The sequence below is a fragment of the Thiomonas sp. FB-6 genome (assembly GCF_000377645.1).
In the GTDB taxonomy this organism is placed as follows: Bacteria; Pseudomonadota; Gammaproteobacteria; order Burkholderiales; family Burkholderiaceae_C; genus Thiomonas_A.
In genome coordinates this window covers 1-57,671 of record NZ_KB898473.1, presented here as the reverse complement: position 1 = coordinate 57,671, position 57,671 = coordinate 1, and the positions used below count along the sequence as shown (strand labels likewise).

At 68.8% G+C, this 57,671-nt stretch carries 49 protein-coding genes (1 of these 49 running past the window's edge); 41 read left to right on the top strand and 8 right to left on the bottom strand.

Annotated features, from left to right (window positions below):
- On the bottom strand, positions 1-284 hold the 5' portion of the coding sequence (locus D466_RS0105090) for a YncE family protein (protein WP_369759401.1). 742 nt of this gene lie to the left of the window's left edge; only the first 284 of its 1,026 coding nucleotides appear in the window; its start codon is at positions 282-284; its stop codon lies beyond the left edge, outside the window.
- 274 nt (positions 285-558) lie between these two features.
- Here D466_RS0105090 and D466_RS0105085 point away from each other — a divergent pair, with 274 nt between their 5' ends.
- From D466_RS0105085 to D466_RS0105045, 9 genes are all read left to right on the top strand, one after another.
- On the top strand, positions 559-1,113 hold the full coding sequence (locus D466_RS0105085; RefSeq protein ID WP_018912628.1) for a hypothetical protein: 555 nt from the start codon (positions 559-561) through the stop codon (positions 1,111-1,113).
- 71 nt (positions 1,114-1,184) lie between these two features.
- A complete protein-coding gene (locus tag D466_RS0105080) occupies positions 1,185-1,604 on the top strand; it encodes a hypothetical protein (protein ID WP_018912627.1) in 420 nt (139 codons plus the stop codon).
- Between the two features lie 4 nt (positions 1,605-1,608).
- Positions 1,609-2,130, top strand: a complete 522-nt coding sequence (locus D466_RS0105075) for a glycine zipper family protein (protein WP_018912626.1) — start codon at positions 1,609-1,611, stop codon at positions 2,128-2,130.
- Between the two features lie 123 nt (positions 2,131-2,253).
- Positions 2,254-4,803 (top strand): penicillin-binding protein 1A, encoded by a 2,550-nt coding sequence (locus D466_RS0105070; RefSeq protein ID WP_081629826.1) that lies wholly within the window; start codon positions 2,254-2,256, stop codon positions 4,801-4,803.
- 123 nt (positions 4,804-4,926) lie between these two features.
- Positions 4,927-5,517, top strand: coding sequence for a TlpA disulfide reductase family protein (locus D466_RS0105065; RefSeq protein ID WP_018912624.1), 591 nt, complete (start codon positions 4,927-4,929; stop codon positions 5,515-5,517).
- Between the two features lie 40 nt (positions 5,518-5,557).
- Entirely contained in the window at positions 5,558-6,793 is a 1,236-nt protein-coding gene (locus D466_RS0105060) for an MFS transporter (RefSeq protein WP_018912623.1), read from the top strand.
- A 78-nt stretch (positions 6,794-6,871) separates the two neighbouring features.
- On the top strand, positions 6,872-8,866 hold the full coding sequence (locus D466_RS0105055) for a cation:proton antiporter (RefSeq protein ID WP_018912622.1): 1,995 nt from the start codon (positions 6,872-6,874) through the stop codon (positions 8,864-8,866).
- Positions 8,867-8,915: 49 nt separating this feature from the next.
- Positions 8,916-10,085 carry a PA0069 family radical SAM protein gene (locus tag D466_RS0105050; protein WP_018912621.1) on the top strand — a complete coding sequence of 390 codons (1,170 nt, stop codon included), beginning with the start codon at positions 8,916-8,918 and terminating at the stop codon, positions 10,083-10,085.
- A 72-nt stretch (positions 10,086-10,157) separates the two neighbouring features.
- A complete protein-coding gene (locus D466_RS0105045; RefSeq protein WP_018912620.1) occupies positions 10,158-11,087 on the top strand; it encodes a DMT family transporter in 930 nt (309 codons plus the stop codon).
- A 102-nt stretch (positions 11,088-11,189) separates the two neighbouring features.
- Here the strand turns inward: D466_RS0105045 and D466_RS24410 are convergent, their stop codons facing one another.
- On the bottom strand, positions 11,190-11,408 hold the full coding sequence (locus tag D466_RS24410; protein ID WP_018912619.1) for a hypothetical protein: 219 nt from the start codon (positions 11,406-11,408) through the stop codon (positions 11,190-11,192).
- Here D466_RS24410 and D466_RS0105035 point away from each other — a divergent pair.
- The 4 genes from D466_RS0105035 to D466_RS0105020 all read left to right on the top strand — a co-directional run bounded on the left by D466_RS0105035 (position 11,398) and on the right by D466_RS0105020 (position 16,658).
- The gene (locus tag D466_RS0105035) at positions 11,398-12,192 is read left to right on the top strand and encodes an SMP-30/gluconolactonase/LRE family protein (protein WP_018912618.1); all 795 of its coding nucleotides are present in this window, start codon (positions 11,398-11,400) and stop codon (positions 12,190-12,192) included. The two genes, D466_RS24410 and D466_RS0105035, sit on opposite strands and share 11 nt — an antisense overlap.
- Positions 12,193-12,222: 30 nt before the next feature.
- A complete protein-coding gene (locus tag D466_RS0105030) occupies positions 12,223-13,362 on the top strand; it encodes an acyltransferase (protein ID WP_018912617.1) in 1,140 nt (379 codons plus the stop codon).
- Positions 13,363-13,606: 244 nt separating this feature from the next.
- Positions 13,607-15,145: a hypothetical protein gene (locus D466_RS0105025; RefSeq protein ID WP_020610676.1), complete on the top strand. Its 1,539-nt coding sequence runs from the start codon at positions 13,607-13,609 to the stop codon at positions 15,143-15,145.
- A gap of 25 nt (positions 15,146-15,170) precedes the next feature.
- The gene (locus D466_RS0105020; RefSeq protein ID WP_156004036.1) at positions 15,171-16,658 is read left to right on the top strand and encodes a hypothetical protein; all 1,488 of its coding nucleotides are present in this window, start codon (positions 15,171-15,173) and stop codon (positions 16,656-16,658) included.
- A 12-nt stretch (positions 16,659-16,670) separates the two neighbouring features.
- Here D466_RS0105020 and D466_RS0105015 read toward each other — a convergent pair whose 3' ends face one another.
- The 3 genes from D466_RS0105015 to D466_RS0105005 form a co-directional block, all read right to left on the bottom strand.
- Positions 16,671-17,738 (bottom strand): SDR family oxidoreductase, encoded by a 1,068-nt coding sequence (locus D466_RS0105015; protein WP_018912613.1) that lies wholly within the window; start codon positions 17,736-17,738, stop codon positions 16,671-16,673.
- A gap of 10 nt (positions 17,739-17,748) precedes the next feature.
- Positions 17,749-19,029 carry a nucleotide sugar dehydrogenase gene (locus D466_RS0105010; protein WP_018912612.1) on the bottom strand — a complete coding sequence of 427 codons (1,281 nt, stop codon included), beginning with the start codon at positions 19,027-19,029 and terminating at the stop codon, positions 17,749-17,751.
- 71 nt (positions 19,030-19,100) lie between these two features.
- Positions 19,101-20,510, bottom strand: a complete 1,410-nt coding sequence (locus D466_RS0105005) for a TIGR03013 family XrtA/PEP-CTERM system glycosyltransferase (protein WP_018912611.1) — start codon at positions 20,508-20,510, stop codon at positions 19,101-19,103.
- Positions 20,511-20,853: 343 nt separating this feature from the next.
- Here D466_RS0105005 and D466_RS0105000 point away from each other — a divergent pair, with 343 nt between their 5' ends.
- The 16 genes from D466_RS0105000 (at position 20,854) to D466_RS0104925 (ending at position 39,563) form a co-directional block, all read left to right on the top strand.
- Positions 20,854-21,477: an XrtA/PEP-CTERM system exopolysaccharide export protein gene (locus D466_RS0105000; protein WP_156004034.1), complete on the top strand. Its 624-nt coding sequence runs from the start codon at positions 20,854-20,856 to the stop codon at positions 21,475-21,477.
- A 100-nt stretch (positions 21,478-21,577) separates the two neighbouring features.
- Positions 21,578-23,158 carry a TIGR03016 family PEP-CTERM system-associated outer membrane protein gene (locus tag D466_RS0104995; protein ID WP_196803426.1) on the top strand — a complete coding sequence of 527 codons (1,581 nt, stop codon included), beginning with the start codon at positions 21,578-21,580 and terminating at the stop codon, positions 23,156-23,158.
- 49 nt (positions 23,159-23,207) lie between these two features.
- Positions 23,208-25,235, top strand: a complete 2,028-nt coding sequence (locus D466_RS0104990; RefSeq protein ID WP_018912608.1) for an XrtA/PEP-CTERM system-associated ATPase — start codon at positions 23,208-23,210, stop codon at positions 25,233-25,235.
- A gap of 103 nt (positions 25,236-25,338) precedes the next feature.
- Complete coding sequence (locus D466_RS0104985; protein WP_018912607.1) at positions 25,339-26,892, top strand: XrtA system polysaccharide chain length determinant; 1,554 nt, start codon at positions 25,339-25,341, stop codon at positions 26,890-26,892.
- An 8-nt stretch (positions 26,893-26,900) separates the two neighbouring features.
- The gene (locus D466_RS0104980) at positions 26,901-27,794 is read left to right on the top strand and encodes an AAA family ATPase (protein WP_026284899.1); all 894 of its coding nucleotides are present in this window, start codon (positions 26,901-26,903) and stop codon (positions 27,792-27,794) included.
- Between the two features lie 33 nt (positions 27,795-27,827).
- Positions 27,828-28,652, top strand: a complete 825-nt coding sequence (locus tag D466_RS0104975) for an alpha/beta fold hydrolase (RefSeq protein ID WP_026284898.1) — start codon at positions 27,828-27,830, stop codon at positions 28,650-28,652.
- Entirely contained in the window at positions 28,645-29,523 is an 879-nt protein-coding gene (locus tag D466_RS22650; RefSeq protein ID WP_156004032.1) for a serine aminopeptidase domain-containing protein, read from the top strand. Before D466_RS0104975 ends, D466_RS22650 begins: the two co-directional genes overlap by 8 nt.
- Positions 29,520-30,656 carry a glycosyltransferase family 2 protein gene (locus tag D466_RS0104965; RefSeq protein ID WP_018912603.1) on the top strand — a complete coding sequence of 379 codons (1,137 nt, stop codon included), beginning with the start codon at positions 29,520-29,522 and terminating at the stop codon, positions 30,654-30,656. The genes D466_RS22650 and D466_RS0104965 overlap by 4 nt, the downstream gene beginning before the upstream one ends.
- Positions 30,653-31,438 carry a polysaccharide deacetylase family protein gene (locus D466_RS0104960; protein ID WP_018912602.1) on the top strand — a complete coding sequence of 262 codons (786 nt, stop codon included), beginning with the start codon at positions 30,653-30,655 and terminating at the stop codon, positions 31,436-31,438. The genes D466_RS0104965 and D466_RS0104960 overlap by 4 nt, the downstream gene beginning before the upstream one ends.
- Before the next feature lie 4 nt (positions 31,439-31,442).
- A complete protein-coding gene (locus tag D466_RS0104955) occupies positions 31,443-32,894 on the top strand; it encodes an O-antigen ligase (protein WP_018912601.1) in 1,452 nt (483 codons plus the stop codon).
- Positions 32,891-34,036, top strand: coding sequence for a glycosyltransferase (locus D466_RS0104950; protein ID WP_231385663.1), 1,146 nt, complete (start codon positions 32,891-32,893; stop codon positions 34,034-34,036). The genes D466_RS0104955 and D466_RS0104950 overlap by 4 nt, the downstream gene beginning before the upstream one ends.
- Before the next feature lie 91 nt (positions 34,037-34,127).
- On the top strand, positions 34,128-34,904 hold the full coding sequence (locus D466_RS0104945) for a polysaccharide deacetylase family protein (RefSeq protein WP_231385662.1): 777 nt from the start codon (positions 34,128-34,130) through the stop codon (positions 34,902-34,904).
- The gene (locus tag D466_RS0104940) at positions 34,901-36,040 is read left to right on the top strand and encodes a glycosyltransferase (RefSeq protein WP_018912598.1); all 1,140 of its coding nucleotides are present in this window, start codon (positions 34,901-34,903) and stop codon (positions 36,038-36,040) included. Before D466_RS0104945 ends, D466_RS0104940 begins: the two co-directional genes overlap by 4 nt.
- Before the next feature lie 13 nt (positions 36,041-36,053).
- Positions 36,054-36,803 (top strand): YdcF family protein, encoded by a 750-nt coding sequence (locus D466_RS0104935; RefSeq protein WP_026284897.1) that lies wholly within the window; start codon positions 36,054-36,056, stop codon positions 36,801-36,803.
- Between the two features lie 79 nt (positions 36,804-36,882).
- Complete coding sequence (locus tag D466_RS0104930; RefSeq protein ID WP_051083681.1) at positions 36,883-38,040, top strand: glycosyltransferase family 4 protein; 1,158 nt, start codon at positions 36,883-36,885, stop codon at positions 38,038-38,040.
- Positions 38,037-39,563, top strand: coding sequence for a lipopolysaccharide biosynthesis protein (locus D466_RS0104925; RefSeq protein ID WP_018912595.1), 1,527 nt, complete (start codon positions 38,037-38,039; stop codon positions 39,561-39,563). The genes D466_RS0104930 and D466_RS0104925 overlap by 4 nt, the downstream gene beginning before the upstream one ends.
- Positions 39,564-39,585: 22 nt before the next feature.
- Here the strand turns inward: D466_RS0104925 and D466_RS0104920 are convergent, their stop codons facing one another.
- A complete protein-coding gene (locus D466_RS0104920; RefSeq protein WP_018912594.1) occupies positions 39,586-40,518 on the bottom strand; it encodes a polysaccharide deacetylase family protein in 933 nt (310 codons plus the stop codon).
- 206 nt (positions 40,519-40,724) lie between these two features.
- On the opposite strand from D466_RS0104920, the gene D466_RS0104915 reads away from it, so the two are divergent.
- From D466_RS0104915 to D466_RS20610, 4 genes are read left to right on the top strand one after another with little or no spacing between them, the layout of a single operon-like run.
- The gene (locus tag D466_RS0104915; protein ID WP_018912593.1) at positions 40,725-41,552 is read left to right on the top strand and encodes a hypothetical protein; all 828 of its coding nucleotides are present in this window, start codon (positions 40,725-40,727) and stop codon (positions 41,550-41,552) included.
- A 32-nt stretch (positions 41,553-41,584) separates the two neighbouring features.
- The gene (locus D466_RS0104910; protein WP_018912592.1) at positions 41,585-42,133 is read left to right on the top strand and encodes an adenine phosphoribosyltransferase; all 549 of its coding nucleotides are present in this window, start codon (positions 41,585-41,587) and stop codon (positions 42,131-42,133) included.
- Complete coding sequence (locus D466_RS0104905) at positions 42,120-42,647, top strand: LEA type 2 family protein (protein ID WP_081629821.1); 528 nt, start codon at positions 42,120-42,122, stop codon at positions 42,645-42,647. Before D466_RS0104910 ends, D466_RS0104905 begins: the two co-directional genes overlap by 14 nt.
- A 34-nt stretch (positions 42,648-42,681) precedes the next feature.
- Positions 42,682-43,434, top strand: a complete 753-nt coding sequence (locus D466_RS20610; protein ID WP_018912590.1) for a 4'-phosphopantetheinyl transferase superfamily protein — start codon at positions 42,682-42,684, stop codon at positions 43,432-43,434.
- A 15-nt stretch (positions 43,435-43,449) separates the two neighbouring features.
- Here the strand turns inward: D466_RS20610 and thpR are convergent, their stop codons facing one another.
- Complete coding sequence (gene thpR / locus D466_RS20605; protein ID WP_018912589.1) at positions 43,450-43,995, bottom strand: RNA 2',3'-cyclic phosphodiesterase; 546 nt, start codon at positions 43,993-43,995, stop codon at positions 43,450-43,452.
- Between the two features lie 99 nt (positions 43,996-44,094).
- On the opposite strand from thpR, the gene D466_RS0104890 reads away from it, so the two are divergent.
- The 7 genes from D466_RS0104890 to D466_RS0104860 are packed head-to-tail and all read left to right on the top strand — an operon-like array spanning position 44,095 to position 53,104.
- Entirely contained in the window at positions 44,095-44,337 is a 243-nt protein-coding gene (locus tag D466_RS0104890; RefSeq protein ID WP_038165334.1) for an acyl carrier protein, read from the top strand.
- A 12-nt stretch (positions 44,338-44,349) separates the two neighbouring features.
- Complete coding sequence (locus D466_RS0104885) at positions 44,350-45,534, top strand: acyl-CoA dehydrogenase family protein (protein ID WP_018912587.1); 1,185 nt, start codon at positions 44,350-44,352, stop codon at positions 45,532-45,534.
- Complete coding sequence (locus tag D466_RS0104880) at positions 45,527-46,465, top strand: amino acid--[acyl-carrier-protein] ligase (RefSeq protein WP_018912586.1); 939 nt, start codon at positions 45,527-45,529, stop codon at positions 46,463-46,465. The genes D466_RS0104885 and D466_RS0104880 overlap by 8 nt, the downstream gene beginning before the upstream one ends.
- A gap of 30 nt (positions 46,466-46,495) precedes the next feature.
- Positions 46,496-47,464 carry a DUF1839 family protein gene (locus D466_RS0104875; RefSeq protein WP_018912585.1) on the top strand — a complete coding sequence of 323 codons (969 nt, stop codon included), beginning with the start codon at positions 46,496-46,498 and terminating at the stop codon, positions 47,462-47,464.
- A 9-nt stretch (positions 47,465-47,473) separates the two neighbouring features.
- Complete coding sequence (locus D466_RS20600; protein ID WP_018912584.1) at positions 47,474-49,966, top strand: hypothetical protein; 2,493 nt, start codon at positions 47,474-47,476, stop codon at positions 49,964-49,966.
- Positions 49,959-51,761: a serine aminopeptidase domain-containing protein gene (locus D466_RS0104865; protein ID WP_156004026.1), complete on the top strand. Its 1,803-nt coding sequence runs from the start codon at positions 49,959-49,961 to the stop codon at positions 51,759-51,761. The genes D466_RS20600 and D466_RS0104865 overlap by 8 nt, the downstream gene beginning before the upstream one ends.
- 2 nt (positions 51,762-51,763) lie before the next feature.
- Positions 51,764-53,104 (top strand): MFS transporter, encoded by a 1,341-nt coding sequence (locus D466_RS0104860; RefSeq protein WP_018912582.1) that lies wholly within the window; start codon positions 51,764-51,766, stop codon positions 53,102-53,104.
- Here D466_RS0104860 and tgt read toward each other — a convergent pair whose 3' ends face one another.
- Positions 53,105-54,247 (bottom strand): tRNA guanosine(34) transglycosylase Tgt, encoded by a 1,143-nt coding sequence (tgt, locus tag D466_RS0104855; RefSeq protein WP_018912581.1) that lies wholly within the window; start codon positions 54,245-54,247, stop codon positions 53,105-53,107. It abuts the gene before it with no gap.
- Positions 54,248-54,411: 164 nt separating this feature from the next.
- On the opposite strand from tgt, the gene D466_RS20595 reads away from it, so the two are divergent.
- A partial coding sequence (locus D466_RS20595; RefSeq protein ID WP_018912580.1) for a non-ribosomal peptide synthetase occupies positions 54,412-57,671 on the top strand: 3,260 nt, incomplete at its 3' end.

Genomic DNA, 57,671 nt, shown 5'->3' with positions numbered 1-57,671 from the left:
CCCCCGAGCCAGCCCTCGGGCTGGCCGCTGACCGGGTTCAGGAACAACAGGTTGCCGCTGATGGCGTCGGCCACGATCAACTGGCTGTTGTCGGGCGTGACCATCAGGTGGTGCGGCTCCTTGCCGGCGGCAAAGGTCTGCAGCACGCGTCGCGTGCCCTGGTCGATCAGGGTGATGCTGGCGTCGGCCGAGTCGAGCACCACGACCCGGTTGGGATCGTCGCCGGCGGCCAGCGCGGCGCGCCCGAACAGGGGGGTCAGCGCCAGCGAGGCGGCTTGACGCAGGAATTGACGACGCATGAAGGAGCGGGAAGAGGGCGGCGCGCGCGCGGAAGCCGCGTGGCAGGGGTGCCCTGTGTCAACGCGGCGCCCGGGAAGGCCGTTGACAGCATAGGCTTGTGCGCCGCGCGATGCGGCAATAAACCAGCAATGGTACTGTGGATAATCCGCCACAAGCCGGGGGCGCGCAAGCCGGCAAACGCAACAGTTGTTGCCGACTGCGCCGGGCTCGCATCCCACGCCCTCCGCGCCCCACGATGTCTCCCAAGGAGTCGCCGCCATGAAAACCAACCATCTGATTCCCGCCGCGCTGGCCGTGGCGCTGGGCAGCCTCGCCGCTGCACCGGCCCGGGCCGACGGCCCGCCGGTGAGTTTTTCCATCACCGTGGGCAATCAGCCCCCGGTGTACGCGCCCGCTCCGGTCTACGCTCCCCCGCCGGTCACCGTGATGCCCCAGGCCATGGTGTGGATGCCGGAAATCGGCGCCTACGTCGCCCTCGGCCTGCAGCAGCCGATCTTCTACCTCGGCGGCGTGTACTACTACCGCTACCGTGGCGGCTGGTACACCGGCCCCGGTTACGGCGGCCCGTGGCGTCCCGGCGCGCCTCCGGGGGCGCTGCGGCGCTTCCGCGACCCGGACTGGGGGCGCTACCAGCGCATGGCCCACGACTACCACGACCGCCGCGACTGGCGGGAATTCCATCCCGGGCCGCAGCGCGGCCCCGGCGGACCTGGCTTCGACCACGGCCGCGGCCCGGACCGGGGGGATCACGGACGCGGCCCCGGCCCCGACCACGGTCGCGGGCCGGACCGCGGGGACGACCGGGGACGTTGACGCCGGGCTCACGGCGGCTGTCGGCAGAATCGCGGGTCGCCGCGTTATAAACGCTCCTGCTGGAGTGAACCATGAATCCTGACAAGCGAGCCCCGCGGCGCGGTGCGCGGCGCCTCGCCGCGCTGGCGGCGCTGGGGGCGGCCCTCGCGCTAGGCGCGGCTGCGCCGGCCTCGGCGCACGTGCACTGGTCGGTGGGCATCGGCATCGGCGTGCCCGGCTACTGGGGCCCCGGCTATTGGGGCCCCGGTTACGGCTACTACGGGCCGGGCTGGTGGCCCACGCCCTCGTACTACTACGCGCCGCCGACGGTGGTGGTGCCCGCCTACCAGCCGCCCGTGGTCTACGAGGCTCCGCGGCCGCTGGGCCCTCCGCCGGAGTCCTTCTGGTATTACTGCCGCAACCCGGCGGGCTACTATCCCAGCGTGCCGGATTGTCCGGGGGGATGGACACCGGTGCCGGCGCGTCCCGCTCAGGCGCCTACGAACCATTGAGACCATGAAACTGCGCAAACTCCTCCTGCCCGCGATGCTGGGCTCGGCCTGGCTGCTCGGCGGCTGCGCCAGCGCCCCGATGGGCCCGACCGTGAACGTGATGCCGGCCCCCGGCATGCCCCTGGAGCAGTTCCAGTCCATCGACGCCACCTGCCGCTCCTTCGCGCAGCAGCAGTCGGCCGCCTACCAGAGCAGCGCCACCCAGTCGGGCGTGGTCTCGGGCGCGGCCGGTGCCCTGCTGGGCGCCGCGGCCGGCGCGCTGATCGGCGGCAACCACAACGGCGCCGCGGTGGGCGCGGGCGTCGGCCTGCTGGCCGGCTCGGCCGGCGGCGCCGGCAGCTATAGCGGCCAGCAGATGACCGCGCAGCAGGCCTACAACCACGCCTACGAGCAGTGCATGTACACCAAGGGCGCGCAGGTGCCCGGCTACCGTGCCCCGCGCTACGAGCCGGCGCCGTCCTACGCGCCGCCTCCGCCCGCCGGCAACCCGCCGCCCCCGCCTCCCGGTTATTACCAGTCGCGCTGATCGGGGCGCTCGCGCCCCGGCGCCGGGGCGCCGCGCGCGGGCGGCCGGTGCGGGCGCGGCGCAAGGCCGCGACCACGTAGTCGACCGGTGCCCGGACGCTGGCGGCTATCATCCGCCGCTGTCATGACGGAACCCACTTTCGACGCGGATCGGGCGGCGCGGGACGGCGCTTCCCGGCGCGCACCCCCGCCGCGCAAGAAATCCTCCGGCTCTGGCGGCCGCCGCTCGGCGCCGCCGAGGGGCAGGGCGCGCTGGCAGTTGCTGCTGCTCGGCCTGGTGCTGCTCGGCGTGGCCGGCACGCTGTACCTGGGCCTGGCGGTGATCCTGCTGTGGCCGCGCCTGCCCGACCTGAGCGAGGTCACCAACTACCGGCCCGACCTGCCGCTGCGCGTGTACAGCGCCAACGGCACGCTGATCGGCGAGTTCGGCGTGCAGCGCCGCGCGGTGATCGACTACAAGCAGGTGCCGCTGCAGCTCAAGCAGGCGGTGCTCGCCGCCGAGGATGCCCGCTTCTTCGAACACGGCGCGATCGACTTCGCCGGCGTGGTGCGCGCCGCGCTGGCCGACTTCGGCGCCGGCGGCGCGGTGCAGGGTGCTTCCACCATCACCATGCAGGTGGCGCGGGACTTCTACCTCTCGCCGGAGAAGACCCCGCTGCGCAAGCTGGTCGAGACCCTGCTGGCCTACAAGATCGAGAACAGCCTCAGCAAGGACCAGATCCTCGACCGCTACATCAACCAGGTGTACCTGGGCCAGCGCGCCTACGGCTTCGCCGCCGCCGCGCAGGTGTACTACGGCAAGCCGCTGCAACAGCTCAGCCTGGCGCAGATGGCCGTGCTGGCCGGGCTGCCGCAGGCGCCCTCTGCCTACAACCCGCAGAGCAACCTGAAGCTGGCCGTGTGGCGCCAGCATTACGTGCTGGGCCGCATGCTGGCCCTGCACGACATCACCCGCGAGCAGTACGAGCAGGCGCTGGCCGCGCCGCTGGAGGTGGTGTCCGGCCAGGGCGCGCTGCACTACAGCGTGGACGCCGACTACGCGGCCGAACTGGTGCGCCAGATCATGGTCGCGCGCTTCGGCGAAGCGGCCTACACCGACGGCTACAAGGTCACCACCACGCTGGTGGACAAGGACCAGACGGCGGCCAACGCGGCGCTGCGCACCGGCCTGTCGGCCTACGACCACCGCATGGGCTGGCGCGGGCCGGAAGGCCGCGTGACGCTGCCGCCCGACGGCGCCCGCGACGCGGCCGCCAAGGCGCTCAAGCGCACGCACGACGTGGGTGGGCTGGCGCCGGCGGTGGTGCTGCAGGTCTCGCCGCGCGGAATCGAGGTGCTGCGGCGCGACGGCTCGGTGCAGAACCTCAGCGGCGCCGCACTGGCCTTCTGCCGCCCCGGGCTGGAGCCGCGCGCGCCCCAGGCCAAACGCATCGAGCCCGGCTCGTTGCTGCGCTTGCTGCAGACCCCGCAGGGGCCGCAGGTGTCGCAGATCCCGCTGGCGCAGTCGGCGCTGGTGTCCATGCAGCCGCAGACCGGCGCGGTGCAGGCCTGGGTGGGCGGCTTCGACTTCACCCACGACAAGTTCGACCACGTGAACCAGGCCTATCGCCAGCCGGGGTCGAGCTTCAAGCCCTTCATCTACTCGGCCGCCGTGGCCGAGGGCCTGGCGCCGACGACCATCATCGACGACTCGCCGATCTCCATCAACCCCGGGCCCAACCAGCCCCTGTGGCAGCCCCACAACTACGAGAAGGAATCCATCGGCCCGATGCCGGCGGCCGAGGCGCTGGCCCGCTCGGACAATATCGCCGCGGTGCGCGTGGTGCTGGCGGTGGGCGTGCCCTACGCGCGCTTCCACGCCTCGCAGTTCGGGCTTCCGCTGGACCAGATCCCGCCTTACCCGACCATGGTGCTGGGCGCCGGCAGCTTCACGCCCCTGCAGATGGCGCGCGCCTACTCGGTGTTCGCCAACGGCGGCTACCTGGTGCAGCCGCGCCTGATCCAGAAGATCGTCGACGCCCACGGCGCGGTGATCTACCAGGAACCCAAGGTGACGCTGGGCGACGCCGATTCACCGCGCATCATCAGCCCCGGCAACGCCTTCCTGCTCACGCGCATGATGCAGCAGGTCATCGCCAGCGGTACCGGCGCCGCGGCGCGCGCGCTGGGCCGCTCGGACCTGGCCGGCAAGACCGGCACCACCTCCGACTTCCGCGACGCCTGGTTCGACGGCTTCGACCACGACCGCGTGGCCGTGGCCTGGGTGGGCTACAACACCCCGCGCAGCCTGGGCCGGGGCCAGCAGGGCGCGTCCGTGTCGCTGCCCATCTGGATGTCCTACATGCGCGCGGCCGCCGCGGCCGACCCGGACCAGCCCTGGGCGGCTCCGCCGGACGTGGTGCAGGTGCCGGTGAACCCGGCCACCGGCTTTGCCTCCGTGGGCAGTTTCGCGGTGCCCAACGCCGTGCAGGGCTACTTCCTGCAGCAATACCCGCCGCTGGATCCGGCGGGCGGGGCGCCGGCGCCGTCCTCCGGCGGCTTCCTCGGCGGCCTGTTCGGGCACCCGGCGCCGCCTCCGGCCGCGCCGGCTCCGGCGCCCGCCCCCGCGCACCCCGGTGCCGCCGGCAACGCGCCCTACGTGGTGCTGCCCTCGCTGGGCGCGCCCAAGCCTTGATGCGCCCCTGCCGCGGGCAGGGGCGGGCGCATATTCGCAAAGGCTAATAAACTAGCCTGCCACCGGCGCGACCGGGCCCGCTCCCGGGTCCGCGCGCCGGAATTCCTTCGCGGGAGATCGCGCATGTCCAGCAGTTTTTCCAGCCGGCGCAGGCAGTTCGTCGCGGCGCTGGCCCTGTCCCTGGGCGCCGCCGGCGGCGCCTCGGCGGCGCAGTCCGCCAACGGCTTTCGCTTCACCCCCTATCCGCAGCCGCGCCCGCTGCCGGCGCTGTCCTTCCTGAACGCCCAGGGCAAGCCCACCAGCCTGGCGGCCTTCCGCGGCAAGGTGGTGCTGCTCAACGTGTGGGCCACCTGGTGCCCGCCCTGCGTGAAGGAAATGCCCACGCTGAACAAGCTGCAGGAAGTGCTGGGCGGCAAGGATTTCGCGGTGCTTCCCCTGTCGGTGGACAAGGGCGGGGTGTTCGCGGTGCAGAGCTTCTACCAGGACAATTTCATCGACCACCTGCCCGTGTACGTCGACCCGACGACCAAGGTGCTCGACGGCTTGAACATCCTGGGCACGCCCACCACCATCCTGATCGACAAGCAGGGCCGGGAGATCGCCCGCACCCTCGGCCCGCAGGACTGGGACCAGCCCAGCATGATCGCCCAGCTGCGCCAGTACATGGCGCGGCCCGTGGCCGCCGGACCGGTGCGGGTGTCCGGCCGGGGATGACCCGCTGCGGGGTCTCGGGCATGCCGGCAAGGACCGTTCGATGAGCGCCGTCGGCAGCGGCGGCCTGCCGCGTGCGGTGCCGCTGCTGATGGGCGCGCGTTTCGCGCGCGCCGTGGGGCAGGGCGCGCTGGTGGTGGGGTTCACGCTGTACCTGCACGCGCTGGGCTGGGGAGCCGCCAGCATCGGCGCCGTGCTGTCCGCCGCCTTGTTCGTCGCCGTGCTGCTCACGCTGCTGGTGGGCCCCGCCAGCGACCGCTTCGGGCGCCGCCACTTCCTGCTGGCCTACGAATGCGTGGCCCTGCTCAGCGCCCTGCTCGCGCTGTGCAGCACCCAGCCCTGGGTGCTGGGCCTGGGTGCGCTGCTGGGTGGCTTCGGGCGCGGTGCCAACGGCGCCGCGGGTCCTTTCGGTCCGCTGGAACAGGCATGGCTGGCGCAGGACCTGGCGCCGTCCGACCGCCCGCGGGTGTTCAGCCTGAACGCCGCGCTGGGTTTCTGGGGCATGGCCGTGGGCGCGCTGCTGGCGGCGCTGCCCGCGCTGTGGCAGCGCGAACTGCCGGGAGCGCTGGCCTTCCGCCCCTTGTTCGTGCTGCCGCTGCTGGGTTCGATGATCGGCATGTGGCTGGTCTGGAAGGCGCCCGAGCACCACCCGCATGCAGCTCCGCGGGATCCGGCGAGCGACGACGAAGCGGCGGCGCAGCCGGCGCGCCGCGAGCAGAACCGCATGCTGCTGCGCCTGGCGGTGGCCAACGGCTTCAACGGCCTGGGCATCGGCATGGTGGCGCCGTGGATGGCCTACTGGTACGCGCTGCGCTTCGGCCACGGCCCGGCCAGCATCGGCCCGGCGCTGGCCGGCGGTTTCGTGTGCGCGGCGCTGGGCGCGCAACTGGCGCGCCACATGTCCAGGCGCTTCGGCCTGGTGGACACCGTGGTGTATATGCGCGCGGTGGGGCTGGCGCTGCTGCTGCTGACCCCGCTGAGCCCCTGGTTCGGGCTGGCCGCGGTGGCCTGGGCCGTGCGCTCGGCCTTCAACCGCGGCACCATCGGCGTGCGCCAGGCCCTGGTGGTGGGGCTGACCGACGAGCGCCGGCGCGGCCTGGCCGCCACCGTGAACAACGTGTCGGTGATGGTGCCTCGCGCCATCGGCCCGGCGCTGTCCGGGCTGATGCTGGCGCGGGGTTGGCTGATCGCGCCCTTCGTCGTCGCCGGCGTGTTCCAGGGTGCCTACCTGCTGGCATACCGGGGCTTTTTCGGTGGAATAGACGCGGCGCGCCCCTGAGCGCCGGCCCCTTCGCTTATGCTGTGTCGGGCGGCTCTGCTGCCCGAAGCGGGCGGAGCGCCTTCCTCCGCTACGCGCATGCACGGTCTCCAAGTCACCCTCCTGCTGCTGGTCGCCGCGGTCGCCGGCGTGGTGGTGTTTCGCCTGCTGCAACTGCCGGCCATGCTCGGCTACCTGGCCGCGGGCGCGTTGATCGGGCCCAACGCGCTGGGCATCGCGCTGTCGCAGGACCCTTCCACCGCCGAGCACCTGGCCGAATTCGGCGTGGTGTTCCTGATGTTCTCCATCGGCCTGGAGTTCAGCCTGGCCAAGATCCGCGCCATGCGCAAGCTGGTGTTCGGGCTGGGCGCCGCGCAGGTGGGGGCCGTCATGCTGGCGGTGCTGGGTGTCAGCCTGCTCGCCGGCTGGTTGGCCCCTGCGGCCTGGGCGCGGCCGGTGGCCTTCGGCGTGGCCGCCGGCGGCATCCTGGCCATGTCCTCCACGGCCATCGTCATGAAGCTGCTGTCCGACCGCCTGGAGATGGAGAGCGAGCACGGCCGGCACATCCTCGGCGTGCTGCTGTTCCAGGACCTGGCGGTGGTGCCGCTGCTGGTGCTGATTCCCGCGCTGGCCACGCCGGGCGCCTCGCTGGGCGGCACGCTGGCCCTGGCCGCGCTGAAGGCCGTGGTGGTGCTGGCGGTGATCCTGTTCGCCGGCGGGCGCCTGCTGCGCCCCTGGCTGCGCCTGGTGGTGCGCCGGCGCTCCGACGAGCTGTTCATGCTCAACATGCTGCTCATCACGCTGGGCCTGGCCTGGCTCACCGAGCTGGCCGGCCTGTCACTGACCCTGGGCGCCTTCCTGGCCGGCATGCTGATCGCCGAGACCGAGTTCCGCCATCAGGTGGAGGCCGATATCCGGCCCTTCCGCGACGTGCTGCTGGGCCTGTTCTTCATCACCATCGGCATGATGCTCGACTGGCGCTACGTGCTGCACAGCTGGTGGCTGGTGCTGGCCGTGGCGCTGGGCGTGCTGGTGCTCAAGGTGCTGCTGGTGGCCGGCATCGAGATGCTGCGCGGCACGCCGCCGGGCGTGGCGCTGCGCACCGCGCTGTGGCTGGGCCCGGCCGGCGAGTTCGGCATCGTGCTGCTCAACCTGGCGGCCGCCTACCGGCTGCTGCCGCCGGAACTGCTCAGCCCGCTGCTGGCCGCGCTGGTGCTGTCCATGCTGGCAGCTCCCTTCCTGGCCCAGCACATCGACGCGCTGGTGCTCAAGCTGGTGGCCAGCGAGTGGATGCGCGCTTCGCTGCAGCTCACCGACATCGCGCGCAAGACCATCCGCACCCAGAACCACGTGCTGATCTGCGGCTTCGGGCGCAGCGGCCAGAACCTGGCGCGCCTGCTGCAGGACGAAGGCGTGGTCTACGTGGCGCTGGACCTGGACCCCGAGCGCGTGGCGCGCAGCGCCGCCGGCGGGCGCAACGTGGTCTACGGCGACGCCACCCGGCTGCACAGCCTGCAAGCGGCGGGTCTGGCGCGCGCCAGCTGCGTGGTCATCAGCTACGTCGACAAGCGCTCCGCGCTGCGCGTGCTCGACCTGGTGCACCGCCACGCGCCGCGCGTGCCGGTGCTGGTGCGCACCCACGACGACGCCAGCCTGGACGAGCTGCGCGCCGCCGGCGCCGCCGAGGTGGTGCCCGAGGTACTGGAGGGCTCGCTGATGCTGGCCTCGCAGACCCTGGCCATGGTGGGCGTGCCGCTGCCGCGGGTGGTGGCGCGCCTGCGCGACGCGCGCGCCGAGCGCTACGGCCTGCTGCGCGACTTTTTCCACGGTTTCGACGACCCCGCGGGCAGCCTGGAGCAGGCCGAACAGCCGCGCCTGCGCACGGTCACGCTGCCCGCCGGCGCGCGCGCCGTGGGCCAGGTGCTGCAGCAGCTCGAACTGCACGGCGCGCTGGTCCTGCAGGTGCGCCGCGCCGACGGCCGCGTGCTCGCGCCCGACGCCGAGCTGGTGCTCGGCGAAGGCGACGCCGTGGTGCTGTCCGGCTCGCAACCCCAGCTGGCGCTGGCAGAGGATGTGTTGCTGGGAGGGGCTTGAGCCAGCGCGTATACTGTAGATTCATACAGTTCCGCGCAGGAGGTTCTCGGTGCGCCGCTCCATCCCAATCGTGCCCGTCAGCGGGCTTCCCGATGCACCGGCGCAGGCCGCCAAGGGGCGCGGCACCACGGTGGCCATCGCGCACCGCTTCGAGGCGCGCGGGCGCGATGCCGAATCCGACGGCTGGGACGAAGCCGCCGCCGAGGCGCCCGATACCGTTGACACCCCCGCGGCGCCGCCCACCGAGGTGCGCGAGCAGCAGGTGCGCCAGATGCTCAGCCGCAACGACTCGCCCGACATTCCCTTCGAGCTCGCGGTCAATCCCTACCGCGGCTGCGAGCACGGCTGCATCTACTGCTACGCGCGCCCCACCCACGCCTACCTCGACCTGTCGCCCGGGCTGGACTTCGAGACCCGGCTGGTCGCCAAGCGCAATGCGGTGGAGGTGCTGGAGCGCGAATTCGGCGCTCGCGGCTACCGCCCCAGCCCGATCGCCGTGGGCAGCGTCACCGACGCCTACCAGCCGGTGGAGCGCCAGCTGCGCATCACCCGCGGCATCCTGGAGCTGTTCGCTCGCACCCGCCATCCCTACACCGTGATCACCAAGTCGGCCGGCATCGAGCGCGACATCGACCTGCTGGCCGAAGCCGCCGCGGCGCGCCGAGCGCACGCCGCGCTGAGCATCACGACTCTGGACCCCGCCCTGGCGCGCATCCTGGAGCCGCGCGCGGCCTCGCCGCAGCGCCGTCTGCAGGCGGTGCGCCGGCTCGCCGAGGCGGGCGTGCCGGTGACCGTAGGCATCGCGCCGGTCATTCCCTTCGTGAACGACGGGGACATCGAGGCCATCGTGCAGGCGGCGGCCGACGCCGGCGCGCAGGCCGTGTTCCACATCGTGCTGCGCCTGCCCTGGGAGGTGGCGCCGCTGTTCCGGCATTGGCTGCAGACCCATTTCCCGGAGCGCGCAGCGCGGGTCATGGCGCGGGTGCAGGACCTGCACGGCATCGACGCCTCGCTGCGCGAGGGCGACGAGACGCGGGCTCCGCGCGACTACGCCGCCACCTTCGGCCAGCGCTTTCGCGGCCAGGGCCCCTGGGCGCAACTGCTGAGCCAGCGCGTGGCGCGCGCGGCGCGCCGCGCCGGCCTGGCGCAGCGGGTGCAGGCGCTGGACAGCACGCAGTTCGTGGCGCCGCGCGCCTTGCTGCAGCCCAGCCTTTTCTGAGGCGGCTCCCAACCGCGCGCAGGCCGCGGGCCGGCAGCGGCAAAGGCCGCGCGTCTCGGCAACAATGGCGGGATGGAATTCCTGATCCTGCTTTTCGGCGGTGCGATGATGGGCCTGGGCGGCGTGCTGGTGCGCCTGGCGGGCGACGTGGGCGTGGGTCCTTTCGGCAGCGCCTTCTGGCGCATGGCCCTGGCCTCCGTCGTGCTCGTGGGCTGGGCCGCGGCCCAGCATGTGCGTGCCTCGCGCAGTGTGGTGTCGCCGCCGCCCGAGGCCGAACTCGAACCTGCGCTGGAACAGCCCGCCCCGGTCGTGCCCATGTGGTTCCACGGCTGGTCGCGCTCGGCGCTGATCGCGCTGGCCGCCGCCATGTTCGCGGGCGACCTGATCCTGTACCACCTGGGTCTCTTCTGGACCACGGTGGCCAACGCCACGCTGGAGTCCAACCTGGCGCCGGTGGTGATCGCGGTGGCCTTGTGGGCGATGACCGGTATCGCCCCCAGCGGATCCTTCCTGCTCGGCATGGGCGTGGCCCTGGCCGGGGCCATGCTGATGATCGGCGCCCACCTGAACCACGGCACGGCGCTGCTGGGTGACATCTGCGGCCTGAGCTCGGCGCTGTTCTACGCGGCCTACCAGCTGGGCGTGCAGCAGGCTCGGCAGCGCCTGCGCACCCTGCCGCTGATGGCCTGGGTGAGCTCCGGAGCGACCCTGGCCCTTCTGCCCTTCGCGCTGCTGCAGGGGCACATGCTGCCCACGGCGCCCATCGGCTGGCTGTGGCTGATCGGCCTGGCGCTGGTGGTGCAGATCGGCGGGCAGGTGGTGGTGGCGCATGCCATCAAGCACCTGCACCCCGGGCTGGCCTCGGTGGGCCTGCTGATGCAGCCGGCCGCGGCCGCGGTGTACGCGTGGATCATCCTGGGCCAGGCGATGGGCCCGCTGCAGATGGCGGGCGGGCTGGTGGCGCTGGGGGGGATCTACCTGGCGCGGCGGGCGGCGGCCTGACGGTCATCTTCGCGGGACTGCGGGGACACTTGTCGGAATTTTTGGCGCAATCGAGGCCGACTCGTGCAAAATGCAGTGCATTCGCAAGATGTACGGTCATATTCAAGTCAATGGGCGGGGGTAGGCAATGAATCGCACGGTCGCATGGTTGCTCATCGCGAGCCTGGGTTGCATGTTGGCCGCGTGCGGAGGAGGGGGCAGCGGCGGGAGTTCGTCGACCACGACGACCACGACGACAACGACGACAGGGTCCACCGCGACGGTGACACCGGTCGTACCCAGCGGGACCATCGCGCCGTCGACATCCTCGTTGAGCGCCACGGGCTTCAAGTATCCGCAAGGCCTTGCCGTATCCGCCGACGGCAAGACCCTGTACGTCGCGGATGCCAACAGCAACTCGGTGATCGAGATCGCGCTGGACCAGGCGAACTACCCTGAGCACACGCTGGCGCTGGTGACTTCGCCGGGAGGCCCTTCGTACACGTTGTCGTCGCCCACCGGCATTGCCGTTGACGGGACGTCGAGCACGCTTTACATCGCGAACTTCTCGGCCGGCACGATTTCCGCGGTCGACCTGAGCAACGGCGTGACCACTACCCTGGCGCTGGCCGCGTTGAACAACCCGACCGGCCTGTCGCTGTCGTCGGACGGCCTTTCGCTGTATGTCGCCAGCCACGGTGGCGGGGCTGTGCTGCAGGTCCCGGTTTCAGGGGGGGCTGTGACGGCAAACTATAGGCCGGGAACCAGTGTGCTCTTGCCTTGGGATGTCTATCTCGCTCCCGCGGGATCGAAGCTGTACGTGACCGACACGCTGAACAACGCGCTGGGTAGCCTGAGCATCAGCGCGGGCACGCTGCAGACGGGAAGCTATGCGACGGCCGCCACCGGCTTCAACGAGCCCATGGGGGTCGTGCAGATCGGTTCCTATCTGTTTGTCGCGAATTATCAGGGCCAGTCCATCAGCAAGGTGGATGCGACGACCGGCGCTTTGGTCAAGACGATCAGCGTCGCGCCCAACCAGCCGTTTTTCCTGGCGACCGACGGAACCAACCTCTACTTCACCGATGGCAACGACGGCTCGGTGAACGAGATCAAGGCTCCCTGATCCATACGGAAGACCCGTCCGGGCAAGACCATGGGCAGCCACGATCGCTTGCGCACGCTGGACGGCTTTCGCGCGCTGGCGATCCTGCTGGTGATCGGGTTTCACTACTTCACGCGCTGGGCTCCGCCGGAGTCGCCGGTTTCCTTGTATCCCTATGGGGCCCTTGGCGCGACATGGGGGGTGTTCAGGTACGGCTATCTCGGGGTGAACCTGTTTTTCATCATCTCCGGATTCGTGATCAGCATGACGCTGTTCCGATCCCGCAGCCCGGGAGATTTCGCCCGCAAGCGCTTCGCGCGGCTGTTTCCGACCATGCTGCTGTGTTCGCTGGCCACCTTCGTGGTGGTCTCCCTGTTGCCACAGCAGGCCACACGGGTGAACTGGCGCGATTTCCTGCCCAGCCTGACCTTCACGGACCCATTCCTCTGGTCCCACCTTCTCGGGCGCGATGTCCATTCCATGGATGGCTCGTACTGGTCGCTGTACGTGGAGGTCAAGTTCTATTTCTGGATCGGCCTGCTGTATTTCGCGGCGGGCTCGAAGCGCTTCTTCCTGTCGGTCGCCGCGGCGTTCGCGGCCCTGGTAGCCGCGGTGCAGGGCATGACTCTGGCGCATCTGCCCCATGTGTGGGCCGTGGAATTCATCTTTGCGCTGGACTACATGCCCTGGTTCGTGGCGGGGGTCGGCTTTTATGCGCTGCATGAAGACCACCGCGACTGGCGTGGCTGGCTGCTCGTGGCCGAGGCCGCGCTGGGCGAGTGGGCGATGCTGAGCCGTCAGCCCGTGGCCGACCTGGTCGTCGCGCTCGCAGCGCTGGTGCTCTGTTACGCCCTTTTCCTGCTCATGCTGTCGCGAGCCCGGTGGCTTTCGTGGCTTTCGCTGCGACCGGTGGCCGCGGTGGGCATGGCCAGCTACAGCCTGTACCTGCTGCACCAGACCCTGGGTGTGGCGATTCTCGCAAGCCTGCGGGGCCCCCTGGGCCCGGATGCGGCCTGGACCGCGTGGATCATCACCCCCGCGCTGACGTTGCTGATGATCCTGGCTTCCCTGCTGATCTACCGTTACTGGGAAGTCCCCGCGAAGGATGTCCTGCTGCACTCGGGTGTGCTGGGCTCGTGGGCCTTCAATCTCCGCAAGCAGCCGCAGCCGGAAAATCGACCCGAACTCTGATCCGCCGCGAAAAAGGGCCCGCATTCACGGGCCACTCCATCGTCACGCTTTGTTATAGTGCTCCGGATAAGATGCGCCAGCCGGCGCCCCCGGGCAGCTTCGCGGATAGCCTCCGGCTCCGCCAAACAGCGCAGGGTCGTCCATGGCGCCGGTCGATGCGGCAATATCGCATGCGATGCACATGGGGGATCCGCGCGCCTGTCTCGACCGCAGGCGCCAAGGCCTTTTCCGGGAACCACGCCCCATGAATCCGAATCGTAGACGCTTCCTTCAGCAAAGCCTCCTGACCCTGCCCGCCCTGGGTTCCCTCAGCGCCTGCGGCGGAGGCGGTGGCGGAGGCAGCAGCGGCAGCAGCGGCGGCAGTTCCGGCATCACCAGCACCACGGCCGTCCCGCCGCCGAGCGGGGTCGACCTGAGCGCGGGCCTGCATGATTACGGAACCTCCCCGGTACCGTACACGGCGATGACCAAGCCCACCCTGCTGCAAAAGGTCCGGGATCCGGACTTCGGCACGACGATGATCCGCATCACCGATATCGCGAACGGGCCCACCAACAACGGCGGCGCCGCCGCCAACGTGGCGATGCCGGCGTACCCGTCGACCCAGGCGTGGAACTGCAACGAGACCCGGCTCATCCTGTACGTGACCACCACGCCGTTCAACAGCGGGGATACGCAGGGCTGGGCGATGTTCGACGGCAAGACCTACGGGTTCATCCAGTTCCTGCCCATCAACCCGTCGGATATCGAGCAATTCTGGTGGTCGCGCACCGATCCGGACATTCTGTATTACATCGACAATTTCTCCCTCAGCGGTACGACCTACGCGCAGCTCACCTCGTACAACGTGTCGAGCGGGGTGCACACCGTCGTGCATGACTTCATGCCCTACCTGCGGAGCCAAGGCTGGCCGACCACGGGTCCGGTGCGGGCGGGCTATCCCTTCGCCAACGGCGGCTACTACGGAGTGGCCGGGGCCGACAACCGCATCTGGGGCCTGATGGCCGGAGGCATTCCCAATATCAACGGCTACCTTGCCGGGAATTGCTTCGGTTTCGACATGCTCACCGGAAACGTGATCCGCTACGCGAGCATTCCGCTGGCCGAGCAGCGGACCATGATCCCGGCGCCCAGGCTCAGCGGCAACGGGTGGTTCTGGAACGATACCAATTTCGCGTCCTCGGCGAACTACCAGACCTGGGTGCTCGATGGCGGGGGCAATTTCCTGCGGCAATTGAGTTTCAGCTCGAACGAACATATCGACACGAGCCTGAACGCCGCGGGACAGGATGTGTTGCTGGGGGTGCAATTCGATACCCCCACGGTCGGCAACATGATCATGGCGAACCTCGAGACCGGGACCGTCTCGACCATCATCGGGGTGGCCAACGGCTACGGCTACACCCGCGGGGAATCCTTCGTCGGCTCCACCGCCTACCTGAACCAGGCCTGGGCGGTGGGCTCGGCGGTGGGCTCGCCCTACGGAACGAACAACAGCGGCCCGACCAGCAACCCCACGACCCTGCTGGACCAGGAGGTGTTCATCGCGAACATCAACACCAACGCCGTGTACCGCGTGGCCCATCACCGCAGCACCGGCGCGTGGAGCAACGCGACCACTTCCACGTACTGGGCGCAACCGAACGTGACCATCAGCCCCAGCGGCACGCGCATCCTGGTGCAAAGCGACTGGGGTGCGGGCGATCCGTCCAACCCCGTGGTGAACAACACCAGCCTGGTGGTCGACACCTACGTGATCGAGCTGCCGTCCTACACGGGCTGAGGTGTAGCGACAGGGAGGGCGGCGCATGAAGCGACTTCACCCCCAGCGGCCGGATGCCTGCCGACGCACCCTGCTCCGCGCCGGCGCCGTGATGCTGCCGGGCACGCTGGCGCTCGCCGGCTGCGGCCGGGTGCGCGACGAGCTCACCGCGATGCTGGCGTCCAATGCCTGGAGCCAGCCGGTGGCCGCGAGCCCATCGGCACCGGGCTTGCGCGGCACGGCGCCGGTGCGCTACTCGCCGCTGCCCAGGCAGCCCAAGCTGCGTCCCTTCAGCGACCCCGATTTCGGCACCCGCATGGTCCGCGTCACCGATGCGCAGGCGGACTTCGGCGCCATGGTCGCCATGCCGGCCTATCCGAGTACCCAGGCCTGGAACTGCGACGAGTCGCGATTCATCCTGTACGTCACCGGAGCGCGCCGCGGTGGTCGCCAGGGCTGGGCCTTGTTCGACGGGCGCAGCTACCGCTTCCTGCGTTTCCTGGACATCAACCCTTCGGACATCGAGCAGTTCTGGTGGTCACAGAGTGATCCCCGGAGCCTGTTCTACATCAGCAATTACGAGCTGGGGTCGAGCGCGCACAGCGAACTCACGGTCGCGGACGTCGAGAGCGGCGATCGCAAGGTCGTGCATGACTTCATCCCGGACCTGCGGCGCCTGGGCTGGCCCTCGCGCGGCCCCGTGCGCGCGGGGTATCCCTTCGCCAATGGTTCGGACAACACGCTGTGGGGTCTGGGGGCCGGTGGCATTCCGAACATCCGAGGCTACCTGGCCTTGAACTGCTTCGGCTTCGATGCGAAATCCGGGTCGATCATCCGCTACCAGGGCATCGATCAGGCACAGCAGCGTACCAACGTGCCGGCCCCGAGGTTGTCGGGCACGGGCTGGTTCTGGAGCAATTCGGGCTTTGGCGACGACGCCAGTTACCAGACCTGGGTGTTCGACAGGTCGGGCCGGGTGCTGCGCAAGTTGCCTTTCAGCTCCGCCGAACACATCGACAGTGCGCAAGACGCGGCGGGCCACGATCTCCTGGTTGGCGTGCAATTCGACACGGCCGTGGTCGGGAACATGATCGTGGCCGACCTGGAAACAGGTGCCGTCTCCACCCTCGTCGGTCGTTCCAACGGTTTCGGCTACCCACGAAGCGGCTCCTTCACCAGTTGCACGGCCTACAGGAACCGGTCCTGGATCGCCGGGGCCACCGTGGGTTCTCCCTTCGGCACCGGGCAGGCGCGGCCGGTGCAGCGCCCCGCCACGCTGCTCGACCAGGAAGTCTTCGTGGCCAACGTGGACACCAAGGAGGTGATCCGCGTCGCGCACCACCGCAGCACCGGGGCCTGGAGCGACGCTCGGCAAAGCAACTACTGGGCGCAGCCCAACGTCACGATCAGCCCATTGGGGACGCGCATCCTGGTGCAGAGTGACTGGGGTTGCGCCGACCCTGCGCATCCGGTGATCGATCCGTCCGCCGCGGTGGACACCTACGTGATCGAACTGGCCCAGTACCGCAGCTGAGCCACGTCGGGTTCAGGCATCGGGCGCGGTGCCGGGCGGGCGCACGTACCACCCCATGGCCTCGCGCAGGCCCTGGCGCACGCTGTGCGTGGGGGCGTAGCCCAGCAGGCGCCGCGCCTTGCCGACGTCGGCCAGCGAGTGACGCACGTCGCCGGCGCGGAACTCGCGGTACGCGGGGGGCGGCGCCTGCAGGCCGGGGATGCGCTCGCGCAGGTTGTCCACCAGCAGTCCGTGCAACTGGTTGAGCGTGGTCTGCTCCCCGTAGGCGATGTTGAAGATCTCGTGCCGCGGCCCCTCGGCCGGCACCAGCGCGGCGCGCAGGTTGGCCTGCACCACGTTGGCCACGTAGCAGAAGTCGCGCGTGGTCTCGCCGTCGCCGTTGATCATGCAGGCCTCGGCGCGCGCGATGCGGCTGGCCCAGTTGGGGATCACCGCGGCGTAGGCGCCGTCCGGGTCCTGGCGCGGGCCGAACACGTTGAAATAGCGCAGCCCCACCGTCTGCATGCCGTAGCTGCGGGTGAACACGCCGGCATAGAGTTCGTCCAGGTACTTGGTGACCGCGTAGGGCGACAGGGGGTTGCCGATGCGCTCTTCCACCTTCGGCAGGCCGGGGTGGTCGCCGTAGGTGGAGCTGGAGGCGGCGAACACGAAACGGGCGCAACCCGCGTCGCGCGCTCCCACCAGCATGTTCAGGAAACCGGTGGCGTTGACCGCGTGGGTGCGCAGCGGGTCGGCCAGCGAGCGCGGCACCGAGCCCAGCGCGGCCTGGTGCAGCACCACGTCCACGCCCTCGCAGGCGTTCGCGCAGGTCGCGGGGTCGACGATGTCGCCCTCAATGAAGCCGTGCCGCGCCCAGGCCTGCTCGCCCACCGCGGCGCGCACCTCGTCGAGGTTGCGCTGGAAGCCGGTGGCGAAGTTGTCCAGGCCGACCACCTGCTGGCCGGCGCGCAGCAGCGCCTCCACCAGGTGCGAGCCGATGAACCCGGCGCTGCCCGTCACCAGCCAGCGGCGGGGCCGTGCGGCCAGTTCGGCGGCCGGATCGAAGGCGGCCTGCATTTCGGGCAATGCGAATTCGCGCATGCTCCGCTCCTCACAGACGCCAGGTCTGCACGCCCTCGGCGCGCAGCGCAGCGGTGTCGAACATGGACTTGACGTCCATCACCACGCCGCGCGGTTCCAGGCGGGCCAGGTAGTCGGCCAGCGGGCGCTTGCGGTATTCGTCGTGCGCCACCGCGCCGACGATGGCCGCTGCACGCGGCAGCAGGTCCCATTCCACCAACTCGATGCCGTATTCGTGGCGCGCCTCGCCGGCCGCCGCGATGGGGTCGTGCACGTACACGTCGACGCCGTAGGTGCGCAGTTCCTGGATCACGTCGATGACCTTGGAGTTGCGCAGGTCGGGGCAGTTCTCCTTGAAGGTCAGGCCGAGCACGATGACCTTGGCGCCGCGGATCGGGTAGCCGGCCTGGCTCATCTGCTTGACCGTCTGCTCGGCGATGTACTTGCCCATGCCGTCGTTGATGCGCCGCCCGGCGAGGATGACCTGCGGGTGGTAGCCCAGCGCCTCGGCCTTGTGGGTGAGGTAGTAGGGGTCCACGCCGATGCAGTGCCCGCCCACCAGGCCGGGCCGGAAGGGCAGGAAGTTCCACTTGGTGCCGGCGGCCGCCAGCACCTCGCCGGTGTCGATGCCGATGCGGTGGAAGATCAGGGAGAGTTCGTTCATCAGCGCGATGTTGAGGTCGCGCTGGGTGTTCTCGATCACCTTGGCGGCCTCGGCCACCTTGATCGACGAGGCCTTGTGCACGCCGGCGGTGATCACGCTGGAGTACATCTCGGCCACGCGCTCCAGCGTGGCCTCGCTGTCGCCCGAGACCACCTTGACGATGCGCGTGAGGGTGTGCTCGCGGTCGCCCGGGTTGATGCGCTCGGGGGAGTAGCCCACGTGGAAGTCGCTTTTCCAGTGCAGTCCCGAATGGTGTTCGATGATGGGCACGCACACCTCCTCGGTGGCGCCCGGGTACACGGTGGACTCGAACACGATGGTCGCGCCGCGCTTGAGGTTGCGGCCCACGGCCTCGCTGGCGGACTCCAGGGGCGAGAAGTCCGGGTTGTGCGCGACGTCCACCGGCGTCGGCACGGCGACGATCACGAAATCCGCCTCGCGCAGGCGCGCCGCATCGGTGGTGGGCTCGAGCAGCGAGGCCGCCTTGAGCTCGCTGCTGCTGACCTCGCCGGTGGGATCGAAGCCCTGGCGGTAGGCCTCGATCTTGGCGGGCGAGAGGTCCAGGCCGATGGTGCGGTATTTCTTACCGAATTCCACCGCCAGGGGAAGCCCGACATAGCCGAGTCCGACGACCGCGACGACACTCATAGATCACCATTCAAGTAGGGTTGGGGGACAAGGCGCGGCGCCCGCACCCGGGCGCGCGCCGCAAGCGGGCTTCAGCGCGCGCCTTCGCCGAACACGACCACGCGAACCGTCTCCAGCAGGATCTGCGCGTCCAGCACGAGGGAGTGGTTCTTCACGTAGTACAGGTCGAACTGCAGCTTGCGCCGCGCGTCGGCCAGCGAGGCGCCGTAGGAAAAGCGTACCTGCGCCCAGCCGGTGAGCCCCGGCTTGACGCTGTGGCGGATGGCGTAGAAGGGAATCTGCTCGGTCAGTTGCTCGACGAAACTCGGGCGTTCGGGGCGCGGGCCGACCAGGCTCATCTCGCCGCGCAGCACGTTGAACAGCTGCGGCAGTTCGTCGATGCGGGTCTTGCGCACGAAGCGCCCGACCCGGGTCACGCGCGAATCGTTGGCCTGCGCCCAGCGCGCCACCCCGTCCTTCTCGGCGTCGGTGCGCATGCTGCGGAACTTGAGCACGTGGAAGGTCTTGCCCGAGCGCCCCACGCGCTCCTGACGAAACAGCACCGGGGCGCCGTCCTCGATGAAAATGGCCAGCGCGGCCAGCAGCATGATCCACCAGGTCAGCGCGAGCAGCGTCAGCGCGACCACCACGTCGAACAGGCGTTTGATCGTCGTGCGCAGCCAACCCTGCGCGAAGCCGTTGCCGTAGATCAGCCAGCTGGCCTTCAGACTGTCCAGCGGCACCTCGCCCTTGAGGCGCTCGCTGAATGCGGCCAGCGAATGCACGGCGATGCCCAGGGTGCGGCATTCCAGCAGATGGCGCAGCGGCAGCACGCCGCCGCGCTGCTCGCGCACCGCGACCACGATGTCGTCGATGTCGTGTTCCCCGGCCAGCGCGGCCAGCGTCCGCGCCGTGTCGAGCACCGGGGCCGACAGGCCCGGCGCCGGGGCGTCGTCGTCGCGCGACGGATAGAAGCCCACCAGGTCGTAGGCGCCGCCGCCGCGTTGCTCGATGTCCGCGGCCACGGACTGCGCTTCGGCGCCGCAGCCGATGACCAGCACCTTGCGGTTCCACAGGCCGCGCCTGTGCGCGCTCATCAGTGGGCGGCGGATCAGCACCAGGGCGAGGAATTGGTACACATAGGCCAGGCCGAGGAAATGCAGGGGATGACGCTCGGTGTCGGTGAGTTGCAACACCAGGAAGAACAGCGGCCCCACGCTGACGAAGGTGGCCAGCAGCATGCACAGCAGCATCGCACGCAGCGAGCCCACGCGGTCGCGCTGGTAGGCGCCGAAGGCGGCGAACAGCACCAGCATGACCAGCGAGAAGGACAGGGCCTCGGGAAGCAGCGAAGCGACCAGGTCGCCCGGGTGCACCGGTGCGCCGGAAAAGGCGGCCAGAGTCACGCCCGAGGCGATGGCGGCCAGAAGCAGGAGCATGAAGTCCACGCTCAGCTCCAGCACCGTGCGCGTGGGCACGTAGTGGTCGAAGACCCGGATCATGATGAATGGATTTCCCGTTGCGCGGCGTGCCCGGCTCCAACGTCGCCGGGTACTCCGCGGTCTCGCTCGAAAACATGGAGCCGAGACCTCCGCCGCCGTTTTCCGGCCTGATCGCCAATGCGCGCGCAAGGCCGCGGTCGGCAAACTTTCAATAGTGCAGTATGTTTGCACGTGCCCCGGATCCGGTCATCCCCTCGATATGGGGAGATTTTGATCGAGGCACCTGAAATAGACTGCGATGCACCGTACTCGGCGTCATGTTCGCGCCGTATTCTTGCGCCGTCACCGTCCGAGTTTCCGGAAAAGGCCGGCGAGTGTGAATTCCTTCACGGAAATGGCTGCGATGAACTCGATTCGTTCTGTCTGGAACCCCGGCCGGTTTGCAGCCTGGTGCGCCTGCGCGCTCGCGCTGACGCTCGGCGCCTGCGCCACGAACAACTTTCCGCCAGCTCCGGCACAGGTGTCGATGTCGGATTACCACTACGTCATCGGCCCGGGTGACACCCTGCACATCGGGGTGTGGCAGAACCCGGATCTGTCCTCGACCGTGACGGTACGGCCGGACGGGCGAATTTCCGCTCCGCTGGTTCAGGGCGTTCAGGCGGCCGGTCTGACCTCCGACCAACTCGCCTCGGCGATCCGCGAGAGCATGTCCAAATACGTGCGCGATCCCGTGGTCACGGTTGTGGTGAGCGATTTCCACGGGGCGCTCGGGCAACAGGTTTCCATCGTCGGGGCGGCCACCAAGCCGCAGAGCATTCCGTACCGCGACAAAATGACGGTACTCGACGCGATGATTGCCGCCGGAGGCTTGACGCCTTACGCCAATGGAAACGCCGCGGTGCTCATCCGCGCCGGCAAGTCCTACAGCTTGCATCTGGACGATCTGTTGCGTGGCGGCAAGATGGGGGACAACGTGCCTCTGTTGCCCGGCGACACCATCGTGATCCCGCAGGGGTGGTTCTGATTCGTCCGACTATGCTGATCGGTCGTCGGCGCGGCGTGTCGCGCCTCGATCTGGGGAGCGCTTCATGAAATTGCAACGACATCCGAGCCGCATGGTCGCATTGGCTGCGGTCGCGGCGTCGACCGGCCTGGCCGCGGGCGGTGTGCACGCCCAGGTGATTCCTCGCGTGCCCCTGCCTGCGCAAGCGGATTCCTCGGCCTTGTCCGCGGCAGCCCCCGCCGCCTTGCCCGACACCTACGTCGTGCCCTCGATCGCCGTGCTGGGCACGGCCACGAGCAACTCGAACTTCGGCACAGGCGCAGCCCCGCGCTCGGATCAGACCCTGGAATTCGTGCCGCGCGTGTTCCTGATCTCCGATCATGCGCGCTGGCAGGTCAATGCCGACCTGGGTGCCGACGCGCGGTACTACGTCGGCGGAACGCAGGCCGACACCGTGTCGCCCAGCGGCAGCGCGAACCTGCATTCCATCCTCTCCGACCAATTCCTGTACTTCGACGCGTCGATGAACGCGCAACGCGTGTCCATCAGTCCCTACGTCGGGCAGGCGGGGGCGCTCCAGGGCAGCACGTACACGAGCACGCAATGGCGCGTCAGCCCCTATGTCGACCGACTCCTGACGCCGAGCCTGCGTCTGCAGGCGCGTAGCGACGACACGTGGACCCAGGTCAACAACACGGGGGGCAATTCCGGCATCGTCGGGGGGCGATACCTGGATCAGACGATCAGCCTGGCCCAAAGCCCGGTCGACTGGGGCTACGTCCTGGCCGCGCGCCAGACCTACACCACCTACACCGACCAGCCGTACGCCTGGTTGCGGGATACCACCGCCCGCGTGATTCCCGAGTATGCGCTGACGCAAGGCCTGGTCGTCGGGGTCATCGGCGGCAGGGAGCGGGTGCAGGATTTCGGCGCCGAGGACAATGCCTCGATCTATGGGGCGCGCGTTCAATGGCGTCCCCAGCCCGGAAACGGCCTGGAGGCCACGGTCGAGCACCGATTCTTCGGCACCGGCTGGAACCTTCAGGCCCATGGCGGAACCGAGGTTGCGCGCTTCAACCTGCAGTGGTTGCGGGACATCGCGAGCAACCTCGCGCCCGTGGGAAATTCGAGTAGCGGGGTTGGCAACGTCACCCAGTTGCTCGACGGCCTGCTCGGCAGCCAGTACCCCAACCCGCTTCAGCGCGCCCAGATGGTGCAGGCGCTGCTCGGCGACGCCGGGCTGCCGCCGGGGCTGGCGGCCTCGGGCAATTTCTTCACCTCGTCGTCGAGTTTGCAGAACAGCCTGGTCGCGACCGGGCTTTTGCTGCGACAGCGCGACAGCTTCGCGCTGTCGGTCTACCGCAACCGGACCGAAGACCTCTATCTTCCGGGGCAGCAGGTTCTCGCGCTGCTGTCGGCCCAGTCCAACGACAACCGTCAGGTCGGTGCCGCCTTCAACTACGGCCATCGCTTGACTCCGCTGGACACGCTGAACCTGACCTTTCAGCGGGAAAACGACAGCGGCTTCGGCTTCAATGCAGGGCGCAGCGCGCACCAGACGGCGTGGATCGCTCAATGGGACCACCGGCTGTCCCCTCGCACGATTGCACTGGTCGGCCTGAGGAGGCAGTTCCTCACGTCGAGTGTCGTCGGTAACGGCAACGAGTCGGCGCTGTTCGCCGGCTTCGTGCACCGCTTCTAACCGGCGCAGCGGAGTTCCGACGGAATCCGCCCGGCGCCACGGGTCGTTCATGTACGAAAAAGCTTTCGGCTTCAGCGCGCCGCCTTTTCAGGTCAACCCCGATCCGAGTTTCTATTTCGAGAGCAAGGGGCATTCGGCAGCGTATCAATACCTTCGCTTCGGGGCCTTCCAGGCGGAGGGTTTCGTCGTGGTCACCGGGGAGATCGGGGCCGGAAAGACCACCCTGCTTCGCGCGCTGCTGGCGGAGCTCGATCCGGACAAGATCGTCGCTGCCCAACTGGTCAGTACCCAGCTGGGCGCGGAAGATCTGCTCGCGGCCGTGGCCCAGGCTTTCGGCATCAACAGCGAGGGCCTGAGCAAGCCGCGCCTGCTGGTCACGCTGGAGGCCTATCTCGCGCGTCTGGCGACCTCGAATCGCCGCGCCCTACTCATCATCGACGAAGCCCAGAATCTCGACGCCACGGCGATCGAGGAGCTGCGCATGCTGTCGAATTTTCAATTCGGGAACCAGGCGCTGCTGCAGAGCTTTCTCGTGGGGCAGCCTGAATTGCGCAAGCTCTTGCGCTCCCCGCAGATGGAGCAATTGCGCCAGCGCGTCATCGCGAGCTACCACCTGGGTCCCATGAGCGCGGAGGAAACCGCCTCCTACGTGCGGCATCGTCTGGGCAAGGTGGGCTGGCAGGGTGTCCCGTCCTTCAGCGACGCGGCGCTGGAAGCCGTTCATCTGGCGAGCGGCGGTGTTCCGCGGCGTATCAACACCCTGTGCAATCGTCTGCTGCTCTCGGTATTCCTGGACGCCGTCGACACCATCGACGCCCCGAGGGTGCGGCAGGTGCATTCCGAATTGCGGGCCGAGATGGACGGAAGCTCCGCTTCCGACGCGCCTGCCGCGGCGGGTGTGTCCGCCGCGCAAGGAACATCGTTGCTGTGCATCGCGGCCTCGGACTGGGGGGTGCTGGCCTGTGGCGCCCTGATGGACGCGTTTGCCCGTCGGGAAGACCTGCCCGAGGCGCGCATGCTGCGTTTCCTGGGCCATCATGCGGTTCGGGATGAGCAGCAAGCCCAGCGCGATCTGCGGGATCTGGGCGTGGAGGTGCAAGGCGAAACCGTCGAATTGACCGCGTCCTCGGTGGCTGGATCCATGGCCGAGGCGTCGCTGGCCCTGGCACGTCGACTCGAAGGCGATGCGCCGGGGGCCGTCATAGTCGCGGGAGATGGGCCGATCGATGCGGCATGCGCCGTTCTGGCCTCCCAGGCGCGAGTCCCGGTGGTGCGCGTGGATGCGGGGTTGCGCAACGGCGATCTCGACGATCCCCGCGAGTTGGGGCGGGCCGCGAGCGACAGCCTTTCCGCTCTGTTGTTAACCGGGGAACGCGTGGCGATGGATCGTCTGTGCGCCGCGGGCGTTCCCGAGGGCTCGCTGGCGATGGTGGGGGCGCTCGCGGCGGACGTCACGCGTCTGGGGCTCGCGCGCAGCGTCGCCGCGGAACGCACGCTTCAGCGCGAGGGGCTTCCGATGTCCCTGCTCAGCGATCCGGCGGGCTTCGTTCTGGTCTGGCTGGACCGGGCCTCGAATGATCCGGCACGCGGGGCCGTACTGGCGCTGGACCGCGAATTGCGCACTCTGGGCTGGCGTCTGTCGACCCTGTGGCCGATGAAGGCCGCGGACGCGGCGTTGCGGCAGGCCTTGCAGGCCGATGCGGCGGCTTGCGGGGTGCAGACCCTGGAGGTGCGACACTACGCCGAGTTGCTGGGCTTGATGCGCCACGCACGCTGTCTGTTGACCGATTGCGGCTGGCTCCAGGACCAGGCGACGGCGCTGGGGCTTTCCTGCTTGACCATCGGGCCGAACACCGAGCGCCATGCCTCGCTTCTCGTGGGTACGAATCGTCTGGTTGGGCCCGATGCGGGGACGATTGCGCGTGAACTGGTCGATCTGATCAGTTCCGGGGGGCGACGCGCCGGGGTGCCGGAATTGTGGGATGGGCACGCCGCCGAGCGCATCGCGGCCAGGGTGTCGGACTGGCTGCTGTCGCGCCAGGACGACAGCTATCGCAGCTACCTGGACGGGGCCTGAATGCGCGGGCGCCGGGGAACATCTGCCCGGGACATGCCGATGCATGGAACTGTTCACGACCTATTGCTTCAGGAATAATGGGCGCTGACGCGCCTGGACAATCATGGACGACATACTGGCCCCTCTGTTCAACCTGTTTCCGGCGATGTGGGAAAGGCGCTGGTGGGGCCTTGCCGTGGCCTGGGGCGTTGCCGTGCTCGGTGCGCTGGGCGTGCTGCACTACAAGGAGCGCTACCTGGCCAGCGCGACGGTCTATGTGGACACGCAGACCACGCTGCGGCCCTTGCTGGAGGGCCTGGCGGTGCAGCCCGACGTCGGGCAGCAGGCCGCCATGCTGGCGCGCACGCTGTTGTCGCGGAAGAACGTCGAGGCGGTGATCGACCGCAACCACCTGCTGGCTCCGGGCTCCTCGGATTTCAAGCGTGAACTCCTGATCCAGCGCCTGACCCAAACCATCGGCCTGAAGATCAACGGCCGGGACAACATCTATGCGGTCTCCTACGTAGGCACGGATCCCCAGCAGACCCTGGGCGTGGTGCGCACGCTGCTGAACCTGTTCGTCCAGTCGGGCCTGACTGGAAACCGGCAGGATTCCACGCAGGCGCTGCAGTTCATCGACAGCCAGATCGCCCTCTATCGATCCAAGCTCGCCGACGCGGATGCGAAGCTGGCGAGCTTTCGCGCACAGCACCCCCAGGTCGCGAGCCAGGGCGCGGCGGGCCTGGCCGCGAGCCAGCAGCAGCTGCAAAGCCAGCAGATGCTGGTGCAGGGACAGCTGGCGGCGGCCGTCAGCGCGCGCGCTGCGCTTCAGGCGCAACTGGCCAACGTTCCCGCCACCTCGCCGCGCAGCGTCGCAGGGCCCGCGGCCGAGCCGGGCAGCTCCGACCTGGATGTGCGAATCGCGGCACAGCGCCGGCGCCTGGACGATCTCCTGCAGCGCTACACCGATGCCTATCCCGACGTCGTGACGGCGCGCGCGGAGCTGGCCCGGCTGCAGGCGCAAAGGCAGCGCGAAGCCGAATCGGGGGTGGGTGCGACCGCGCCGTCCGCGCAGCCTGTCCAGGCCAACAACCCCGTATACCAGCAACTCAAGGTCAGCCTCGCGCAGTCCGACGCGAACGTCGCGGCGCTGCAATCGCAGCTGGCAGACCTGCGGTCCCAGATGCAGAGCCTCAGCCGCCAGCAGTCGGCCAGCGGTGGGCTCGACGAGCAATACGCGCAGTTGCTGCGCGAGCGCAGCCTGCTCGATGACAACTATCAGAAGCTGGTGCAGCGCAGGGAAGCGGCCACGCTGTCGCGCAACCAGGACCTGAGCCGCCGCGGCGAGGAATTCCGGGTCGTCGACCCGCCGCGCCTGGCACCCCAGGCGCTGTTTCCTCGCCGAACCTTCCTGATCGCGCTGGTGCTGGTGCTCGCCGTGGGCCTCGGGGCGCTGGCCAGCTATGCGATGGTCATCGTGTTTCCGACCTACCGCACCGCTCGACAGTTGCGCGAGACCACGCAGCGCGCGGTACTGGGCACGGTCTCCTGGGTGCTGACCCCCGAGACGGTCGTGCGTGAACGCTGGCAGCTGGGATGGTTCATGGTTTCCAGCGCAGTCCTCGTGCTGATCTTTGTCGCCTGGACCTTGGCCAGCATGTTGCATTGGATCCACTGAGGACGATCGTGGGCATCATCGAACAAGCTAGCAAGCGGTTGGAGGAGCTTCGGCGCAGCGGAGTCGAGCTGCCCTGGACCGAGGGCGCGGACCGACCCGGAACGGAGCAACCGGCGGCCTTGGCGGGCTCCCTGCAGGAGCTCGCCGTCGCGGGGCCCGCGCTTGCGGCCCCCAAGGGGCATGTGGACATCGATCTCAAGGCGCTGTCTGCCAGGGGCTATCTCGTTCCGGGCGCCGCACGCTCCCGACTCCTGGACGAATATCGCGCCATCAAGCGGCCCTTGCTGGCCAATGCGGTCGGGAGCAAGGGGCGGGAGGCCGTGGAGCGCGGCAACCTGATCATGATCACGAGCAGCCTTCCCGGTGAAGGCAAGACCTTCACATCGGTGAACCTCGCGATCAGCATGGCGCTGGAGCTGAACCACAGCGTGCTGCTGGTGGACGCGGATCCGACTCGCATGGCCCTGGCCGAAAGGCTGGGCATCCCGCGGGGACGGGCGGGCCTGATCGATCTGTTGCTCGACGCGAACCTGGACCTCGCCGACGTGGAACTGGCGACCAACGTCGACAAGCTGAGCTACCTCCCAGCCGGTTCGCAACACCAGTTGGCCACGGAGATTTTCGGCAGCCAGGCCATGGGCTCACTGCTGGCGCGACTCGCGGCCCATGCCGAACAGCGCATCGTGGTGTTCGATGCGCCGCCGCTGCTGCATGCGGCCGAGGCGCGCACGCTTGCGCCGCAGATGGGGCAGGTCGTGCTCGTGGTCCAGGCATCCGGGACCCCTCGCGGCTCGGTTCAGCACGCCTTGCATCTGCTCGAGGACTGTCCGTTGGTCCTGACCTTGCTCAACCGGGCGCGCGGCGCGGCCGCGTCTTCACCCTACGGCTATTACGCCTACTAGGTCGTGGCGCGCTCAGACTCCGCGTCAACGACCATGACGCCCGTCCGGTTCACCCGTGGCAGCCGCGAGATGTTCGCGCTGCATCTGCCGGCCCGCCCCACGGGCGCTGCGGCGCGAGCGGTCGTGCTGTGCAATCCCTTTGGGCAGGAGGCGATCAGGGCTCACCGCCTCTATCGGATTCTGGGGCAACGCCTGGCGGCGACCGGAGTGGAGGTCTTGCAGTTCGACTACCACGGCACGGGCGATTCCGCGGGCGAGGATGGGGACTTCGATCTGGATGGTGCCGTGCTCGACACCGTCGCCGCAGCCAGCTTGCTGCGTGACCGGGCTGGAGTCCGCGACGTGAGCTTCGTGGGCCTGCGTCTCGGTGCCGGCATCGCCGCCCTCGCCGCGCGCCAGCAGCCGCGCGGCAACGTCCGTCTCGTGTTGATCGACCCGGTTGTCGACGGAGCCGCCTACCTGCGCGATCTGCGAACGGCCCACGCGCGCGCGCTGACGCAGATCTACGGAGCTCGCTGGCGTGCCAGCGCCGCCTTGCGCAAGCTGCTGCAGCCCTCGCGAGATGGCCGCGAAGCGCTGGGCTTCGAGCTTGGCGAAGCGCTGTGCATGCAACTCGCCGAGCGGCTTCGCGCGGATGCGCGATGGTGGAGCACGGACCTCGCGACCCTGCTGCTTTCGCCGGACGAACAGTTGTGCGCGAACTGGGCGCGAGGCCGGGAGGGTGGGCGCCTGGAGATCGTGCGAGTCGACGACGCCATCGATTGGGCGACCAACAGCGCTCTCAACACCGCGCTGGTACCCATGTCCTCGGTGCAGAGCATCCTGCGATTCATGGCCGGGGAGTCGCCCCGTGCGTGAGACCACGATGCTTCTCGGCGACGGGCTGGTCGCCACGCTGTGCGTGGATGGGCAGGCGCGTGGAACTCCCGGCATGGAAGGCCTGGGCCTCGTGCTGTTCAACGCCGGCGTGGTTCATCGGGTCGGTCCGCATCGGATTCACGTCAAGCTGGCGCGAGCCCTTGCCGCGCTGGGTGTGCCGTCCATCCGCCTCGACCTGCACGGGCTGGGCGACAGCGCCTCGGCGACGGGAGAGCTTGACTACGGGCAGCAGGTGGTGGCCGATCTGCGCACGGCCATCGATGCGCTTGCATCCGGTGGCGGCGCGCGTCGCTTCTCCATTCTCGGATTCTGCTCGGGGGTCTTGCCCGCCGTGAACTGCGCCCTTGCGGATCCGCGGGTAGTGCAGATCATGCTTTACGACGGTATTCAGGTACGAAGCTCTGGCGCGGCATGGCGCAGCCTGCTGCTTCGCGCGCGCGCCATGCGCATCGATACGCTGCTCAGGTTGCTGCGACGAACGGGCGCTCGCCTGACAGCGCGGTTGCATGCATCCGATCGCGCCGACGTCGGCATCGAACCCGGCGCGCCGACGCCGCGATCCCTGGCGCCTGCGCTGTCGGGGCTCGTGTCGCGGGGCGTGGACGTCGTGATCATGCATGCCGGCTCGGACTACAGCGAGGTCAACCATCCCGACCAGGCGCAGCGAGCCTTTCGATCGACAGGACTCTCGGGATTGCGCTTTCGCTTCCTGGAAGCGGTCGACCACGTCGTGACATCGCTGGCGGCGCAGCGCATGTTCGTGGACGCCGTGCGCGAGATCGTGGCACAGGCGCCGCGTGGCACGATCGATGAGCCTGGGCCGGTGTCGGCGCGGAGCGTTCGGCCATGAGCGCGGCGGACGTGGTGTTCTGGGCCTGCGCGGCCTTCGTCGTGTATACCTACGCGGGCTATCCGCTCGTGATGGCGGCCCTCGCGGCCATGCGCAAGGCGCCTGAGCCTCCCGCTCTGGGCGACGCGGATCTGCCGGCGGCGACCATCGTGATGTCCGCCTACAACGAAGCTGGTCGATTGCCGGCCAAGCTGGACAATCTGCGGGAACTGCATTACCCCCTCGATCGTGTCCAGGTGATGGTGGTCTCGGACGGCTCGACCGATGAGACCGAGACCATCCTTGCGCGGCGCTCCGACGTACGCATGGTGGCTTTGCCGCTGCGACGCGGCAAGGCCCACGCGCTGAACGTCGCGTTGCAACAGGTGAGCACCCCCGTGGTGGTGTTCTGCGATGTGCGTCAGGATCTGGACCCTGATGCGCTGCGCTGGCTGGCTCGCGATCTGGCGGACCCGCGCATCGGAGTCGTCAGCGGTGAACTGAGCCACCGCCCGAGTCGCACCCGGACCGGCCAGAACGTGGGGCTGTACTGGCGCTACGAGAAGTGGATCCGCAAGGCGGAAAGCCGCCTGCACTCGACCGTCGGCGCCACGGGAGCCCTCTACGCCATGCGCACAGTCGACTGGCGCGCGTTGCGCGAAGGGGCGATCCTGGACGATTTCGACAACCCCATGCAGGTCGTCCGGCGTGGGAAGCGTGCCATCCTGGAGCCTCGGGCCGTGGCGTGGGATGTCGTGCAGGAAGACGCCGCCGGCGAGCGACGCCGGAAGATTCGAACCTTGAGCGGGAATTTCCAGAGCTTCGCCGACAGCCCCTGGCTGTTCTCGCCCCTGTCCAACCCGGTCTGGTTCCAGTTCATGTCCCACAAGGTGTTCCGGCTGCTGGTTCCGTACGCGCTGCTGGCCGCGCTTGCTGCCAGCCTGCTGGCCCAGGGCCCGGTCTACCGCGTGGCCTGCGCGCTGCAAGCCGTCTTTTACGGGCTGGCGGCGATCGGCCATGGCTGGCCCGCGGCGCGGCGCAGTCGCCTGGTCAGCCTTGCGCACGTGTTCTGTGAGTTGAACCTGGCGGCGGTGTGGGGCCTGGCGACGTTCCTGCGAGGGAGAATCGACCCTCGATGGGAGAAGACCGCATGAACCACCTTGTCGTCCTGATGTACCACGGCCTGGTGCGCGACACACAGGACCTGCAGAACATCGCGCCCGAGGACCGGCCCTACACCCTGCGATTGCAGCAGTTCGAGGCGCAACTCGACGCAATCCAGCGGGCGGACATTCCGGTGCGCGACGCCCGGCAGCTGCAAGCGGGCGGGAGCATCCAGCCGGGCCTGGTGATCAGTTTTGACGACGGGCACGCAAGCAACGCGGAACTTGCGCTTCCGGCGCTGCGTTCCAGGGCCATGCCGGCCTGCTTTTTCATCACCACCGGTTTCGTCGGCCAGCGTCCGGGATATTGCACTTGGGAGCAGGTCCGGGAACTCGCCGCCAGCGGCATGTGCGTGGGCGCCCACGGCCACGATCATCGATTCCTGGCCGGACTGGATCCGGCGCAACTCGACGCCGAACTGCGCCAATCCCGCGACTTGCTGCGCCAGCATCTCGGTCAGGCTCCGCGCCAGATGTCCTTCCCCGGCGGCCGTCATGACCCGAGGGCGGTGAGCGCGGCCCGTGCCGCGGGCTTCGAGGTGCTTCACGGATCCCGCCCTGGCGTGCTGGCGGCCTCGCGGGCCGTGCCCATGGGGGTGATCCCTCGAATGGCCATTCGTCCCGAGATGGATCTCCCGAAATTCCTCGCCCACGCCCGAGGCGATCGGAGCCTTCTGATGAGGGCTCGCCTTGTCGAAGCGGGCAAGGCCATGGCGCGCGGAATGCTCGGCCACGATCGATACCACCGGCTCTATGCCAGACTTCGCGCCTGAAGGCATGCGCCCGCGCGTCGAGAAGACGCCTGCCGGTCCGGACTGGGCCGGCGCGCAACTGCGCTCGACGATCCGCGTCCTGATGCTGCCGGCCCTGTTCGCGGTGGCGATCTATGGCTTGCATCTTCGACTCGGCTCCATCGGCCTGTACGGCTTCGTCGTCGTGCTCGGGCTGGTGGTGCTCGGCACCTTGCGCCGGGGCCCCGATGCCCTGCTGGCGCTGGCGATCATGTACCTTCCGCTGAGCCGGCTCTATGCCGCTCGACTGGCACCGGGGCTGAACGGGACCAACCTGCTGGAAGTCGGAATGGCCGCCGTGTGGATCGGCCAGGCCGTGCGCATGCGCCAGCCCCTGTTCCGAGCGTATCCCTTCACCCGGATCGTGGGCGTGTGGCTGGCCCTCTCGGCGGCCTCCGTGCTGCCGGCGATCGCGGCGATCGGATTGCAGCCTTTCATCTGGAACTACATGGAGCCCTTTCGCGGCTTCCTGGACCAATTCCTCATCTTCTACTTGTTCGTCAACATGATCCGCGACCGCGACATGGCACGCCGTGTCATCGTCTACATCATGTTCTCGGCGGGAATCGTGTTCCTGTACGGGATCCAGGAATGGTGGGGCACGCGCGGCTACGCGAGCATCGAGAAGTCCCGCCTTCTGGGGCCGCTGGGTCAGCCGAACGATTTCGCGGCGCTGATGGTCTACTCCCTCGCGCCCTTCCTCGCCTGGGGCGCCTATTACTTTCCGCGCTGGAAATCCCTGCGCATCGCGCCGGTCGTGCTGGTGGGGCTGAAGGTCCTGCTGGCGGCCTTTTCAAGGGGGGCCTACCTCGCCTTCGCGCTGGAAGGCCTCGCCGTGGCCTTCGTCAAGAGCCGGCGCTTTTTCCTGCTGGTCCTGGCCGTGGTCGCGGGCGTCTACCTGTTCGTGCCCTCGCTGGTTCCGAATTCCATGAAGGACCGGGTCGAACAGACCTACCAGGACCGGGTTCCGGGCGCGCAGATCGACAAGAGCGCCGATTCGCGGCTCATCCTCTGGCAGGCCGCCATCGACATGAGCCTGGATCACCCCCTGCTTGGCGAAGGCTTCGACCAGTTCTCCAGACTGGTGCCCAGCCACGTGTCCGGCTACGACGACGGGGTCACCGGTGGGGCCACGGACAACCAGAACATGTTCCTCTACGCCGCCTCCAACATGGGCCTGCCCAATCTCGCGGCGTTCCTGCTGCTGCTCGTGCTCGCGCTTGCCCGGGGGTGGCGTCTGTACGCGCGGCGCGACGCCTGCGACGTGGACCGGATCATCGGCCTTGGCATCGTGACCATGGTGGCGGGTCTGGTCGGGGTGAACATGTTCGGCACCCACGTCATCGACACCGCGGTTGACGGTTTTTTCTGGGTGCTTCTCGCCGCGCTGGCGCGTCTGCAGCCGGCCGATGCACGGATCGGAACGACAGGCGCATGACGACACCCCTGGACGCCCGACCGCTCGTGGTCCACATGATCGACGAATTGCCCCGCGACGGCGCGGAGATGCTGTTGCTGGATCTGATGCGCCACCGCGATCCTCGCATGCGCTATGTGGTTCTATGCCTGGTACGCGGCGGACCGCTGCAGCCGGAATTCGAGAAACTCGGGGTTCCGGTGGTGGTTTTCGGCCACCGCGCGCGTATCGATCCCTACCTTCTGGGGGGCTTGATCCGGTGGCTTCGGCGGGAGAGGCCCGGCGTGGTTCACACGCATCTGTTTCTTGCCGATAGCTACGGGCGCCTTGCGGCGCGGCTCGCAGGGGTGCCGGCAGTCTTTTCCACCGTTCACAACATCGTCGGCCCGGGGCGCGGGCTGCTGCGCAGGGTGCTCCATCAGGGCCTGGCGCGGTGGAGCACCGCGGTGGTCGGGTGTGGCGACGAGATCGCACAGTCCCTGGTGGAAAGCGGCCTGCCGCGAGCGCGCGTGGTGTCGATTCCCAACGGCATCGATCTGCTGCGCTTCGGGGGTGTCGACGGCGACGGAGTCCGGCAGGAGTTCGGCGTTGCCGCGGGGCGCTCGCTGATCGGAGTGGTGGGGCGCCTTCACCGACAGAAGGGGCATGACGTCCTGTTGCACGCCCTGGCGGGCATGTCCGCGGCCGAACGCGAGCGCCTGGCGTGTCTGGTCATCGGTACGGGCGAACTCGACGGCGAGCTCCGCGGGCTCAGCGCGTCGCTCGGACTGGACGCTTGCGTGATCTTCACCGGAATGCGCACCGACGTGCCCCGCCTGGTGGCCGCGCTGGATCTGTTCCTCATGCCTTCGCGCTGGGAAGGGCTGCCCATCGCCCTGCTGGAGGCCATGGCCAGCCGCAAGGCCGTGCTGTGTTCCCGCGTGGGCAGCATTCCGGGCGTGGTGCGCGACGGCGAGAACGGCGCGTTGATCGACGCGGAGGATCCGGTGGCCCTGCGCAATGGAATCCAGCGGCTGCTCGCGCAGCCGGCCGTGCGCGAGGAATACGGCCGGCGCGCGCGCGCCGAGGCGGTCGAGCGATTCGACATCACGCGCACCGCGGGTGCGTACAACGCGTTGCATGCAAGCGCGCTGGGCCTGGCGTCCATGGCTCGCGGTGCCTGAGGGGCCTTCCCCGATGCGCATACTCCTGGCTTCCGTGGCGCGCCCCTTCTCGGTCCTGGCGGATCGATGCTGGCCGGGCCTGAGGATCCTGATGTACCACCGCGTGGCGCAGACCCGGGAGTTCGACCAGCTGATCGTGTCGCCGCGGCGATTCGAGGCGCAGATGAGCATCCTGGCCGCCCGCCATCGCGTCGTCAGCCTCGGCGAGGGTCTTCAGGCCCTGCGCGACGGCAGGCTGCGCGAGCCCATGGTGGCCGTGACCTTCGACGATGGCTATCTTGACAACCTGGAGGTGGCCGCGCCGATCCTGCAACGGTATTCCATCCCCGCCACGGTATTCGTGACCACCCGGTTCTGCGATCAAAGCGCGGTCCACCCACGCTACGCCGAGGGCGAACAAGGCGCGAATGGCCTGCGAGTGCACCTGGACTGGAACCAGGTCCGGGCGCTAGCGGACGTCCCGGGCCTGGAGATCGGTTCGCATACCGTCAGCCATCCCTACCTGCAGACGGTCCCGGAGGCGCGCGCGCGCCAGGAGATTCTCGACAGTCGCCTGCAGATCGAACGCGAGCTTGGAAGGCCGGTGCGCTACTTCTGCTATCCCAGTGGAGACCTGGGCTCGCGCGAAGTCGCCCTGGTGCGGGAAGCGGGCTACGAAGCCGCCGTCAGTGTCGCGCCGGGGCGGAATCGACCCGGAGCCGACTTCTGGCGACTTCGCCGCACCGAAATCACGGATCGTGACGACGATCGTGCCTTCGCATTGAAACTGTCCGGCGCCTTCGATGCGCTGCACGGCCTGCTGCACGTGCGCAGGCAGCGGCGGTTCGCGCGCGCGGCCGCCCGTTCCAGGACCTTGTCCAAGCCATGAACCTTCTGTATCTGATGACCGAACCCTTCGGGATCGGGGGTGTCCAGTCCGACCTGCTGATTCTGAGCGAGGACCTTTGCGCACGCGGGCATACCGTGTGGGTGGCCACGACGCAGGGTGTGCTGCTGCCCGAGCTCCAGGCCCGCGGCGCGCGATTCATCGACATCGACTTTCACTTCCGGGACCCGCGCAAGCTGGCCGTCGCCGCTGCCCGCCTGCGTCGACTGGTGCGCGAGCACAAGATCGATCTGGTCGCGCCGCAGTCGGTCCGTTCGTCCATGGTGGCCTACGCGGCGCTGCGCCTGGTTCCGACCGGCTACCGGGTGGCGTCCACGGGCAAGCGCGTGCCCATCGTCACCACCATCCACAATATCCACAATCCGCGCAATTTCCAGCGTGCGGCTCTCATCCTGCGCCGCTGCGCGGATTTCGTGATTTTCGAATCCCACTACGAGCGCAACCGCCTGCTGGCCCATGGACTGGCGGATTCGCGCAGCGCCGTGATCCACAGCGGCATCGACATCGAGCGCCTGGCGCGTCCCTCCCAGGCCGCGGAATTGGCGTCGCGCTATGGATTGTTGCCGGGGCGCCATCTGGTCTACGGCATCGTCGCGCGCCTTTCGGAGGAGAAGGGGCACCACTACCTGGTCGATGCCTTCGCCGACGTGGTGCAGCAGCAGCCGGACGCGCGGCTCGTGGTCATCGGCGACGGCCCGTTGTTGCCCCAGGTGCGCGAGCAGGTGGATTCGCTGGGCCTGAGCCGAGAGGTGATCTTCACCGGCATGCAGCGCGATATCGCCTCGCACCTGGCGCTTCTGGATGTGTTCGTGCTCGCGTCCACGCGGGAGTCCTTCCCGCTTTCGGCGCGCGAGGCCATGTCGGCATCCCGACCGGTCATCGCGCCGCGCATCGGAGGTTGTCCCGAGGTCGTGGAAGAGGGCGTGACCGGATTGCTCTTCGAGGCCGCCAACGTCGGCGATCTGCGCGACAAGATGCTGCACATGGCGCAGCCGCAGGTGCGCGCGGTGATGGGAGCCGCCGGCCACGAAAGGGCGAGGCGCCTGTTTTCCCGGCAATCGTGGGTGGATGGCGACGAGGGCGTGTATCTGCGATGGGCATCGGGGGCCGCGCACTGAGCCGGCCTTTCGCGTGGACTTCCTGGCCTCCCCCTTTTCGTGGATCGGATGGGCGCTGCTTGGCCTGGCGCTCGGGAGCCTGACGTCACGAACGTCCAGGCGCCTGCGCCTGGCTTGCTGGGCCGTGCTCCTGCTGTACTGGGTCGTGGGATCTCCCTGGGCCGCGAACCTCGCGCTGCGCGGGCTGGAAAGCCAGGCGCGACGACTCGCCGCCTCCTGCGGCCCGCCGCCTGACGGCGCGATGGTGGTCGTCCTCGCGGGGGGGCTGCATGTGGATGTCGCGGACCCGGCCGCCGTCGGCTCGCTGAGCGGCGAAAGCCTGCGCCGGTTGATCGCCGGGGTTCGTGTCGCGAAGGCGGTGCCCGGGAGCGAGTTGCTGATCTCCGGCGGCAACGGATCCACCGAACGCGAAGCCGACCTCATGGCGCAACTGGCACGACGCCTGGGCTTCCCGGCCACCCGCATCCTGGTCGAGCGTGAATCCAGGACTACCTGGGGCAGTGCTCGCGCGGTGGCCCGCATGCTGCGCGGCGCAGGCCGCCGGCCCATCTATCTCGTCACGTCGGCCTACCACATGCCCCGAGCGGTATTCAGCTTCCACCGTGCGGGGCTCGGTGTATGCGCGCTGCCGCAGGACTTCCAGGCCGTGGACGACGGGTCCTGGGACATGCTCATCCCGAGCCGGGGCGCACTGCGAAAGATGGAGTTCGCGCTCCACGAGTACTTCGGATCTGTCTATTATCGGTGGGTCTTGCTCCGCTGACACCCGATCAAGGGATGGCCGCAGCCCGCACCGAAAGCTAGGCTGCGCAGTTGACCCGTTCGCTGGTCCTCCTTTTCGCATGGCTGCCGCCGATCCTCGTCCGAAGTCTCCAGAGTCTTGCCTGCGCCTGCTTTTCGTGATCGACGGTCGCTATCCGGCGACCGGCGGCGCCGAGATGCAGGCGCGGCTGCTGGCGCGGGAGTTCGTGGCGGCGGGACATTCCGTGCGTATCCTCGCGCCGCGCCTCGATCGACGCCAACTGGCACGCGAGGAGGTCGACGGCATCGAGGTACGCCGCCTGGGGTATCCGCGAGTCAAGGGGCTCGGGGCTCTCTGGCTGAACTTCCGTGTGGCGGCGTGGCTGTACGGGCATCGAACCCGCTTCGACGCCATCCATGTCCACATGATGCACAACCTGGCGGCCGCCATCGGATGGTTGAAGCCCTGGCTGCGCGTGCCGGTCGTGGTCAAGGTCTCCGGGGCGGCGGAATTCGACGGCGGGCTGCTCGACCCGGGACTGCGCAACAAGATCAAGCATCGGCTGCTCAACGCGGGCGCCCGCAGGCTGGACGCCTTCCAGTGCATCAGCCATCACACCCTGACCATGCTGCGCGAGGCCGGCTACCCTCCGGGGCGGCTGCATCGCATTCCCAATGCCGTCGATTGCGGGCGCTTTGTCGGCAACCGTTCCGAAGTCCGCGAGCCCCCCAAGGTGGTGTTCGCGGGCCGGCATGTCGCCGTCAAGGGCCTGGACATCCTGCTGCGGGCCTGGAGCCTGCTGCCGCGCCGTGGCCACGCTCGCCTCGTCCTGGCGGGAGACGGCCCCGAACACGCGGCACTGCGCGAACTGGCCGTACGTCTCGGTGTTTCCGATTCCGTCGACTTCCCCGGCATGCTGGCGGATGTCGCGCCCCTGCTCCGAGAGGCGGTCATCTACGTCCAGGCCTCGCGCCAGGAGGGCCTGCCCAATGCGGTGCTGGAGGCGATGGCGGCGCAACTGCCCGTCGTCGCCACGCGCATCAGCGGGCACGAGGACGTGATCGAGCACGAACATTCCGGCCTCCTGGTGGACGCCGAGGACGTTGCCGCGCTTGGCGCCGCGATCCAGAAACTGCTCGACGAGCCCGAGCTTCGGGCGCGACTCGGGCGCCACGCGCGGCTGTCGGTCGAGCAGGGCTTCGCCCCCGATCGAGTGCTCGCGCTGCTGGTCGGGGTGTACCAGGGGCGCTCGTCATGACGTCCCCGGAAGCGCCGCAGGGCGTGCCGGCGCACAAGGCCTCCCACGTGGGCGGCCTATGGCGACTGCTTCGTCATACCTCCAACTATTCTGCGGGCACCTTGCTGATCACGCTGGCCAGCATGGTCTCCTTTCCGATCTTCACGCGTACCTTCACGGTCGCGGAATACGGCATGCTGGGGCTGGTCAACGTCACGCTGGGCTTTCTGGTCGGGGTCGGCAAACTCGGCCTGCAGCAGTCGGTCGTGCGTTTCTACGCGGAAATCGAGGGAGGCAAGCGGGGTGGAGACCGTGTAGGGTTCTTCTCGACCGTGCTGTTCGGCATGCTCGGGGTCGGCATGGTCGCCAGTGCCCTGAGCGCCCTGGTGTTCGCCGTCATGCCGGCGCGCTGGTGGGGGCACGGAGGCATCCAGTACCTGATCGCCGCGGTCTCGCCCCTGATCCTGGTGCGGGTGCTCGACAGTGCGATGCTGAATCTCCTGCGCGCCGAACAGAAGAGCGGCTTGTACAGCTTCTATGCCGTTATCCGCAAATACCTGGGCCTGGCTTTCGTCGTCGGCGTGCTGTTCACGGTGGCGCGCAACCTGTGGGGGTTCTTCCTCGCCACCCTGGTGAGCGAAGCCGTCGCCACCGGACTGCTGATCGCCTATTACGCCCGGCGCGACGCCTTCTCCCCCTCCAGGTTCTCACGCCCGCTGTTTCTCGCCATGCTGGGTTTCGGGCTGCCCTTGCTGGCCAGTGAACTGTCCGGACTCCTGCTGAGCATGGGGGGGCGCTACATCATCAATTTCGAACTCGGTCCCGGGCCCCTGGGTTCATATTCCGCCGCCTACAATTTCTGCGACTATCTCCAGGGCGTGCTGACCGGCGCCTTCGCACAGGCGGTCGTACCTATGTATCTGCGCATGTGGGAGGCTCAGGGGCGCGCCAGGACGGAGGAGTTTCTCCAGCATGCGCTGCACTACTACCTGATGCTGGCCTTCCCGATCGTGGCCGGCATGGCGGTCGTGGCGCCGGATCTGCTGCGACTGCTGGCGTCGGATCGATATGCCGTCAGTACCTCGCTGTTCGTCTATATCGTCAGCGGAATGCTGGTCGCCGGCGGGACCCCGATTTTCAGCGCCGGAATCTACATCAACAAGCTCACACGGGTCGTCATGTACTCGGTGTTCACCGCTTCCGCGGTGAACCTGGTGCTTACCGCGGTTCTCACCCGGCGCATCGGCATCGAGGGGGCCGCGCTGGCCACGCTGTGCAGCTTGACGGTCTACACGGTGCTCACCGGATTCTTCGGCAGGGGAACCGTATCCCTGCGCGTACCGTGGTCCGACCTGCTCAAGTTCGCGCTCATGTCGGGCGCGATGTACGCCGTGACGAGTCGTATCGACCCCGTCAACTCGCTCGAACGCATCGGGCTGCGGATCGTCGGTGGCGCGCTGCTCTACGGCGGACTGCTCCTGCTGGTGGATGCCCGTACGCGCGGCCTGGCGCGCAAGGCCCTCGAGCGCCTGCGCGGAGCTTGAAGGCGGCGCATCGGCCCCGGGATCAGGCGTCGGGGCGGTGCATGCGCCAGGCGGTCAGGTGAAGGTCGGGGGAGGCGGGAATGCGATGAATGGCAAAGGGATCCTCGTCTTCGCGAACCACCCCGTCCTCGCTGGATAGCGCGGCACGGTAATGCCTGGATGTGAGCTCGCGTACCCGGGCATCGAAGGCGCCGTTCGGATAGCAGAAGGTATCCACGCTGCGCTGCAGGCGTTGTTCGAGCAGCTTGCGGCTCTGCCCCAGTTCACGGACGACTTCGGCGTCGTCCAGGGTCGTCAGGATCGGATGGTCGAGCGTGTGCGAGCCCACCGCCATGACGGCCGGGTCCAGCGACGCGAGTTCTTCCCAGGACACGATGTCGAAACTGTCGTGTTCCTGCGCGCTGGCCTGGAAACTCGGCGTTCGGTCGCGCAGTGCCTGCTCGACGGTGGCGCGCCGATCCCGTCGAAGAGACTTCATCCATTCGACCAGGGGTTCCACGTCGCTGCGCGGCGCCGACATCGAGTCGGCGAAATCCCGGAGTTGCTCCGGGCTCAGGCGACGAAGCCGTGCACGGGCCTCATGGTTCCAGAGCCACTGGCCGCGTTCCACGAGGCCGGGGCAGACGAACACGGTTGCGCAAAGTCCCAGCGAGCGCAGCACCGGATACGCATCCCGGACCTGGTTGCGCAGTCCGTCGTCGAAGGTGATGGCAACCCTGCCCGGGCCGGAACGGCGGCGGGACAGAATGTCGTCGATCAGATCCGAAAGTGCACATATGCGGAAATTGCCGCGCATCCATTCCATGAGGCGAACGAATTCCTGCAACGGAAAGCCGGCGTCGCCAACCCCGTGCAGGGTGATAATCCGTGGGGCCTCGATGCGGCGGGCGAGCCAGCGGGAGACGCCGCTGTTCAGCGCCACGCGGTGCAGAGTGTTCTTGTAGGTACGCGTCATGAAAGGAGGCTCGCCGGCCGGCTGACGCCGAGCGTAGCGTGCCGACAGGGATTAGAGCAATCCAAGGCTTTGGGCGCATCACCCATTTCCCGGGGGTCCATGGTGGCAAGCGGCAGGCTCAATAATCCGGGCGAGTGCGCTGCGGCCGGCATGGCGAAGCATCCGACCGTGCCGACGCGACCCTTTCTCCGAACGATCAAGCGAACATGGACCTCTCCTTCCGCCGCGTCCCCGCTTCTCACGGCGCCACCTGGTGGGCGCAAGGCTGGCGCAGCTTCCTGCGCGCGCCCTGGGCCTGGGTGGGCCTGAGCGTGGCGCTGATCATCCTGACCGTGATCCTGCACAAGGCGGGGCCCAGGGGCGGTCTGCTGGCGCAATGGCTGAGCATGCCCCTGTTCACGCTGGGGGCCGTGTTCGCCTCGGTGCTGGGCCGGCGCTGGGCGCGCGCGCGAAGCATCACGCCCGAGGGCCTGGCCGTCGAGGCCGACAACGAGGGTGCGCTGGGCGAATCCTCTCGCCGCTGGTGGCCGCGCCTGGGTTCCCTGCTGCTCGCCTCGCTGCTGGTGATGTTGCTGATCCTGGCGGTGATGCTGGTGCTGAGCCTGCTGCTCCTGCTGCTGTTCGGGATCGGGCTGACCCGCATGGAATCCTTCGGGCACATGATGGAAGTTTCTCCCGATGCCTTCATGCACGGCATGGGCATGGGCCTGGGTGCCGGAATCCTGGGCGGGCTGCTGATGGTGTTGGCCTTGATGGCCTGCAGTGTCGCATTCTGGTTCGTCGGCACCCTGGTCGCGCTGGGAGGGCTGGGGGCCTGGCAGGCGATACGCACGTCGGCTCGCGCGGCTTTCGCCAACCTCGGGGCCGTGGTGGTGTTCACGCTGCTGCTGATTCCGCTGGGCATTGCCGCCACCATTCCCCTGGGCCTGGGCTGGCTGGTGCTCATGCCCATGATCTCCGGCGCCTCCTACGCGTCCTACGATGACGTGTTCGGCGCCGGCGCGCCTGCCGCGCCGCGGGACCCCGAAGCCTGACTCGCGCCTCTCCACCTTTCCTTCCTCAGCCCATGGATATCGAGGCCTACCTGCGCTCGCGCATCCGCACCGTCGCCGACTGGCCCCAGCCGGGCGTGCGATTCCGCGACATCACCCCGCTGCTGCTGGATGCGCGCGCCATGCGTGTGCTGGTCGACCAGTTCGTCTGGCGCTACATGGACCCGGCCAGGCGCCCCGACGTGGTTGCCGGCATCGACGCACGCGGCTTCATCATCGGTTCGGTCGTGGCCTTCGAGCTCGGCGTGGGCTTCGTGCCGGTGCGCAAGAAGGGTAAGCTGCCCTTCGAGACCCTTTCGGAGAGCTACGCGCTGGAGTACGGCAGCGCCACCGTGGAGGTGCACAGCGACGCCCTGCGCGCCGGGCAGCGTGTGCTGCTGATCGACGATCTCATCGCCACCGGCGGCACCATGCTCGCCGCGCACCGGCTGCTGCAGCGCCTGGGCGCCAGCGTGGTCGAGGGCGCGGCGATCGTCGACCTGCCCGAGCTCGGGGGCTCCGCGGCGCTGCGCGAGGCCGGCCTGGAACTGTTCACATTGCTTCGCTTCGATGCACAGGATTGACGCGCGCCCGTGGGCGCTGGCCTTGACCCTGGGGGCGCTGGCCCTCCCTCCCTCGGCACGCGCCGCGGCCTCCGGGCCCGCGTCCGCGCCCGAGCTGGCGGCTTCCGCGGCATCGTCCGCGCCAGCCGCTCAGGCCTTGGGGCCCCGCCTGCGCATCGCGGCCGTGCGCGGCATCGAACTGCGTGGCAACCAGGCCCGCATCGATCTGGTGCTGCAGGTGCGCAACCCGGGCGGGTGGAAGCTGTCGCTGGACGACATCCGCTTCCACTGCAGTTTCAACGGCACCGCCACCGCGCAGGGCCACAGCACCGGCGACCTGGACCTGCCGCCCCATGGCATGGCCGAGGTGCCCGTGCGCGTGGACGTGGACGGGGCGGCGCTGCTGCAGGTGCTGGCGGCGTTGCCGCCCGACGGCCTCGTCCACTACCAGCTCGACGGCGATGCGGAGCTGGGCCATACCCTGCTGCGCGTTCCCTTCCACGAACAGGGCGAAGTGGCCTTGCGCCTGCGTTGACGGCGCGCCGCGAACCCACGCCCGGGAGCCCACGATGCCGGTGATTCGCGCCGAACGCGACGATTCCTCCGCCTGCCTGGAGGCCTTGCCGCCGCAGGCCTGGCCGCAGGGTGGCGACGTGCACGTCTGGTGCATCGATCTGCAAGCCCCTGCGGCAGCGTCCTCGCAGTGCCTGGACGAAGCCGAGCTGGAGCGAGCGCGCCGTTTCGTGCACTCCGACGACGCCAGGCGCTACGTGCGGGCGCACGTGGCACTGCGGGCGATCCTCGGTGCCTATCTGGGCTGCGAGCCGGCCCGGGCGGCGTTCGTTCAGGAGCCGCAGGGCAAGCCGCGCCTGGTCGGGCCCCGTGCCGGGCTGCATTTCAACCTCAGCCACAGCAAGGAGCTCGCCTTGCTGGCGCTGGGCACGGCCGCCGAGCTGGGGGTGGACGTCGAGGCCGTGCGCCCGGACCTGCCGGGCCCGGACCTGGCCGCGGCCGTGCTGGACCCACGCGAACTGGAGCAGCTTGCCGCACTGGCCGACGGGGCGCAGGCCGAGCCCTTCGTGACCTGCTGGACGCGCAAGGAGGCCTGCCTGAAAGCGGTGGGCCTGGGCTTGAACCTGGAGCCTCGCAAGCTGCACGCCGGGCTGGAGCCGCAGCCGATGCGCCTGCGCATCGGTGCGCGCGAACTCGAGCTGGTGTCGCTGGGCGTGCCGGCCGGTTTCCGCGCCGCACTGGCCGTGGCCGGCGGCATCGGACGGGTCATGCGCTTCGAGCTCGACGGCGCCGGCGTGCTGGCGCGCTGAGGCCCGCCCGGGCCTTCAGGCCGGCTCGGACCCGAGGCGCCAGCGGGCCAGCACCTCGTAGCGCCCGCTTCCCAGGCGCGAGCGCTGGAGCGAGAAGCCGCGCACCTGCCAGGCCAGGGGCTCGAAGCTCCCGGGCGCCTGCTCCGGCCGCGCCTTGCGACCCAGCGTGAGGTGCGGGCGCCAGGCCCGGCTGTCGGCCGGCATGCCCGCGGCCAGCGCGCCGGCCAGCAGCGCATCGTGCAGGGCCTGCAGCGCCGGGGGAATCCGCGACGGCGAAAGATGCGCGATGCCGCCGGCCGGCCAGACCTCGGCGTGGTCCAGCAGCAGTTGGCAGCCCCGGCCCGCCGCGGCGGCCTCGGCGCCGACCCGCAGCAGTTCGCCCACCCGGGCGGGCTCCACCTGGGGCATGAACACCAGCGTGAGGTGCAGCCTGCGCGCGGCCGTGGGGCGCGCGCGGGCGTCCCAGTCCCAGCGCCCGGAGTGCGCGGCCAGGCGCTCGCGCAACGCGGGCGAGGGGTCCAGCGCGAAGAACAGGCGCCATGCGGGCTCGGGGACGTACATGAGGCGAGTGTAGATGGCCCCCCCAAGTCCGGGGGCGCGCGCTGAATTTGCAAAACCGGGGGTTTAGACTGCTAAGCTGCCATTCAGCATCAATTCACCATGTCCATCGACCAGATTCGCACAATCGTGCTTCAGCACGGGCGCTTGTCCTGTGATCCGGAAAAAATCACGCCGGACGCCAATCTTTATGAACTCGGTCTCACTTCGTTGACCACCGTGAATCTGATGCTCGCGCTGGAGGAACATTTCGATGTCGAGTTTCCGCAACATCTGTTGAGCCGCAAGACCTTCGAAAGCATTCGAGCACTCTCCGAATCCATCGACGAGATCAAGGCCTCGTAAGCGGGAGCCGCCATGTACGTACACGCCGTCAGTGAGCAGCCGGGGATTCTCGATTTCCAGGCGCTGACCCATCGCATCGGCCGCGAGGCGCTGGCGCCGCATGCCGCCGCGGTCGACCGCGATGCGCGTTTTCCGGCCGAGGCCTTCGAGGCCCTGCGCGAGGCGCGCCTGCTGGGCGCCTATGTCCCGAGGGAGCATGGGGGCATGGGCCTGGACCTGCCCCAGATCGTCAAGGTGTGCGAGATCCTCGGACAGTATTGCTCGGCGACGGCGATGGTGTACGCGATGCATCAGATCCAGGTGGCGTGCATCGTCCACCACGCGCTGGGCTCGCGCTATTTCGCCGAATTCGCGCGGCGCCTGTGCGAGCACCAATGGCTGCTGGCCTCGGCCACCACGGAAGTGGGCATCGGGGGCGACCTGCGTTCGAGCATCTGCGCGGTGGAACTGCAGGGCGACCGGTTCAGCGTGACCAAGAAGGCGCCGGTGATTTCCTACATGGACGCCGCCGACGTGCTGTTGCTGACCGCGCGCCGCGAGGCCGGCAGCGCGCCCGGGGATCAGGTGCAGGTCCTGCTGTTCAAGGAAGACATGGAGCTCGAGCCCATCTGCGGCTGGGACACGCTGGGATTCCGCGGGACCTGCAGTTCCGGTTTCACCGTGCATGGTCGAGGTTCGCGCGAGCAGATCCTGCCGGTGCCCTACGCCGAGATCCACGCGCGAACCATGCATCCGGTGGCTCACCTCGTCTGGTCCGCGCTGTGGATCGGCATCGGCATCGACTCCATGAACCGGGCGCGCAGTGTGGTGCGAGCCCAGGCGCGCAAGACTCCGGACACGGTGCCCATCGCGGCCACGCGTCTTGCCGAGGCGGACATGGTGCTGCAGACCATGCGCGCGGGCCTGGCGCAATTGCTCGACGAATACCAGGGCCTGATGGGCAGCGCTCCCATCGACGCCTTCGGAAACTTCGGTTTCAACATCCGGGTCAACAATCTGAAACTGAACACATCGACCCTGCTGGTCGACCTCGTGGGCCGCGCCATGATCATCGGCGGCATCAACGCGTACCGCAACGATTCGGACGTGAGCCTGGGCCGGCACCTGCGTGACGCCTACGGCACGATGGTCATGGTGAACAACGATCGCCTGCTCGGCTTGAACGCGGCGATGCAGATCGTGCACAAAGATGCCTGACGGCCATTCCCAGCTTGCTCTCGCCGATGCGCAACGCGGCTTCCAGGAACGCCTGGTCCACGCCGGCCTGCTGATCCCGCTGGGTGTACGCGGTCTGTACGGGCGCAGCGGCGTGTTCGAGCGCATCGTGCAGGGCATTGAGGACCTGGTGAGCCGCGAGGGCGCGTGGCAGCAGGCCGAGGTGATGCGCTTCCCGCCCCTGTTCGCGCGGGCCCACTACCAACGCCTGGATCACATTGCCAATTTCCCGGATCTGCTCGGCTCGGTGCACTGCTTTTTCGGCGACGAGCGTGAGCATCGCGGGATGCTGGCCGAGCTCGATGCGGGTGACGACTGGGCGGGGCATTTGCGCGCCGGCGAGTCGATGCTGGTTCCGGCAGCCTGCTATCCCTTGTACCCGACCGCGTCCGGATCTCGACTTCCGGACCAGGGTCGCGTGGTGGATCTCGAGACCTTCGTGTTCCGGCACGAACCTTCGGATGATCCGGCGCGCATGCAAATGTTCCGCCAGCGGGAATTCGTGCGCATGGGGACGGCGGAGCAGGCGCTGGAGCACCGCGACCGCTGGCTTCGCACCGGAGTGGCGCTTCTCGAGTCCCTGCGTCTGCCGGTGGCCAGCGTGCTGGCCAACGACCCGTTCTTCGGTCGAGGCGGCAAGGTCATGAAGGCCACGCAGCTCGAGCAGGCGCTGAAGTACGAGCTGGTGGTTCCGATCTGTTCGGAGGAGCACCCCACCGCAGTGACTTCGTGCAATTGCCACCTGGATCATTTCGGCCGGCATTTCGACATCCTCGGGCCGGACGAGCAGGCAGCGCATACCTCCTGCGTCGGCTTCGGCCTCGAGCGCATCACCCTGGCGCTGCTGAAGACCCACGGCCTCGATCCGGCGTGCTGGCCGCAGGCCGTGCGCGATCGCCTCGGCCTGAGCTGAGCCGGCAGCCTTCCCGCGTCCATCCATCCCATGCATCAGGTCATTGCGCTGGATCCAGGCACCTACAGACGCCACGCCCTGCACGGTCCCGACAGGATCTGGGCGGAGACCAACTGCTACACCGACGTGGTCATCGAACTGCTGCACGGCCTGGGCTGCGAGCCCAGCGCCGCGCTGGCCTTCACCCTGGGTGTCGATTTCGAAGGCGACGAGTGGACCTTTTTCAAGTTCCGCGACGCCGACCTGGAGCAGCTGTACGGGTGGGAGGTGGAGGAACTGGCTCCCTGGCGCCCCCTGCTCGAGCATGTGGAGGAGCAGCTTCGGCAGGGGCGGCCGGTGCTCGTGGAGATGGATTCCTTCTATCTGCCGGACACCCAGGGCACGGCCTATCGTCTGGCGCATGTCAAGTCCACCGTCGCGGTGAACCGGGTGGACCGCGATGCGCGGCGCATGGGCTACTTCCACAACCAGGGCTACCACGAGCTGGGCGGCGAGGACTTCGACGCCGTGTTCCAGCCCACGCAGCAGGTGCACGAGCGCATGCTTCCGCCCTACATCGAGTACGTCAAGCGGCGGCGCGAGCCGCTTCGCGGGCCGGACCTGCGCGAGGCTTCGCTGGGCTTGCTGCGCCGCCAGCTGGGGCGACTGCCCGATCGCAACCCCTTCGAAAGTTTCGGCCCTCGCTTCGAGGCCGACCTCGCGTGGCTGATGCAAGGCGACATGGAGACCTTCCACACCTACGCGTTCGTGACCTGGCGCCAGTTCGGCGCCTGCTACGAGCTGGCGCACAGCTACCTGGACTGGCTGGGTGGGCAGGGCGTACCCGGACTGGACGACGCGTCGCGGGCCTTGCGCGAAATCTCCGAGTCCAGCAAGGCCTTTCAATTTCAGCTGGCGCGCGCCATGGCGCGCAAGCGCGCTCCGAGCCTCGAGGTCATCGCCCGCATGGCCGAGTGCTGGGGCGCTGCAATGGACTCGCTGCGCGCAAGGTACGGCTGAGGGCGCCCGATGAGCCTGCCCCTGGCCAGTCGCCATATCGAGGCGCACCGGAGCCTGATGCTCGCCACCGGGTGGTGCATGCTGCGCACGGCGCCAGGCGCCTGCCGGGAGCCCGCCGATCTCCCGCCCCAGGGCTGGCAGGAGGTCAGCCTGCCGACCACGGTCGCCGCGGCGCTGGACAGCGATACGGTGGCCGGACAGGGCCTGGACGCCTTCGACTGGTGGTTCCGTTGCGAGTTGCCGTCCTGGGACGACGTCGACGCCATGCGCCTGCGCTTCGAGGGCCTGGCCACGCTGGTGGAGATCTGGGTCGACGGCGCGGCCGTGCCGGCAACGCGCAACATGCATCGCTGCCACGTGGTTGCGCTGCCGGGCCGTGCGCGCGAGCTGGTCCTGCGGTGCGCCGCGCTGGAGCCCGAGCTTCTCGCGCGTCGTCCGCGCCCACGCTGGAAGACCGCCCTGGTGGACGCGCAGAACCTGCGCTGGTTTCGCACCACCCTGCTGGGGCGCATCGCCAGCTGGAATCCTCGCTCCGACATGGTGGGGCCGTGGCGCCCCTGCTACCTGGAGGGCCTGCGCGCCATCGACGTGCAGGATCTGCAGCTCACCCCGAGCTGGCGCGACGGCCGCCCGGTATTGCGCGTAGGCGCCCGCTGGGCGCTGCTGGGGGGAGGTGCCTGCGAGGGCGTGGTGCTGCGCGTGGGCTCCTGCGTGCGCAGCGTCGATCGCGCCTACCTGGGCGCCGACGGGATCGAGCCTCACGACATCGAGCTGGAAGGAATCGATCCCTGGTGGCCCCACACGCATGGAGTTCCTGCCCTGTACGACTGCGTGCTCGAACTGCAAGGGCCGCGAGGAGCCGTGACGCTCGACGGTGGACGCCTCGGTTTCAAGGCCTTCGAGCTCGATCAGCCCGAGGGCGCCCTGGCCGTGCGTTGCAATGGCCGCGCGCTTTTCGTCCGTGGCGCCTGCTGGACAGCCGCCGACTTGCGGCGTCCCGATCCCGACGCCGCCACGCTGCAGACCATCCTGGAGCGGGTCGTGGCGGCCGGCATGAACATGCTGCGCGTGGTCGGAATCGGGCTCTACGCGTCCGAGGAGTTCTATGCCGCCTGCGATCGCATGGGCATCCTGGTGTGGCAGGACCTGCTGTTCGCGAACATGGACTACCCCTTCGACGATCCGGGTTTCGCGGAGGAGGCGCGCGCGGAGGTGGGCGAGACCCTGCGAAGGCTGGAGCGGCACGCCTGCCTGGCGGTGGTGTGTGGCGGCAGCGAGGTCGAGCAGCAGGCGGCGATGATGGGCCTTCCGAGGGACTCCTGGAGCCACCCCTTCCATTCCCGGGAACTGCAGCGCATGCACGCGCACATGCTTCCGGCCAGTGCCTGGGTGCGATCGTCGCCCTCCGGCGGTGCGCTGCCGTTTCATGTGTCGTCGGGGGTCAGCCACTACTACGGCGTGGGTGCCTACCGGCGACCCCTGTCGGATGCGCGCCTGGCGAAGGTGCGACTGGCCGCGGAATGCCTGGGCCTGTCCAACGTGCCGGCGCAGGTGGCACTGGAACGCTCGGGGCTGGGCGCCCTGCGCGCGCACGATCCCCGCTGGAAGGCGGGGGTGCCCCGCGACGCCGGCGCGGGCTGGGATTTCGAGGACGTTCGCGACCACTATTTCCCGGAACTGGTGCGCGCCGACCCGCGCGAGATGCGCATGGTCGATCCGCAGGCCTACCTGCGCTGGTCGGGCCTGGTCAGCGGCGAGCTCATGGCGCGGGTGTTCACCGCGTGGCGGGCTCCCGATTCAGGATGCCAGGGGGGCCTGGTGTGGTGGCTGCGCGACCTGGCGCAAGGCGCCGGCTGGGGGGTGCTGGACTCCGCCGCGCGTCCCAAGCCGGCGTATTGGGCGCTCAAGCGCTGTCTCGCGCCGCGGGCGCTGCTGATCGACGATCGCGGACTCGAAGGCTGCGATTTCCTGGTGTTCAACGACCGTCCGGAAGTTCTCGAGGCCACGCTGGTCGTGGAGCTCTGGCAGGCGGGGCGCATCCGCACGCTCCGTGCCGAGCACAGGATGCGCGTGGAGTCCGCGGGGTACGTGCGCCTGGGCACGGCGGAGCTGTTCGGGCACTTCGTCGACATCAACCATGCCTATCGCTTCGGCCCGCCGTCCCACGATGCGGTGGTCGCTCGCCTGATCGGCAGCGACGGGGTGCTCGTGTCCGAGGCCTTTCATTTCCCCCAGGGCATGCGCGTGGAGCCTGTCGCCATGGAGCCACGGCTCCATATGGTCGCCGATGGCGCCGATCGCTGCCTGCACCTCCAGTCCGACGAACTGCTGCTGGGCGTGGAGATCGACGCCCCCGGGTATGAGCCCGACGACGACGCCTTCCATCTTGCGCCGGGAATCGAGCGCACCGTGCGCCTGCGCGCCGGCGCCGGTACGCCCCGCGGAAGGGTGCACTGCAGCGCTGCGAACCTGCGCCACTCCGTGACGTTGCGCGATGCCTGAGCCCGCCTTGGCCCCGAGGCCCAGCGAAGCCTCCCGGCGGGATGTCGCCGTCGTGCCGCGCGTACCTGTGCTTTTCGGGGAGGCGCCGCATCGCTGCGCGGGGTGGTTGCATGGAACCGGTGGAGCCATTGGGGTCGTGATCTGTGCTCCGTTGGGCGCGGAGGAGGAATGCACGCACCGCTGTCTGCTCCATCTTGCCGACGGATTGGCGCGGCGTGGAATGGTCGTTCTGCGCTTCGACTATCCGGGAGCCGGTGATTCCGAGGGCGAGGATCCGGACCATGCGCGGCTGGACGACTGGGTTGGCGCAGTCGTACGGGCGGCAAGCTTCCTGAGAGAGCAGTTCGGTTGTTCGCATGTGGGATTGATCGGTCTGCGCTTCGGTGCTGCCGTCGCGGGCATGGCGGCCGCACGGGCCGGCGCACGGTGGATCGCCTTGTGGGCGCCGGTGGCCAACGGGCGAGCCTACGCGCGCGAACTGCGTGCCGTGGCAGCCCTGGGGTCCAGGCATTCCGGCGACGACGCGCGGGTCGGCGTCGCCGGTCATCTGCTTGACCCTGCCTTTGTCGAGGCGGTCGCCGCGATGCGCACGCAGGACTGGGATCTAGGCGGCGTGCGCCGGATTCTGCTGTTCGAGCGCGACGACGTGGCGCGGGACGAGAAGTTGCGTGAATCCTTGCGCGACATGGGGATCGAACCCGACCTCCTGGCCTTCGCCGGCTACCCCGCCATGTTCGATCGCCCGCAGGATGCCGAAGTGCCCTGGGCGGCGGTCGACGACCTCTGTGACTGGATGGCCGCACAAGCCAGGGTCCCGCCGGACTCTGGACATTCGCAAATCGGCGCTCTCCCTGGCCCGGGCCCTGCGGGTGGCGCGACCGAACTGCGCAATGGGGTTTACCGGGAGCGGCGCCTGATGCTCGGCACGGCACGTCGTCTGCCGAGCGTGCTTTGCGAGCCGGCCGTGGATCACGCTGTCGCGCCGCTGGTGCTGCTGCTCAACGCCGGCGCGGTGCATCACACGGGCCCCGGGCGCCTCTATGCAAGGCTGGCGCGCGAGTTGGCCCGCGCGGGGGTCCCCAGCGTGCGTGTCGATCTGTCCATGCTGGGTGACGGGATCGTCGCCGGCGTGCCCGACGAGAATGACTGTTACGCGGCCGCCTGCCTGCATGACGTCATGGATATGCTGGACGACATCCAGGATCGACATGGATTCCGGGACCTGGTTCTGGCCGGCTTGTGTTCGGGGGCCTACTGGGCCCTGCAGGGGGCCATCGAGCCGCGGGCGCGAGGCTTGCGGGCGGTCGCGATGATCAATCCCCTGGTGATCGGGCGTCGGCCGCTTGGGGGCAAGAGCATCGGACTGGAAGCCGCGGAGGCCCTGCGCTATCGCCGGTCCATGCGCAGCTGGGCCAAGTGGAAAAAGGTGCTCACGCTGCAAGTGGACCTGGCCGCGGCCTTCAAGGTGCTGACGGGCCGCGCGCTCTCCGTGCTGAGAGCGGTCTTGCAGGACATCGGGCGGCGCCTCGGACTGGCGGAGCCCAATGTGATCGGACAGGGCCTGCGGCGGCTTCGGGCCGGGCAGGTCGCGGTCGGATTGTTCGTCGGACATGCCGAACCCGGCTACCTGTTGTTGCGGCAGGAGTCGCCGCGCGAGGTCGCGGCTGGTCAGCGTGCGTCGGCGATCCAGGTATTCACGCTCGACGATTGCGATCACACCTTCACCACCGAAGCCGCCAAGCAGCGTCTTTTCCGGGCTTTCGTGGCCTTCGTGGAAACCCTTCGTACGCGCTGACCATGTCGCAAACTACCGCGGCTCCGAACCAGTTCGCGCTGCTGCGCCAACGCCGCTTCGCGCCCTTTTTCTGGACCCAGTTCGGGGGCGCCGCGAACGACAACCTGTTCAAGTTCGCCTTCACGGTGCTGGTGACCTACCGCGCGCAGGCGAGTGCCGCGTTGTCGCCGGGGCTGATGGTCAACCTGATCGCGGCGTTGTACATCCTGCCCTTCGTGCTGTTCTCGGCCACCAGTGGGCAACTGGCCGACAAGTGGCCGAAGGACCGGCTGATGCGCGCAGTCAAGCTGCTGGAGATCGGCATCATGGCGCTGGCGCTATGGGGTTTCGCCACCGGCAACCTGGGGGCCTTGCTGGCCTGCGCCTTCGGCATGGGCATGCACTCCAGCGTGTTCGGTCCGGCGAAGTACGCCTACCTGCCTCAGCACTTGTCCCCGGCCGAACTGACCGGCGGCAACGGCATGACCGAAATGGGCACCTTCGTGGCCATCCTGCTCGGCAATCTGGTGGGTGGCCTGCTGATGAGCATGCGCCAGGGGCCGTGGCTGGCCGGTGGCGCCTGCCTGCTCGTGGCCTTGGCGGGTTGGGCGGCATCGCGGCGCATTCCCCCCACGCCGGCACTGGATCCGCAATTGCGGGTGCGCTGGAATCCGTTGCGCGAAACCCTGGCCAATCTGCGGCTGGCCGCGCGCGACCGGGTGCTGCTGCAGGCTCTGCTGGCGATTTCCTGGATGTGGTTCTACGGCGTGGCGTTCCTCACCCAGTTCCCGGTGTTCGCGAAAGACGTGCTCGGCGGCAACGAGCAGGTGGCCTCGCTGTTGCTGGTGGTGTTCTCGGTGGGGGTGGGCCTGGGCTCGCTGGCATGCGAATGGCTGGCGCGCGGGCGCATCGAGCCCGGCCTGGTCCCGCTGGGGGCGATCGGCATGAGCCTCTTCGGCGTGGACCTGTACCTCAGCGCCCACTCCATGGCGCCTGCCGGGCCCTTGCTGGGGGTCGGGGCTTTCGTCGCCCGGCCCTCGCATTGGCGGGTGATGGCCGATCTGTTCGGGCTTTCCGCCAGCGCCGGGGTCTACAGCGTTCCGCTGTACGCCTTGATCCAGCAGCACACGCCGGCCAGCCATAGGGCCCGCGTGATCGCGGCCAACAACATCCTCAACGCGCTGTACATGATCGTGTGCACCGGCTATTGCGCAGCCTTGCTGGCCTTCGGAGTGGCGGTGCCGGTGCTGTTGCTGAGCATCGCGCTGCTCAACCTGGTGGCGGCCGCGTGGCTGCTGTGGCGCCAGCCGGTGTACGGACAGCGCTTCGTGGCCTGGTTACGGCGCGAGCCGCACCAGGCCTGATCAGTCGATGCCGCGCGCGCGTTGCTCGCGAAAGCGCCGCGTGAATTCCTCGAAGCGGTCCTCGTCCAGCGCCTGGCGCATGCCGCGCATGAGCTCGAGGTAGTAGTGCAGGTTGTGCGCGGTGGCGAGCATGGGAAACAGCATTTCCCCGCAGCGGTCCAGGTGGTGCAGGTAGGCGCGCGAGAAGCCCCGGCAGGCGGGGCAGGCGCAATCCTCGTCCAGCGGCCGCGGGTCCTCGCGATAGCGCGCGTTGCGGATGCGCAGGTCTCCCCAGCGCGTGAACAGGTGGCCGTTGCGGGCGTTGCGCGTGGGCATCACGCAGTCGAACAGGTCGATGCCGGCTTCCACGCCTCGCACCAGGTCCTCGGGCGTGCCCACGCCCATCAGGTAGCGCGGGCGCTGCGCGGGCAGCAGAGGGGCCACGTGGTCCAGCACGCGCAGCATCTCCTCCTTGGGCTCGCCGACGCTGAGCCCGCCGATCGCATAGCCGGGGAAGTCCAGCCCCAGCAGGCCTTCGAGCGAGGCCTCGCGCAGGTTCAGGTACATGCCGCCCTGATTGATGCCGAACAGGGCGTTGGGATTCGCCAGACGCTGGAACTCGTCGCGGCAGCGTTCAGCCCAGCGCAACGAGAGCTCCATCGAGGCGCGTGCTTCAGCCTCGGTGGTCAGTCGACGCGATTCGCCGCGCCCGATGTCGTAGGGCGTGCATTCGTCGAACTGCATGACGATGTCCGAGTCCAGCACGGTCTGGATCTGCATGCTCACCTCCGGCGTGAGCAGAAGCTTGTCGCCGTTGACCGGGGAGGCGAAGCGCACGCCCTGCTCGGAGATCTTGCGCAGGTCTCCCAGGCTCCAGACCTGGAAGCCGCCGCTGTCGGTGAGGATCGGTCGCTCCCAGCCGATGAAACGGTGCAGCCCGCCGAAGCGCTTGACGACTTCCAGACCGGGGCGCAGCCACAGATGGAAGGTATTGCCCAGGATGATCTCGGCCCCGGCCTCACGCAGGCCGGCCGGGGTGATCCCCTTGACCGAGCCGTAGGTGCCGACCGGCATGAACTGGGGAGTCTGTACGCTGCCGTGACGCAGGGTCAGCGTGCCGCGGCGCGCGCGGTCGCGGGTGTGATGGAGGGTGAATTCGAGCATGCGTGCGGGAGCGGGGTGCGCCGGAGGGATGCTGAATTGTCGCTTCACCCGTGAGACATTTTGCACGTTCCGGCCGGCATGCCCCGTTTTCGGGGTTGCCGGCCCGTGTCGCTCGCCTAGGATGTGATCCGCGTGTCGCCAACCGCATAAATGCAGGTCTCCTGATGCAAATGTTCTCGCATGCCACCGATGTCCCGAGCGAGGGCTCGACCCCCGAAACGTCCCCCTGGTTCCAGGACCGCGGTCCGCTGTCCCTCGGGCAGGAGGCGATGTGGTTCCTGAACCAGCTCTCCGGAGCCGATCAGGCCTACATCGTCCAGTCAACCTTCCGGGTCGAAGCTGGCCTGGATCTCGCGCGCCTCGAGGCCGCACTGCGCGCCCTGGTGCGGCGACACGCGGCCTTGCGCACCCTGTTCGTCAACACCGACGATGGACCGGTGCAATGCGTGCTGGAGCCGGAGGAGGCTGCGCAGCGCTTTCAGTTGCTGCGCATGGCGGGGCCGCCCTCGCAGCCGGACGAGCGGACTCTGGCGCGGCAGATTGCCGAACGGGTCGGACAGCCTTTCCGGGTCGATCGCGAATTGCCGTTGCGCGCGCTGTGCATCGAGCTCGGCGACGGCGCGACGATCCTCGCGCTGCGCGCGCACCACCTGGTTTCGGATGGCCTGTCGATGGGCATCCTGCACCGGGAACTGGTGTCGATCTATGGCGCCGGCGGGGATGCGTCGGGATTGCCGCCCGCCCCGGCTACCCTGTTGGACGCGGCACGCCGGCAGCGCGCCGTGGCGGCAGGCGAGGCCTGGGAATCGCAGCGCGGCTATTGGCGCGAGGAACTCGCAGGGGTGCAGGACCTGCAGCTCGCGACGGATCGACCGCGGGCGGTGAAGTCGGATTTCCAGGCGGGATTCGTGCGTGTCGAAATCGACGCCGGGCTGGTCGAGGGCTTGCGGGGACTGGCGCGCGCGTCGGGCACCAGCCGCTTCCGGGCCTGGCTGGCGCTGTTCCAGGTGCTGCTGGCGCGCATGGCCTCGCAGTCCGATTTCGCGGTCGGAATCCCCGTGGGCGGGCGCAAGGACCCCGCGCTGCGCGACACGGTGGGCATGTTCATCAACACGCTGGCGATTCGATTGCCACAGGGCTTCGACGGCATGGGCTTCGACCTGCTCCTGCGCGCGGCCGACGCCAAGATACGGGCCGCAATCGAACATTCGGACTATCCCTTCGAGAAGGTGGTCGCCGACACGGTGACCGATCGGAGTTTCGAGCGCAATCCGGTGTACCAGGCCTATTTCTCGTTCGAGAATCTGCCTGACCGCTGGGACTTGAAGCTGCCAAGCCTTGCATGTTCAGCGCTCATGTTGCCGCTGCTTCACACCAATCTTGACCTCATGCTCGAGGTCGAGGAGCACGAGCACGGTGGCGCGACGGGGATGTGGCAGTACCGCACGGATCTTTTTGACGAAGCGATGGTCGAGCGCATGGCGCGGCGCTTCGACGTGTTGCTGCGCTCGGTAGTGGCGTCGCCCGAGACGCCGATCGGGGAGTTGGCCTGGTACGACGCGGCGGAGCGCGAGCAGGTGCTGTCGACCTGGAACGCCAGCGAGGTGGACTACCGGATCGAAGGAGGCGTCGCGTCGTGGCTGCGTGCGCGTGCCGATGCCGTGCCGGAGGCGACGGCGCTGGTGTTCGGCGATGCGTCGATGTCGTACCTCGAGCTCGACCGCCTGTCGGAGCATTGGGCGGTGCGTCTGCGCGCGGCCGGTGTGGGACCGGAGGTGATCGTCGGGCTGGGCATGCGGCGCGGCTTCGGGCTGGTGGTGGGTCTGCTGGCCGTCGTGAAGGCGGGCGGGGCCTTCATGCCGCTGGACCCCGACTACCCGGCGCAGCGCCTGCGCCAGATGCTGGAGGACGCGGACGCGCCGGTGCTGTTGAGCGATGCGGGTAGTGCGCGGATGTTCGCCGAACTGGCGCCGTCGGCACGGGTGCTGGTGGTCGAGGCCGACGGCGGCCCGGTGCCCGAGGGGGCGGTGGAGCGCCTGGCCGACGAGGCGGGCCCGCAAGACCTGGCCTACGTGATCTTCACGTCGGGCTCGACGGGGCGGCCCAAGGGAGCGATGAACCTGCAGCGGGGGCTGGCCAACGACCTGCTGTGGTACCACCATCGGGTACTCGGCTTTCGTTCCGAGGACCGGGTTCTGCAATCGACGTCGATCAGCTTCGATCCGTCGATCTGGCAGATCCTGGGCACGCTGGCCTTCGGTGCGACCTTGGTGCTGCCGCCGCCGGGGCTGGAGCGCGATGTCGACGCGCTGGCGCTGGAGGTCGGCCGCCGCGGAATCACGATTCTCACGCTCGTGCCGTCGCTGCTGCGCGCGCTGCTGGCGGCGCCGGGGTTCCGCGCGCCGGTCCCGTTGCGCTACATGTTGTGCGGAGGCGAGGCGCTGGACAGCGATCTGGCCGGGCAGTTCCTGCATGCCTTTCCCGGGGTCAGGCTGGGCAATTTCTACGGCCCCAGCGAGGCGAGCTGCGACAGCGCGTGGCAGGAGGTGGCGCTGCCGCTGGAGCCGCGGGCCATCGTGCCGATCGGGCGACCGACGGCCAACGTGAAGCTGTACGTACTCGACGACAGAGGGCGCCCGCTGCCCTGCGGGGTGGCCGGGGAACTTTCCGTCGGGGGCGTCGGGGTGGGCAGGGGTTACCTCAAGCGCCCGGAGTTGACGGCCGAACGCTTCGTGGACGACCCGTGGCATGCGGGCGGCAGGCTGTACCGCACCGGCGACCGGGTGCGTTGGCTGGCCGATGGGCGCCTGGAGTTCCTCGGGCGCCTGGACACGCAGGTCAAGCTGCGTGGTCAGCGCGTCGAGCTGGGCGAGATCGAGGCCGCGTTGTATGCCTGCGCCGGGGTGCGCGAGGCTGCGGTGGTGACCCACGGGCAGGCGCAGGCCCTGGCGCTGGTGGCCTATGTCGTGGCCCCGGGGGGCGGGATCGACGATCTGCGCGCCGAACTGGCGGCGGGGCTACCTGCCTACATGGTGCCGGCGGCCTTCGTGGCGCTGGACGCGTTGCCGCGCCTGCCCAACGGCAAGCTCGACCGCCGCGCGCTGCCGGAGCCGAGTTTCGAGGCGCGGGAGCCGGACAGCTCGGGGCCGCGCAGCGGCGTGGAGGCTACGCTGCTGGAGATCTGGCGAGGGGTGCTGAGCAAGGCGAAGACTATCGGAACGCGCTCGAATTTTTTCGAGCTTGGGGGGGATTCGCTGAGTGCGACCCTGGTGGTGTCGCGGGTGCGCAGCACCTTCGGTGTGGACGTGCCGCTGTCGACCATGTTCGACCATCCGACCATCGCCGGGCTGGCGGAGGTGCTCGAGGGCAACTGGCCGCAGTGGTCGACCGAGGCGATGACCGCGGTCGACCGCGGCGGACCGCT

Excerpts from the sequence above, each read along its gene's own strand:
- D466_RS0105085 (WP_018912628.1), top strand. The coding sequence starts at position 559 with ATGAAAACCAACCATCTGATTCCCGCCGCGCTGGCCGTGGCGCTGGGC.
- D466_RS0105080 (WP_018912627.1), top strand. The coding sequence starts at position 1,185 with ATGAATCCTGACAAGCGAGCCCCGCGGCGCGGTGCGCGGCGCCTCGCC.
- D466_RS0105075 (WP_018912626.1), top strand. The coding sequence starts at position 1,609 with ATGAAACTGCGCAAACTCCTCCTGCCCGCGATGCTGGGCTCGGCCTGG.
- D466_RS0105070 (WP_081629826.1), top strand. The coding sequence starts at position 2,254 with ATGACGGAACCCACTTTCGACGCGGATCGGGCGGCGCGGGACGGCGCT.
- D466_RS0105065 (WP_018912624.1), top strand. The coding sequence starts at position 4,927 with ATGTCCAGCAGTTTTTCCAGCCGGCGCAGGCAGTTCGTCGCGGCGCTG.
- D466_RS0105060 (WP_018912623.1), top strand. The coding sequence starts at position 5,558 with ATGAGCGCCGTCGGCAGCGGCGGCCTGCCGCGTGCGGTGCCGCTGCTG.
- D466_RS0105055 (WP_018912622.1), top strand. The coding sequence starts at position 6,872 with ATGCACGGTCTCCAAGTCACCCTCCTGCTGCTGGTCGCCGCGGTCGCC.
- D466_RS0105045 (WP_018912620.1), top strand. The coding sequence starts at position 10,158 with ATGGAATTCCTGATCCTGCTTTTCGGCGGTGCGATGATGGGCCTGGGC.
- D466_RS0105030 (WP_018912617.1), top strand. The coding sequence starts at position 12,223 with ATGGGCAGCCACGATCGCTTGCGCACGCTGGACGGCTTTCGCGCGCTG.
- D466_RS0105025 (WP_020610676.1), top strand. The coding sequence starts at position 13,607 with ATGAATCCGAATCGTAGACGCTTCCTTCAGCAAAGCCTCCTGACCCTG.
- D466_RS0105020 (WP_156004036.1), top strand. The coding sequence starts at position 15,171 with ATGAAGCGACTTCACCCCCAGCGGCCGGATGCCTGCCGACGCACCCTG.
- D466_RS0105015 (WP_018912613.1), bottom strand. The coding sequence starts at position 17,738 with ATGCGCGAATTCGCATTGCCCGAAATGCAGGCCGCCTTCGATCCGGCC.
- D466_RS0105010 (WP_018912612.1), bottom strand. The coding sequence starts at position 19,029 with ATGAGTGTCGTCGCGGTCGTCGGACTCGGCTATGTCGGGCTTCCCCTG.
- D466_RS0105005 (WP_018912611.1), bottom strand. The coding sequence starts at position 20,510 with ATGATCCGGGTCTTCGACCACTACGTGCCCACGCGCACGGTGCTGGAG.
- D466_RS0105000 (WP_156004034.1), top strand. The coding sequence starts at position 20,854 with ATGAACTCGATTCGTTCTGTCTGGAACCCCGGCCGGTTTGCAGCCTGG.
- D466_RS0104990 (WP_018912608.1), top strand. The coding sequence starts at position 23,208 with ATGTACGAAAAAGCTTTCGGCTTCAGCGCGCCGCCTTTTCAGGTCAAC.
- D466_RS0104985 (WP_018912607.1), top strand. The coding sequence starts at position 25,339 with ATGGACGACATACTGGCCCCTCTGTTCAACCTGTTTCCGGCGATGTGG.
- D466_RS0104975 (WP_026284898.1), top strand. The coding sequence starts at position 27,828 with ATGACGCCCGTCCGGTTCACCCGTGGCAGCCGCGAGATGTTCGCGCTG.
- D466_RS0104965 (WP_018912603.1), top strand. The coding sequence starts at position 29,520 with ATGAGCGCGGCGGACGTGGTGTTCTGGGCCTGCGCGGCCTTCGTCGTG.
- D466_RS0104960 (WP_018912602.1), top strand. The coding sequence starts at position 30,653 with ATGAACCACCTTGTCGTCCTGATGTACCACGGCCTGGTGCGCGACACA.
- D466_RS0104955 (WP_018912601.1), top strand. The coding sequence starts at position 31,443 with ATGCGCCCGCGCGTCGAGAAGACGCCTGCCGGTCCGGACTGGGCCGGC.
- D466_RS0104950 (WP_231385663.1), top strand. The coding sequence starts at position 32,891 with ATGACGACACCCCTGGACGCCCGACCGCTCGTGGTCCACATGATCGAC.
- D466_RS0104945 (WP_231385662.1), top strand. The coding sequence starts at position 34,128 with ATGTACCACCGCGTGGCGCAGACCCGGGAGTTCGACCAGCTGATCGTG.
- D466_RS0104940 (WP_018912598.1), top strand. The coding sequence starts at position 34,901 with ATGAACCTTCTGTATCTGATGACCGAACCCTTCGGGATCGGGGGTGTC.
- D466_RS0104930 (WP_051083681.1), top strand. The coding sequence starts at position 36,883 with ATGGCTGCCGCCGATCCTCGTCCGAAGTCTCCAGAGTCTTGCCTGCGC.
- D466_RS0104925 (WP_018912595.1), top strand. The coding sequence starts at position 38,037 with ATGACGTCCCCGGAAGCGCCGCAGGGCGTGCCGGCGCACAAGGCCTCC.
- D466_RS0104920 (WP_018912594.1), bottom strand. The coding sequence starts at position 40,518 with ATGACGCGTACCTACAAGAACACTCTGCACCGCGTGGCGCTGAACAGC.
- D466_RS0104915 (WP_018912593.1), top strand. The coding sequence starts at position 40,725 with ATGGACCTCTCCTTCCGCCGCGTCCCCGCTTCTCACGGCGCCACCTGG.
- D466_RS0104910 (WP_018912592.1), top strand. The coding sequence starts at position 41,585 with ATGGATATCGAGGCCTACCTGCGCTCGCGCATCCGCACCGTCGCCGAC.
- D466_RS0104905 (WP_081629821.1), top strand. The coding sequence starts at position 42,120 with ATGCACAGGATTGACGCGCGCCCGTGGGCGCTGGCCTTGACCCTGGGG.
- D466_RS20610 (WP_018912590.1), top strand. The coding sequence starts at position 42,682 with ATGCCGGTGATTCGCGCCGAACGCGACGATTCCTCCGCCTGCCTGGAG.
- thpR (WP_018912589.1), bottom strand. The coding sequence starts at position 43,995 with ATGTACGTCCCCGAGCCCGCATGGCGCCTGTTCTTCGCGCTGGACCCC.
- D466_RS0104890 (WP_038165334.1), top strand. The coding sequence starts at position 44,095 with ATGTCCATCGACCAGATTCGCACAATCGTGCTTCAGCACGGGCGCTTG.
- D466_RS0104885 (WP_018912587.1), top strand. The coding sequence starts at position 44,350 with ATGTACGTACACGCCGTCAGTGAGCAGCCGGGGATTCTCGATTTCCAG.
- D466_RS0104880 (WP_018912586.1), top strand. The coding sequence starts at position 45,527 with ATGCCTGACGGCCATTCCCAGCTTGCTCTCGCCGATGCGCAACGCGGC.
- D466_RS0104875 (WP_018912585.1), top strand. The coding sequence starts at position 46,496 with ATGCATCAGGTCATTGCGCTGGATCCAGGCACCTACAGACGCCACGCC.
- D466_RS20600 (WP_018912584.1), top strand. The coding sequence starts at position 47,474 with ATGAGCCTGCCCCTGGCCAGTCGCCATATCGAGGCGCACCGGAGCCTG.
- D466_RS0104865 (WP_156004026.1), top strand. The coding sequence starts at position 49,959 with ATGCCTGAGCCCGCCTTGGCCCCGAGGCCCAGCGAAGCCTCCCGGCGG.
- D466_RS0104860 (WP_018912582.1), top strand. The coding sequence starts at position 51,764 with ATGTCGCAAACTACCGCGGCTCCGAACCAGTTCGCGCTGCTGCGCCAA.
- tgt (WP_018912581.1), bottom strand. The coding sequence starts at position 54,247 with ATGCTCGAATTCACCCTCCATCACACCCGCGACCGCGCGCGCCGCGGC.